The sequence below is a fragment of the Burkholderia sp. KBS0801 genome (assembly GCF_005937855.2).
Taxonomy (GTDB): domain Bacteria; phylum Pseudomonadota; class Gammaproteobacteria; order Burkholderiales; family Burkholderiaceae; genus Burkholderia; species Burkholderia ambifaria.
Map to the genome: position 1 here is coordinate 1071595 of NZ_CP042177.1, position 55516 is coordinate 1127110.

Genomic DNA, 55516 nt, shown 5'->3' on the forward strand with positions numbered 1-55516 from the left:
GTCAGCGCGATTTCGGCGGCCGCTGCCGGCGCGCCCGCGCGGCCGTCGAACGCATAGCCGTCCATCGCCGAGTTGTCGTACGCGGGGATGTCGAACGGCGCGTTCACGTCGGCCGCGAGCACGCGGTCGAGTGCGTCATGCAGCGACACCGTGTCGCACGCGTCGACCGGCACCGCGAACCGGCACGCGAGCGCCTGCGCGTCGGCGAGCGACAGCGGGGCAGCGGAATCGGGTGCGGTTCGGGAGGCGGGCGAGGATTGCGTGATCATCAGTCGGACTGCGCCGCAAGGCGTATCGGGTTCGTGGCCGGTGGCGCGCGGACGGCGCCTGAGCGCGAAGGCGCATGCGGCGGGCGGGAACGGATGCCGGTGCCGTCAGCGGCGGGCAAGCGCGGCGAGTTCATGCCAGGAATTGGCATTGTAAAACGCACGCTCGTCGCGAAACTCGACTTCGACCGTCTTGTGGCGTGCGTACCACGCACGGACCTTGCGCTCGCCGGCCGCGAGCGCGGCGGCGAGATCGTCGGCAAGCGACGTGCGCAGCAGCGCGAAGGTCGGCTGCGGCGAACGCGCGTGCTGCGCGTCGACGGTCACGGCCATCGCGATGTCGGCCTGCTGCGCGTCGAGCGCCGCGTGCAGCCGCGCGATCAGGTCGGCCGGCAAATAGGGCGTATCGCACGGCGCGCACGCGACGAGCGGGGCGCGCGCCGCCCGCATGCCGGCGAGCAGGCCCGCTAGCGGGCCGGGGAAATCGGCTGTTTCGTCCGCGACGATGCGCGCGTCGAAAGGCGCACCGAGCTCGGCGTAGCGATCGGCGTTGCGATTCGCGCTGATCAGCGTCTCGCCGACCTGCGGCGAGAGCCGGCGCAGCACGTGCAGCGCGAGCGGCGTGCCGTCGAGCAGCTGCAGGCCCTTGTCCGCGCCGTCCATGCGCGTGGCACGGCCGCCGGCGAGCAGCAGGCCGGTGATGGAGGGCGACGGGGAAGCGGACATCGCGGGAAGTCGGCTGGGGCGGCGCGCGTCAGCCGCCGATGTACGACATTTCGACGCGCTTGCCGGCGCCGTCGGGCGCGGCGTTGGCGGCCGCGCTGCCGCGCAGCTGCGAATAGCGGTCGGTGCGGGCCTGCCAGATCCGGGCGATCGCGGTCGCGATCTCGGCGTCGCTGGCGCCGCCGCGCACCAGTGCGCGCAGGTCATGGCCCGTCGATGCGAACAGGCACAAGTACAGCTTGCCTTCGGTCGACAACCGCGCGCGCGTGCAGTCGCCGCAGAATGCCTGCGTGACGCTCGAGATCACGCCGATCTCGCCGCCGCCGTCCGCATAGCCCCAGCGCTGCGCGGTTTCCGCCGCCGTATGCGCGTCGAGCGGCACGAGCGGGAACCGCTCGGCGATCCGCGCGACGACGTCCGCGGACGGCAGCACCTCGGTCATGTTCCAGCCGTTCGACGTGCCGACGTCCATGTATTCGATGAAGCGCAGGATCACGCCGGTGCCGCGGAAGCGCTCGGCCATCGGCAGGATCTCGCTGTCGTTCGTGCCGCGCTTCACGACCATGTTGACCTTGACGGGCGCGAGGCCCACGGCCTGCGCGGCGAAGATGCCGTCGAGCACGTCGGCGCTCGCGAAATCGGCGTCGTTCATGCGCTTGAACAGCGTGTCGTCGAGCGCGTCGAGACTGACCGTCACGCGCGTGAGGCCGGCGTCCTTCAGCGCGCGCGCCTTGCGCGCGAGCAGCGAGCCGTTGGTGGTCAGCGTCAGGTCGAGCGGGCGGCCGTCGTGAGTCGTCAGGCGCGCCAGACGCTCGATCAGGAATTCGAGGTTCTTGCGCAGCAGCGGCTCGCCGCCCGTGATCCGGATCTTTTCGACGCCGTGGGCGACGAACAGCCGCGCCACCCGCTCGATCTCTTCGTGCGTGAGCAGCGCGCTGTGGGGCAGGAACGGGTAGTCCTTGTCGAACACGTCTCGCGGCATGCAGTACACGCAGCGGAAGTTGCAGCGGTCCGTCACCGAGATGCGCAAGTCGCGCAGCGGCCTGGCGAACCTGTCGGCCAGCGCGCCGTCGGGGGTATGCGCGACGCCGGAGATATCCGGCATCCCGCTGACGTCGGCGAGGGGAATGATGCGTCGGGACATGTTGAAAGAAGTGCGAGTCAGGCCTCTATTTTAGCCGCAAGCGGCCGGCCGGGCCCGGGGGCGGAAACCCGCAGCGCGGAAATGAAAAAGCCCGCCGGAGGCGGGCTTTTCCTGGTCGGGCGATGCGCCGCTTAGCGGTGCGTTTCGACCTGCTGCATCGGAGTCGGGTCGACCGGCGGCTGCGCCTTGCGCTCGCGCGGCACGCGGGGCGGACGCGGCAGGCGCGACGCGGCTTCCTGGGCAGCGCGGAACTTGTCGGCGTCCGTGTTCACCCACACGAGACCGGCTTGCTCCAGCACGGCATCGAGGCTCGCCGAAGCGGGCGCGGCGGCCGGCTGGGCGGGCACCGGAGCCGGCGTGGCAACGGTTTCGGCCGGTGCGGCTTCGACGCGAGCCGGTTCGACGTGAGCCGGAGCGACCGGTGCCGGAGCAACGGGTGCCGGAGCGACTTCAGCTGCGACGACCGGTGCCGGTGCGGCTTGCTCGACGGGCGCGGACTGCGGCGCTTCGACGGCAGTCGGTGCGGCCGGCACTTCGAACGCATCGGTCGGCGAAACCGCGACCGGAGCCGGGCCGGCTTCCGATTCAGCGGCCGGCGTGACCGGTGCCGGTTCTACCGGTGCGACCGGGGCGGGCTCGAGCGGTGCGACCCGCGTCGCTTCGACACGAACCGGTGCCGTTTGCGACTCGGCCGCGGCCGGTGCGACCGCTTCGGCACGTTCCTCGACTTCGGCTTCCGCAACCGCGGCGCCTGCTGCCGAAACGGCTGCCATGGACGCCACGGCGACCGGTGCGGCCGTACGGGCCGGCTCGACCGCGTTCGGCGCTTCCGTCGTCACGGCGTGCACGGGGGCTTCGCCATCTGCACCTTGCTCGGCGTGCTCGACCACCGAGCCTTCGTCCTCGCGCTCGCGACGACCACCGCGGCGGCCGCGGCGGCGACGGCGACGTTCCTCGCCGTCACGTGCGCCGGCTTCCGCGTCGGCACCGACATCGGCGCCCGGCAGCGCTGCGACGGCCTGGTCGGCTTCCGCTTCCGGATGGTTCTCGCCACGATTGACGGTCTCGAGCGTCGCAGCGTGCTGCACCGGCTTGCGGCGCTCACCACGCTCGCGACGTTCGCCGCGTTCCTGGCGCTCGCCGCGGCCGCCGGCCTCGACGGCTTCCGGCTGCTCGACGCGCTCGCGCGGTTCGCGGCTCTCGCGCGGCTCGCGGTTCTCACGGCTTTCACGCGGCTCGCGCGGCTCGCGGCCTTCGCGCGGGCCACGGCCCTCACGACCTTCGCGACCCTCACGGCTTTCGCGCGGCTCGCGGCTTTCACGCGGTTCACGACCCTCGCGCGGTTCACGCGGCTCGCGAATTTCCTTGCCTTCGCGTTCCGGGCGTTGCGACTGGCCACGGCCCGTCGCTGCCTGGTCGCGGCCTCCCTGAGCCTGCTGGGCGCCGCCGCGGCGGTTGCGGTTGCGATCGCCGCCGCGCTGCTCGGTCTTCTCGGTGCGCTCGCGGGCCGGACGGGCAACCTGTTCCTTCGCCGGTGCCGGTGCAACCGGCGCGGGCGCCGGAGCGGGCGACATGCCGAACAGACCCTTCAGCCAGCCGATGAAGCCGCCGTTGCTTGCCACGGCGACCGGGGCGGGCGCCGCCGCAACCGGCTCGGCCGTGCGCTGCGGTGCCGCGCTCGGCGCCGGGCGCTCGGGCGTGATGCCCTTGACCGCCGCTTCCTGCTTCGGCTTCACGTCGGCCGTGCGCTTGCTGTAGCCGGTTTCCGACTCCAGTTCGCGGGCGGCTTCCTCGGCCATCTTCCAGGACGCGCGCGGATCGTCGAGGCGCGCGTCGTCATGACGCAGGCGCTCGAGCTTGTAGTGCGGCGTATCGAGGTGCTTGTTCGGGATCAGCACGATGCCGACCTTGAAGCGCGACTCGATCTTGTTGATTTCCTGACGCTTTTCGTTGAGCAGGAAGGCGGTCACCTCGACCGGCACCTGGCAGTGGATCGCCGCGGTGTTTTCCTTCATCGCTTCTTCCTGAATGATCCGCAGGACCTGCAGCGCGGACGATTCGGTATCGCGGATGTGGCCGGTGCCGTTACAGCGCGGGCACGTCACGTGGCTGCCTTCCGACAGCGCCGGACGCAGGCGCTGGCGCGACAGTTCCATCAGGCCGAAGCGGGAGATCTTGCCCATCTGCACGCGCGCACGGTCGTGCTTGAGCGCGTCCTTCAGGCGCTGCTCGACTTCGCGCTGGCTCTTGGCCGACTCCATGTCGATGAAGTCGATCACGATCAGGCCGCCGAGGTCGCGCAGGCGCAGCTGGCGGGCCACTTCGTCCGCCGCCTCGAGGTTCGTGCGGGTCGCCGTTTCCTCGATGTCCGCGCCCTTGGTCGCGCGCGCCGAGTTCACGTCGATCGCGACGAGTGCTTCGGTGTGGTCGATCACGATCGCGCCGCCGGACGGCAGCGGCACCGTGCGCGAGTACGCGGTCTCGATCTGGTGCTCGATCTGGAAGCGGGAGAAGAGCGGCACGTCGTCGTGGTAGCGCTTCACCTTCGACACGTTGTCCGGCATCACGATGTCCATGAACGCACGGGCCTGGTCGTGGATCTCGGTCGTGTCGATCAGGATTTCGCCGATATCGGGCTGGAAATAGTCCCGGATCGCGCGGATCACGAGGCTCGATTCCAGATAGATCAGCATCGGCTGGCCGGCATTGCCGCTTTGCGACGCCGCTTCGATCGCGCGCCACAGCTGCAGCAGGTAGTTCAGGTCCCACTGCAGTTCCTCGGCGCTGCGGCCGATGCCCGCGGTGCGGGCGATCATGCTCATGCCGTCCGGAATCTGCAGCTGCGCCATCGTTTCGCGCAGTTCCTGGCGCTCGTCGCCTTCGATCCGGCGCGACACGCCGCCGCCGCGCGGATTGTTCGGCATCAGCACGAGGTAGCGGCCGGCGAGCGAGATGAAGGTCGTGAGGGCGGCGCCCTTGTTGCCGCGCTCTTCCTTCTCGACCTGAACGATCAGTTCCTGGCCTTCGCGCAGCGCATCCTGGATGCGCGCGGAGCGCATGTCGATGCCGTCCTTGAAGTACTGGCGGGCGACTTCCTTGAACGGCAGGAAGCCGTGGCGGTCTTCGCCGTAGTTGACGAAGCACGCTTCGAGCGACGGCTCGATACGGGTGATGACACCTTTGTAGATATTGCCTTTGCGCTGTTCGCGCCCGGCTGTCTCGATGTCGATGTCGATGAGCTTTTGCCCATCGACGATGGCGACGCGCAGCTCCTCCTGCTGCGTCGCATTGAACAGCATGCGTTTCATGAACGACTCCAGGCGGCTCCGCTGCCGGCGCCTCGCGGTTGTCAGTCGCGAAGGCGGGAACGACGGCAGGCCGCACCTTGTTGTGTTGTCACAAGCACGCTGGAGCGGGAAGGATGGCGGGGAGAATTGCCTGAAGAGGCGCTTGGGCCCGAAAGACGGGGCCGGCGGCCGTTGGGCACCTGCGAATACGGTTTCAAAGCACGGCGTTCACACACCGCACGCTGCACAAGCGCGCTAAGCCTGAGTCCGGGCATCACCACGGGCGCGCGCAATGCGTCGCGCGCGCCGACGGGCGGCAGATGCTGCGGCTTGGGCCGCAGCGGGGAGTATCGAATCCAACCCGACTTTCCCGCTTGGGGTGTACTTCCCTGGTTTGACGTCGCCAAGCCCCGCACCTTCGCGGGGCCAAATCAGGCGCAACGCCGTAATTTTCGCAACCGGCAGCCTGCGGACGCACTTCGCGCCGTCGGGCTGCCGATCAAATTCTTTTCAACCAACTTTCCGTTACCGCGGCGCCTTGCCGACCGAATCCGCCTGTGGGCGCGATCCTTGCCGACGGGCGGCGCCGTGCGTGCAACTTGCTGCATCTCTTTGATTAGGGGCGAGCAGCGGACCCCCGGCGCAAGTAAAATAGCGGTTTGCGCTTGCGCCTTGCCCGATTCAGCCGGGGCCGGCCTGTCAGGCCACCCTCAACGTCAGGCTGGGCAAAATTATATTCAGTATGAATGAGTTAGGCAAAATATCCCAGAATTCAGTCGCAAGCGGCCAGGTATCGATGATCGAGATCGACGAAAACTCGGCCGGTCAGCGGATCGACAACTTCCTGTTGCGCGTCTGTAAAGGCGTGCCCAAAAGCCATATTTACCGGATCCTGCGCAGCGGCGAAGTGCGCGTGAATAAGGGTCGGGTCGATGCCCAGTATCGTCTCGCGTTCGGCGACATCGTCCGCGTGCCGCCCGTGCGAGTGGCGGCGGCCGATCTCGCGCGCGCCGACACGCCGATCGTGCCGCCCGCGCAGTTCGAGGTACTGTACGAAGACGATGCGATGCTCGTCATCAACAAGCCGGCCGGCGTCGCGGTGCACGGCGGCAGCGGCGTCGCGTTCGGCGTGATCGAGCAGATGCGCCAGGCGCGCCCGCGCGCGAAATTCCTCGAACTCGTGCACCGGCTCGACCGCGAGACGTCCGGGATCCTGATGCTCGCGAAGAAGCGCACGGCGCTCGTCGGCCTGCACGAGCAGATCCGCGAAAACCAGATGGACAAGCGTTACTTCGCGTGCGGACACGGCGAGTGGCAGTCCGACTGGGGCCGCCGCCGCGCGGTGAAGGCGCCGCTGTTCAAGTATTCGACCGCGGAAGGGGAGCGGCGCGTGCGCGTGCAGGACGACGGCCTGCCGTCGCACACGGTGTTCAATCTGCTCGAGCGCTGGCCGGAGTACGCGCTGGTCGAAGCGGAACTCAAAACGGGCCGGACCCATCAGATCCGTGTGCACCTCGCGCATCTCGGCCTGCCGATCGCCGGCGACGCCAAGTATGGCGATTTCGCACTGAACAAGGCGCTGGCGCGCGCGAACGCGCAGCCGTCGCTGAAACGGATGTTCCTGCATGCGCACCGGCTGAAGCTCGCGCACCCGCTGACCGGCGAGCCGCTGCAGTTCGATGCGCCGCTGCCGGACGAATGCCGGCGCTTCCTCGATCAACTCAGCGCTTTGCGCGATAACGCATGACTCGCATGGCCCGACAGCAATTTGACCTGATCGTCTTCGACTGGGACGGCACGCTGATGGATTCGACTGCGCACATCGCGCATAGCATCCAGGCCGCGTGCCGCGATCTCGGCCTGCCCACGCCGTCGGACGAGGCGTCCCGCTACGTGATCGGCCTGGGCCTGCGCGATGCGCTGCGCATTGCCGCTCCGACCCTCGATCCGTCCGACTATCCACGGCTGGCCGAGCGTTACCGTTATCACTACCTGCTGGACGACCAGCGCATCGAGCTGTTCGCCGGCGTGCGCGAACTGCTCGCGGAATTGCGCGATACGGGTTACCTGCTCGCGGTCGCGACCGGCAAGGGCCGGGTCGGGCTGAATCGCGTGCTCGACCAGTCGAAGCTGACGAGCCTGTTCGATGCGACGCGCTGCGCGGACGAAACGTTCTCGAAGCCGCACCCGGCGATGCTGCATGAACTGTCCCGCGAATTGGGGCAGGATCTGGCGCGCACCGTGATGATCGGCGACACCACGCACGACCTGCAGATGGCGGCGAGCGCGGGGGCAGCCGGCGTCGGCGTCTCGTACGGCGCGCATACGGCCGAGGCGCTGGCTGCGCTGACGCCGCGCTTCGTCGCGCCGGACGTCGTCGCGCTGGCGGCATGGCTGCGGGAGCACGCATGAGCGCGGCGCCGGAAGCCGTGCGCGTGTGCGCGTCGGACGCCTTGACCGACGGCGGCGCCGGCGTGCGCGTCGACGCGACGCTGCGCGGTGAGCAGGCGGTCGTGTTCTTCGTGCGCTACGACGGCCGTGCGTACGGCTACCTGAACCGCTGCGCGCATGTGCCGATGGAGCTCGACTGGGCCGAAGGGCAGTTCTTCGAGTCGTCGGGCCTCTACCTGATGTGCGCGACGCACGGTGCGATCTACGCGCCGGACACCGGCAAGTGCGTCGGCGGCCCGTGCCGCGGCGGCCGCCTGCGGCCGGTGGAGGTCGACGAGCGCGACATGCCCGACGGCCGTGCGGTATTCTGGGTGCCCGATGCCGACCTGCGTCCCGCCGCTTCGACTCCTTCCGCCACGACCGACTGACGACACCACTGCATGGCCGACCAACCGAATATCCCTGATTCCTCGTCCCGTCCCGACAGCCGCGAGCCGAACTGGGAGCGCGCGGCGCTCGAGCGGATCGCGCTCGCGGCCGTCAAGGAACAGCGCGCGGCGCGGCGCTGGAAGATCTTCTTCCGCTTTGCGTTCCTCGGCGTGTTCCTGCTGCTCGCCTTCGCGCTGATCGATTTCTCGAACGACGCGAAGTTCGCGTCGACCGGGCGCCACACGGCGCTCGTGACGATCGACGGCGAGATCGCGGCAGGCACCAACGCGAACGCGGAGGACATCAATACGGCGCTCGATGCCGCGTTCGACGACGACGGCGCGGCCGGCGTCGTGCTGCGGATCAACAGCCCGGGCGGCAGCCCGGTGCAGGCCGGGATGGTCTACGACGAGATTCGCCGGCTGCGCACGAAATATCCCAACAAGCCGCTGTACGTCGTCGTGACCGACATGTGCGCATCGGGCGGTTATTACATTGCGTCCGCCGCCGACAAGATCTTCGTCGACAAGGCGAGCATCGTCGGCTCGATCGGCGTGCTGATGGACGGGTTCGGCTTCACGGGCCTGATGGGCAAGCTCGGCGTCGATCGCCGTCTGCACACGTCGGGCGAAAACAAGGGCTTCTACGATCCGTTCTCGCCCGAGACGCCGAAGATGGACGCCCATGCGCAGGCGCTGCTCGACCAGGTCCATGCGCAGTTCATCAAGGCCGTGAAGGACGGTCGCGGCAAGCGGCTGCACGAAACGCCCGACATGTTCTCGGGTCTGTTCTGGACGGGCGAGAAGAGCGTCGAGCTCGGGCTCGCCGACGGCTACGGCACGACCGATACGGTCGCGCGCGACGTGCTGAAGGCGCCGGATCTCGTCGACTACACGGTGAAGGAAAGCCTGACGAACCGCGTCGCGCGCAAGTTCGGCGCGGCGGTCGGCGGTGCCGCGATGAAGGCGCTCGCCGCCGGCGGCACGTCGTTCAGCCTGCGCTGAGCGACGGCCCGCGCTGCGGCGAACGCAGCCGGCCACCCCATGCCGCAAGGCGGATGCGGGGCCGGCGTGTCAGTTCGCGAGCAGCAGGAAGATGGCGGGGCGCTTGTGCAGATTCGGCGCAGGCGCTTTTTTCCAGTCCGCCACCGAGTGGCTGGCGATCGTCTCGGTTTCGAGGGTCAGGTCGGCCGCGACGCAGATCTGCGTCGACGGCGCGCAGGTCGCGACAAGCGTATCGAGCATCGCTTGGTTCCGGTACGGCGTCTCGATGAATATCTGCGTCTGGCGGCCCTTGCGCGATAGTTGCTCGAGCTCGCGCAGGCGTTTCGCGCGCGCGGCCGCATCGACCGGCAGATAGCCGTTGAACGCGAAACTCTGGCCGTTCAGGCCCGACGCCATCAGCGCGAGCAGGATCGAACTCGGCCCGACGAGCGGCACGACCTTCACGCCGCGTTCATGCGCACGGCGCACCAGCAACGCGCCGGGGTCGGCCACCGCGGGGCAGCCGGCCTCGGACACGAGCCCGGCGTCCGTGCCCGCGAGCACCGGTGCGAGCAGCTTGTCGATCTCGCCGGCCGGCGTGTTGACGTTCAGCTCGCGGATCCCGATTTCCTGGATCGGCCGCGTGGTGCCGATCTTCTTCAGGAACGCGCGGGTCGTTTTCGCGTTTTCGCCGATGTAATAGCCGAGCGTGCCGGCGCGCGCCTGCACGGCCGCGGGCAGCACGGCGGCGAGCATCGATTCGTCGCCTTCGCCGAGGGTGTTCGGGACGAGATAAAGTGTGCCGGCCGTCATGCGCGGTCTCCGTGGGTAGTGAACAGCGGATAGCCCGCGGTGCGCAGCATCCGCGTGAGCGCGATCAGCGGCAGGCCGACGAGCGCCGTCGGGTCGTCGGAGTCGATCGCGTCGAGCAGCGCGATGCCGAGCCCTTCGGACTTCGCGCTGCCGGCCACGTCGTACGGCGTTTCCGCGCGCAGGTATGCATCGAGTTCGGCTTCGGGCAGCGAGCGGAAGCGCACGTGCGTGACGACGTCCTCGCTCTGCGTTTCGCCCGTGCGGCTGTCGTACAGGCTGAGCGCACTGTGGAACTCGACGTCGCGGCCCTGCATCGACAGCAGCTGGGCAAGCGCGCGCTCGTGCGTGCCGGGCTTGCCGATCTGGAGGCCGTCGAACGTCGCGACCTGGTCCGACCCGATCACGAGCACGCCGTCCGGCGCGTCGACGGTCGCGGCGACCGCGCGTGCCTTCGCGCCGGCGAGACGCAGCGCGGTTGCAGCGGGCGTTTCACCCGCGAGCGGGGTTTCGTCGAGATCGGGCGATACGACGTCGAACGGCAGGCCGAGGCGCTCGAGAAGCGTGCGGCGGTAGCGGGAACTGGAGGCGAGAATCAGCCGCGGCGGGCGGCAAACGGTATGCGGCATGGTCGGATTGGGTCGGTGAATCGTCAGGTGTGGCGGGGCGTTGCGAGGGCGCAAGCATAAGTGATTGACCGCAAAAGGTAAAACAGGTATGCTTTCCCGCTTTTCGTCGGCAGGCTTTCGCTGTGGTGGCGCCTGCCGGGTCTTCGGAAGTAAAGTTACGTAATCGTACGTGGCGTAGATCACGTCCGTGGGCGGCGCCGGATAAGCGCGCCGGCAAGCCGGATCCCGCAAGTCAGCCTGTAGGCAGGAGCGCAACATGAACACTTCTTCTGGCAAGCCGGCGGCATCGCTTGATCCGCACGCAGTCGACCTGTTCGAATTCGCCCGCAGCGGGCGGCAGGCAGCGGGTGCGGTGCGTCTGTCGCAGCTGCCGCGCATGTTAAACGAAGTGCCGGCGGACGCGCCAGATCGCGACACGGTCTTCACGTGGCAGGCCGAAGGGTTCACCCAGAAGGAGTTGCAGGACGACGGCGCCGATGGGCAGCAGCCGTATCTGCGACTCGCGGTGCACGGCCATGCGTGGCTCACGTGCCAGCGCTGCATGACTCCGTACGACGAGACGTTCGACGTCGACATGACGTACCGGGTCGTTGCGACCGAAGAAGAAGCTGAAGAATTTCCGCTCGACGACGATGAAGCCGATGTGATCGTGGGCACACGCCAGTTCGATCTCGTCGACTTGATCGAAGAGGAATTGCTGCTTTCGTTGCCGCTCGTGCCCAAGCACGAGGTTTGCCCGGCAGTTCACGAAAGCCTCGTGTCGGGTGTGAGCGGTCCTTCGGAAGAGGCGGACGACGAGTCCGCCGAAGACGAGGACGAAGGCAAACGGCCGAATCCGTTCGCAGCGCTGCAAGCGTTGAAGAAGGACGGGGACGGCAGCAAGAAACACTAAGCAGTTGTGGCGCGGGAAGGCGTAAAGGCTTTGGGCCAGGGTAGTTAAGCGCCGGATCGGGCTGTGTTAGAATCCGGAAAATCAATTAGGAGTTAGTCATGGCAGTCCAGCAAAACAAGAAGTCGCCGTCGAAGCGCGGCATGCATCGTTCGCACGATTTCCTGACGGCAGCGCCGCTGGCAGTCGAGCCGAGCACGGGTGAAGTGCACCTGCGTCACCACGTCAGCCCGAACGGCTACTATCGCGGCAAGAAAGTCGTCAAGACGAAGAACGACTAAGCGTCAAGTCACGCGTTGCGCGCTACGCTCGCCGTTCGCGTGACAACTGGTTCGCTTGACACTTTCCTGGCTCAACAAAAAGGCGGCATTCAACTGCCGCTTTTTTGTGCCTGAAATTCGTCGCATTCCATGACCGTAAAGCTCACAATCGATTGCATGGGAGGCGACCACGGCCCGTCCGTGACCGTTCCCGCGGCAGTCAAGTTCGTCCGCGCGCATCCTGATGCGCACCTGATGCTCGTCGGCATCGAAAGCGCGATCCGCGCTCAGCTGAAAAAGCTGAAAGCCCTCGACGATCCCGCGCTGACCATCGTGCCCGCCACCGAAGTCGTGGCGATGGACGACCCTGTCGAAGTCGCGCTGCGCAAGAAGAAGGATTCTTCGATGCGTGTCGCGCTCAACCAGGTCAAGGAAGGCGCGGCCCAGGCCTGTATCTCCGCCGGCAACACCGGCGCGCTGATGGCCGTGTCCCGTTATGTGCTCAAGACGCTGCCCGGCATCGAGCGGCCCGCGATCGCGTTCGCGTTGCCGAACCCGACCGGCTACACGATGATGCTGGACCTCGGCGCGAACGTCGACTGCGAGCCGCAGCATCTGCTGCAGTTCGCGGAGATGGGGCACGCGCTCGTCGCCGCGCTCGAGGGCAAGGAGCGTCCGACGATCGGCCTGCTGAACATCGGCGAAGAGGTCATCAAGGGCAACGAAACGATCAAGCGCGCGGGTGAACTGCTGCGCGCCAGCACGCTGAATTTCCGCGGCAACGTCGAAGGCAACGACATCTACAAGGGTACGGTCGACGTGATCGTCTGCGACGGCTTCGTCGGCAACGTCGCGCTCAAGACGTCCGAAGGGCTTGCGCAGATGCTGTCCGACATCATCCGCGAGGAGTTCGGCCGTTCGCTGATGTCGAAGCTGATGGCGCTGCTCGCGCTGCCGGTGCTGATGCGCTTCAAGAAGCGCGTCGACCATCGCCAGTACAATGGCGCGGCGCTGCTGGGGCTGAAGGGCCTCGTGATCAAAAGCCATGGTTCGGCCGATGCCTACGCGTTTGAGTGGGCGATCAAACGGGGTTATGATGCCGTCAAAAACGGCGTGCTGGAGCGCCTCGCGCGCGCGATGGCAGACAATTCGGTGTCGCTCGGCGACGGCGGACACGACGCGGGCGGCGCGGGCACGACGAGCCCGGCCCCAGGCCATCACGCTGAACCTTCCGCTGCGCAATCCTCTAAAGCATAAATGGCCCAATCGACTCTCTATTCCCGCGTGCTCGGCACGGGCAGCTACCTGCCGCCCGACCGCGTCACGAACCAGCAGCTCGCCGACCGTCTCGCGAAGGAAGGCATCGAGACGAGCGATGAGTGGATCGTTGCGCGCACGGGCATCCATGCGCGCCATTTCGCCGCACCGGACGTCACGACGAGCGATCTCGCGCTCGAAGCGGCGCGTCGTGCAATCGAGGCGGCCGACATCGATCCGCAATCGATCGATCTGATCATCGTCGCGACTTCGACCCCGGATTTCGTGTTTCCCAGCACGGCGTGCCTGCTGCAGAACAAGCTCGGCATCAGGAACGGTGGCGCGGCATTCGACGTGCAGGCCGTGTGCTCCGGCTTTGCCTATGCGATGGCGACCGCCGACAGCTTCATCCGCAGCGGCCAGCACCGTACGGCGCTCGTGATCGGCGCGGAGACGTTCTCGCGCATTCTCGATTTCAAGGACCGCACCACCTGCGTGCTGTTCGGCGACGGCGCGGGCGCGGTGATCCTGTCCGCATCGGAAGAGCCGGGCGTGCTCGGCAGCGCGCTGCACGCGGACGGCAGCTATTCGCACATCCTCTGCACGCCGGGCAACGTCAATCGCGGCGTGATCGACGGCAGCGCGTTCCTGTACATGGACGGGCAGGCGGTATTCAAGCTCGCGGTCAACGTGCTCGAAAAGGTCGCGATCGAGGCGCTCGCCAAGGCGAATCTCGCACCCGAGCAGGTCGACTGGCTGATTCCTCACCAGGCCAACATCCGCATCATGACCAGCACCTGCCGCAAGCTCGGCCTGCCGCAGGAGCGCATGGTCGTGACGGTCGACCAGCACGGCAACACGTCGGCTGCGTCGATCCCGCTGGCGCTCGACACCGCGGTGCGCGACGGTCGCATTCAGCGCGGCCAGCACGTGCTGATCGAGGGCGTCGGCGGCGGCTTCACCTGGGGCGCGTCGGTCTTCCGCTTCTGATCCGCGGCGCGCGACTGCCGCGCGCGGCTCCCAAACCGGCGCGCCGTTCGCGCGCGCCGTTCGAATCGATTCAATTGGGGACGATATGAAATTTGCATTCGTTTTTCCGGGGCAGGGCTCGCAGTCGGTCGGCATGCTCAACGCATTCGCCGATCTGGCCGTCGTGCGCGAGACGCTCCAGGAAGCATCCGATGCACTCAATCAGGATCTCGGCAAGCTGATCGCCGAAGGTCCGGCCGAAGAGCTGAATCTGACGACCAACACGCAGCCCGTGATGCTGACGGCCGCCTACGCGTGCTATCGCGCGTGGCAGCAGGCCGGCGGCCCGGCACCGTCGATCGTCGCGGGCCATAGCCTCGGCGAATACACGGCGCTCGTCGCGGCGGGCGCAATCGCGTTCAAGGACGCGGTGCCGCTCGTGCGCTTCCGTGCGCAGGCGATGCAGACGGCCGTGCCGGTCGGCCAGGGCGGCATGGCCGCGATCCTGGGTCTCGATGACGATACGGTGCGCGCGGTGTGCGCCGAAGCCGCGGAAGCGGGCGTCGTCGAAGCCGTGAACTTCAACGCGCCGGCGCAGGTCGTGATCGCGGGCGCGAAGGCGGCCGTCGAGAAGGCGTGCGAAATCGCCAAGGCGAAGGGCGCGAAGCGCGCGCTGCCGCTGCCGGTATCGGCGCCGTTCCATTCGTCGCTGCTCAAGCCGGCGTCGGACCAGTTGCGCGAGTATCTCGCGAACGTCGACGTGAAGGCGCCCCAGATTCCGGTCGTCAACAACATCGACGTCGCGGTGGTCAGCGATCCGGCCGCGATCAAGGACGCGCTGGTGCGCCAGGCCGCGGGCCCGGTGCGCTGGGTCGAATGCGTGCAGCACATCGCGGGCACGGGCGTCACGCACGTGATCGAATGCGGTCCGGGCAAGGTGCTGGCGGGCCTGACGAAGCGCATCGACGGCAACCTGGTCGGCGCCTCGGTGTTCGATCCGGCTTCGCTCGACGAAGCACTGAAGCTGGCGACCGCCTGACGCGGCGCCTTTCCTCAAGAGACGGATATTCGATTCATGGAAAAGACTCTCGATAAACAGGTCGCGATCGTGACCGGCGCATCGCGTGGCATCGGCCGTGCGATTGCGCTCGAACTCGCACGCCTGGGCGCGACGGTGATCGGCACCGCGACGAGCGAATCGGGCGCCGCCGCGATTACCGCCGGGTTCGCGGAAGCGGGCGTGACGGGCCGCGGCGCGGTGCTGAACGTCAACGACGCTGCGGCCGCCGAAGCGCTGATCGACGCGACCGTGAAGGAGTTCGGCGCGCTCCACGTGCTCGTGAACAACGCCGGGATCACGCAGGACCAGCTCGCGATGCGCATGAAGGACGAGGACTGGGACGCGGTGATCGACACCAACCTGAAGTCGGTGTTCCGCCTGTCGCGTGCGGTGCTCCGGCCGATGATGAAGGCCCGCGGCGGCCGCATCATCAACATCACGTCGGTGGTCGGTTCGGCCGGCAACCCGGGCCAGGCCAACTACGCGGCCGCGAAGGCCGGCGTCGCGGGCATGACCCGCGCGCTCGCGCGCGAAATCGGCAGCCGTGGCATCACGGTGAACTGTGTCGCGCCGGGCTTCATCGACACCGACATGACGAAGACCCTGCCGGAAGAACAGCAGGCCGTGCTCAAGACCCAGATTCCGCTCGGCCGACTCGGCAGCCCGGAAGACATCGCCCATGCCGTCGCGTTCCTCGCATCGCCGCAGGCCGGTTACATCACCGGCACGACGCTGCACGTGAACGGCGGCATGTACATGTCGTAACGGTTTTCGTTTACCATCCGCGCCGTATCCCGTTTTTCAGGCGGATCGGTGCTGGATCGACCATCAAGCCAACGCGCGTTTTGGCGTCAGCAAACCTGATAAAATGCGCGCACTTGTAAATCTGAACTTTCCCTCGGAGGGGTAATGGATAACATCGAACAACGTGTCAAGAAGATCGTCGCTGAGCAACTGGGCGTCGCGGAAGCCGAGATCAAGAACGAAGCATCGTTCGTGAACGATCTGGGTGCTGACTCGCTCGACACGGTCGAACTGGTGATGGCGCTCGAAGACGAGTTCGGCATGGAAATCCCGGACGAAGAAGCAGAGAAGATCACGACGGTTCAGCAAGCGATCGACTACGCTCGCGCAAACGTCAAGGCATAAGCGCCTTTCGCGTTTGTCCGCAACGTCGCCGCGATCTTCGCGATTGACGCGCCATCCTGCCGGCATTCGCGCCGGACGGACTAACAGCCACAGGGCTCGCAGGGCTGGTTCCTGGGGCCACTGTGGCTTTTGTTTTTGTCATCCAATGGAAAAGAGGTTACCGTGAGCCGCCGTCGTGTTGTCGTTACAGGCCTGGGGCTGATTTCGCCCGTTGGCAATAATGTTGCCGACGGCTGGGCCAATCTCGTCGCCGGCAAGTCCGGCATCGCCACCGTCACGAAGTTCGATCCGTCGAACCTCGCCGTGCATTTCGCGGGCGAGGTGAAGGGTTTCAGCGCCGAGGAGTACATCCCGGCGAAGGAAGCCCGCAACATGGATACGTTCATCCATTACGGCATCGCAGCCGGCGTCCAGGCAATCCGGGACAGCGGCCTCGAGGTGAACGAAGCCAATGCGGAACGCATCGGCGTGCTGGTCGGCTCCGGCATCGGCGGCCTGCCGATGATCGAAGACACGCACCAGACCTACGTCGATCGCGGCGCACGCCGGATTTCGCCGTTCTTCGTGCCGGGTTCGATCATCAACATGATCTCGGGTCACCTGAGCATCATGTTCGGCCTGAAGGGCCCGAACCTCGCGGCCGTGACGGCCTGCACGACCGGTCTGCACAGCATCGGCCTGGCGGCACGCCTGATCCAGGCCGGCGACGCCGACGTGATGGTCGCGGGCGGCGCCGAATCGACGGTGTCGCCGCTGGGCATCGGCGGCTTCGCGGCCGCGCGGGCGCTGTCGACCCGCAACGACGATCCGGCCACCGCGTCCCGTCCGTGGGACAAGGACCGCGACGGCTTCGTGCTGGGCGAGGGTTCGGGCGTGATGGTGCTCGAAGAGTACGAGGCGGCGAAGGCGCGCGGCGCGAAGATCTATGCGGAAGTCTCGGGCTTCGGCATGACGGGCGACGCATACCACATGACCGCGCCGAACATGGACGGCCCGCGCCGCTGCATGGTCGCGGCCCTGCGCGACGCCGGCGTGAACCCGGACGAGGTCCAGTACCTGAACGCGCACGGCACGTCGACGCCGCTCGGTGACAAGAACGAGTCCGACGCGGTGAAGGCGGCATTCGGCGAGCACGCGCACAAGCTCGTCGTGAACTCGACGAAGTCGATGACGGGCCACCTGCTGGGTGGCGCGGGTGGTCTGGAGTCGGTGTTCACGGTGCTGGCGCTGCACAACAACGTGTCGCCGCCGACCATCAACATCTTCAACCAGGACCCCGAGTGCGATCTCGATTACTGCGCGAACACCGCGCGGGACATGAAGATCGACGTGGCCGTGAAGAACAACTTCGGCTTCGGTGGTACCAACGGCACGCTGGTGTTCAAGCGCGTCTGACGTCGAAATCGCTTGACGAGTCCAATCGATGCTCCGGCCGGGCGTCCGCAGCGCTTTGCGTTGCGGGCCTCGGCCGTGTCGTATGTCGTGCTGGCCGCGTTCGTCGCGGCGGCTGCCGCATCCGTGTACCTGTTCTGGGCGCCGCGGGCCGGTGCCGCCGCCGGCGCGTGCGTGTCCGCGGCGACGGCCGCGCTGCTCGCCGTGTGTGCCGCGCGGGCCTGTGCCCGTCGGCTGCCGGCCGAATTGCGGATCGATGCATTCGGGGAGGTTGCGGCGTTTGGCCGCACCGGGCGCTTGCTGGCCCGCGGCCGCGTGACCGGCCATGCGCACTGGAGCAGCCTGCTGCTCGTGCTGTCGGTCGGGCAGGGCGCCCGGCGCGCCCGGCCGCTGCTGATTCCGGCCGATGCGCTCGACGCCGCGTCGTTCAGCGCGCTGTCCGTGCTGGCACGTACCGCGGGCACGGCGGCGCGGGCATGACGGCGGCTTGGTTACCTACCGTAACCAGCGGCCGGCGCCGGAACGCTACAATAACGCTCCGCGTTGCATCCCTAGTTAACGGATTTGTCAGGTGAGTGAAAAAGAAATCGATCAGGCTCTGGTCGAGCGCGTACAGAAAGGCGACAAGGCGGCGTTCGAACTCCTGGTCTCCAAATACCACCGCAAGATCATTCGGCTGATCTCGCGCCTCGTGCGGGATCCCGCCGAGGTCGAGGATGTGGCCCAGGATGCGTTCATCAAGGCGTATCGTGCGCTGCCGCAGTTCCGCGGCGAGTCGGCGTTCTACACGTGGTTGTACCGGATTGCCGTCAATACGGCGAAGAACTACCTTGCGACGCAGGGCCGCCGGGCACCGACCTCCACGGAGGCCGATGCCGAGGAAGCGGAAACTTTCTCCGACGCAGACCAACTAAGGGATATCAACACGCCTGAGTCGATGTTGATGAGCAAGCAGATTGCCGAGACGGTCAACGCTGCAATGGCCGTCCTGCCCGAAGAGTTGCGCCAGGCGATTACGCTGCGCGAGATCGAGGGCCTGAGCTACGAAGAGATCGCGGAAATGATGGATTGTCCGATCGGGACGGTCCGCTCGCGGATCTTCCGGGCGCGCGAGGCAATCGCTGCTAAATTGCGTCCGCTGCTCGATACGCCCGAAGGCAAGCGCTGGTAAGCGCGACGGGTGTAACGGCGCGGTCAGGGTCTAGTTACGGATAGAGTCGTGAAATCACGACGGGGTGTGTGCAAGATGGGGAGCATCATGGGGTCGGTCAATAAGCAGTCGCAAGCGTACTCGCGCGGCGAGCGCCTTTCCGCTCTGGTCGACGGTGAGCTGTTCGACGGCCCGGATCACGGGCAGTTTCTGGCTGAGCTCGATCGTGCGGATCGCGCGACGTGGGCCCACTACCACCTGATCGGCGATGCGCTGCGCTCGGACGAGCTCGCGCTGTCGCCCGCGCTGAGCGTCGCGTTCACCGCGCGCATGTCCGCCGCGCTCGAAAGCGAGCCGCACCTGCTCGCACCGGCCGCCGCGCCGGGCGCGCGCAAGCTACTGTCGCTGCGCCGCCGTGTCGTGCCCGCCTTCGCGGTGGCCGCCGCGGCCGCCACGCTCACGTGGATCGTCGTTCCGCAACTGCAGACGGCCGGTGCGCCCGGCGCCGTCCAGGTCGCGTCGGCAGGCGCGCCGCAGAGCGGCAACCTGCAGCGCGTGACGGTTGCACAGGCATCGGCGCAGCCGGGCCTGCAGGACGTCAACATCATCCGCGACGCAAGTCTCGACCAATACCTTGAAGCGCACCAGCAATTCGCGCAGCAGCCCGTCGTCACAGGCTCGATGCCGCTGATCCGCGCTGCCGTGACCACCACGCCAGGCCAATAAACTCGATGCGGACATTGCAGTTGAATCACGCCATCTCCGGATGGAAGCGGCTGCCGGCCCTCCTGCTTTGCGCAGCCGCCCTGTTGTCCGTTCAATCCCTTCCCGCCAGCGCCCAGCAACCGGACGATCCCGTCGCGACCCGCAAGGGTGCGGCGGAGTGGCTCGACCGCATCCAGCAGGCGGCGCAGCAGCAGAGCTACGAGGGCACCTTCGTCTACCAGCGCGGCGGGTATGTCCAGTCGTCGCGCATCGCGCACGTGGCGTCCCGCGACGGCGAGTTCGAGCGGATCGAGACGCTCGACGGCAAGCCGCGCAAGGTGCTGCGGCATAACGACGAGCTGTATACGTTCGTGCCGGAGCGCAAGCTGTGCGTGGTCGAGCGCCGCCAGACGCGCGACTCGTTTCCATCGCTGCTCGGCGCGGGCGGCGACCACGTGATGTCCGTCTACGACGCGAAGCTGCTCGGCAAGGACCGCGTGGCGGGGCTCGACGCGCAAGTCGTCGAACTCGTGCCGAAGGATGCGTACCGCTTCACGTACAAGCTGTGGTCCGATGCCCGGACGGGCCTGCTGCTGCGTTCGCAGACGCTCGACGCGGCCGATCACGTGCTCGAGCAGATCGCGTTCTCGCAAGTGCAGACGGGCGGCACGTCCGGCGACAAGGCCGCGATCGCGGCCGGCATGCGCAACCTGAGCGGCTGGACGGTGGTCCGCCCGCCGGTCGCGACGGTCGACATGGAAGCGCAGGGCTGGCAGATCGCGCCGAACGTCGCCGGCTTTCGGAAGATTCGCGAGGTGCGCCGCCCGATGGCTGCGCGCGACGCCGGCGATCCGCCGATTCCGGTCGACCAGGCCGTCTTCACCGACGGGCTCGCGACGATCTCCGTCTTCATCGAGCCGGCCGAAAAGAACACGCGCAAGGAAGGCGCGGGCAGCACCGGTGCGACCCACGTTCTCGTGAAGCGTCGCGGCGACTACTGGATCACCGTGCTCGGCGAAGTGCCGCCGGCCACGTTGCAGCAGTTCGCGGCTGCCATAGAATACAAGGCTTCCAAGTAACGCTACGGCTTCCGACATGACGAAACTCACGCTGCGCAACGTGTTCGCGGCGGCGGTGCTGTGTGCCTGCCTGCCCCTCATCCCGCATACCGCGGTGGCGGCCACGCCGCCGGCCGCCAGCCTTCCCGACTTCGCCGATCTGGTCGAAAAGGTCGGGCCGGCCGTCGTGAACATCCGGACCACCGCGAACGTGCCGATTCCCGGCCCGCGCGGTGCGCTCCCGCCGGGCTTCGACAACGGCGACATGTCGGAATTCTTCCGGCGCTTCTTCGGCATTCCGCTGCCGCAGGCGCCCGGCAACGGCGGCGGCAACGGCAATCCGAAGAACGGGCCGGCGCCGGACAATCCGCCCGACACCGAGCAGAACCGCGGCGTCGGTTCGGGCTTCATCGTGTCGGCGGACGGCTACGTGATGACGAACGCGCACGTCGTCGACGATGCGGACACCATCTACGTGACGCTGACCGACAAGCGCGAATTCAAGGCGAAGCTGATCGGCGTCGACGACCGCACGGACGTCGCGGTGGTCAAGATCCAGGCGTCGAACTTGCCGGTCGTCGCGATCGGCGATTCGAACAAGGTGCGCGTCGGCGAGTGGGTCGTCGCGATCGGCTCGCCGTTCGGCCTCGACAACACAGTGACCGCCGGCATCGTGAGCTCGAAGAGCCGCAACACGGGCGACTACCTGCCGTTCATCCAGACCGACGTCGCGGTGAACCCCGGCAACTCGGGCGGCCCGCTGATCAACATGCAGGGCGAGGTGATCGGCATCAACTCGCAGATCTACAGCCGCACCGGCGGTTTCATGGGCATTTCGTTCGCGATCCCGATCGACGAGGCGATGCGCGTGGCCGACCAGCTGAAGGCGACCGGCAAGGTCACGCGCGGCCGCATCGCGGTGGCGATCGGCGAGGTGACGAAGGACGTGGCCGATTCGATCGGGCTGCCGAAGGCGGAGGGCGCGCTCGTCAGCAGCGTCGAGCCGGGTGGTCCGGCCGACAAGGCGGGCATCCAGCCGGGCGACATCATCCTGAAGTTCAATGGTCGGCCGGTCGAGACGGCGTCGGATCTGCCGCGCATGGTCGGCGACACGAAACCGGGCACGAAGGCGACCGTCAGCGTATGGCGCAAGGGTCAGGCGCGCGATCTGCCGATCACGATCGCCGAGACGCCGGCGGAGACGACGGCGAAGGCCGAGCAGCGCAAGAACACGCCGCAGAAGCCGCGCCAGGCAAATTCGCTCGGCTTGACGGTCAGCGACATTCCGGCGGAGCAGATGAAGTCGCTGAAGCTGAAGAACGGCGTGCAGATCGACGCCGTCGACGGCCCGGCTGCCCGCGCAGGCCTGCAGCGCGGCGACATCGTGCTGCGCGTCGGCGACACCGACATCACGAGCGCGAAGCAGTTCGCGGAAGTGACCGCGCAGCTCGATGCGCAGAAGGCGGTCGCGGTGCTCGTGCGGCGCGGCGACAACACGCAGTTCGTGCCGGTGCGCCCGCGCCCGACTCAGAAGTAACGCACCGATGTTCACGCTCTACGGCCGCGGCTGGTGCCACCTGTGCGACGACATGCGCGACGCGCTGGCGCCGGTCGCGGCCGAATCCGGCATCGAGGTCCGTTACGTGGACATCGATGCCGATCCGGCGCTCGTTGCGCGCTACGACGAGGACGTGCCCGTGCTGCTGCTGGACGGCGCGGAAGTGTGTCGCCACAGGTTCGACGAGGCGAGGGTGCGCGGCGCACTCGCGGCGCGGCGCTGAACCGACCCCGGGCGCCGGCCGGCCGCCCCGCGCGCGGGGCTTCCGTCGGCGAGCCCTTACCACAAAGGCTCCAGCGGGGTGCCCCGGGCCGGGGCGTCCCAAATTACCGCCCGGCAAAGGCCTTTTCGGCTAAAATAAGCCGTTTTTTCACCGACTTACACAAGGCGTGCTCCGCAGTCGTCGAGCGCGCCTTTTTCGCTTGATCGGCACTGAATGGATCATATTCGCAATTTCTCGATCATCGCGCACATCGACCATGGCAAGTCGACACTCGCGGATCGCATCATCCAGGTATGCGGCGGTCTCGCCGACCGTGAAATGGAGGCGCAAGTGCTCGACTCGATGGATATCGAGCGCGAGCGCGGCATCACGATCAAGGCGCAGACGGCGGCACTGTCCTATCGCGCCCGCGACGGCAAGGTCTACAACCTCAACCTGATCGATACGCCGGGGCACGTCGACTTCTCGTACGAGGTCAGCCGTTCGCTGTCCGCGTGCGAAGGCGCGCTGCTCGTGGTCGACGCGAGCCAGGGTGTCGAGGCGCAGACGGTCGCGAACTGCTACACGGCGATCGAGCTCGGCGTCGAGGTCGTGCCGGTGCTGAACAAGATCGACCTGCCGGCCGCGAACCCCGAGAACGCGATCGAGGAGATCGAAGACGTCATCGGCATCGATGCGACCGACGCGACGCGCTGCAGCGCGAAGACGGGCTTGGGCGTCGAGGACGTGCTCGAGTCGCTGATCGCGAAGGTGCCGCCGCCGAAGGGCGATCCGGCCGCGCCGCTGCAGGCGCTCATCATCGATTCCTGGTTCGACAACTACGTCGGCGTCGTGATGCTCGTGCGCATCGTCAACGGCACGCTGCGTCCGAAGGAAAAGATCAAGATGATGGCGACCGGCGCGCAGTATCCGGTCGAGCACGTCGGCGTGTTCACGCCGAAGTCGCGCAATCTCGAATCGTTGTCGGCCGGGCAGGTGGGCTTCATCATCGCCGGCATCAAGGAGCTGACGGCCGCGAAGGTCGGCGATACGGTCACGCATGTGGCCAAGGCCGCCAGCGAGCCGCTGCCGGGCTTCAAGGAAGTGAAGCCGCAGGTGTTCGCGGGGCTGTATCCGGTCGAGGCGAACCAGTACGATGCGCTGCGCGAATCGCTCGAGAAGCTGAAGCTCAACGACGCATCGCTGCAGTACGAGCCGGAAGTGTCGCAGGCGCTCGGCTTCGGTTTCCGCTGCGGCTTCCTCGGGCTGCTGCACATGGAAATCGTGCAGGAGCGGCTCGAGCGCGAGTTCGACATGGATCTCATCACGACCGCGCCGACGGTCGTCTACGAGGTCGTGCAAAGCGATGGCTCGACGATCATGGTCGAGAACCCGGCGAAGATGCCGGAGCCCGGCCGCATCGCAGAAGTTCGCGAGCCGATCGTCACCGTGAACCTGTACATGCCGCAGGATTACGTCGGCTCCGTGATCACGCTGTGCGAGCAGAAGCGCGGCTCGCAGATCAACATGCAGTATCACGGCCGCCAGGTGCAGCTCACATACGAGATCCCAATGGCCGAGATCGTTCTCGACTTCTTCGATCGCCTGAAGTCGGTGTCGCGCGGCTATGCGTCGATGGACTACGAGTTCAAGGAATACCGTTCGTCGGACGTCGTGAAGGTCGACATGCTGATCAACGGCGACAAGGTCGATGCGCTGTCGATCATCGTGCACCGGTCGCAGTCGCAGTATCGCGGCCGCGAAGTCGCCGCGAAGATGCGCGAGATCATTCCGCGCCAGATGTACGACGTGGCGATCCAGGCCGCGATCGGCGCGCACATCGTCGCCCGCGAGAACATCAAGGCACTCCGCAAGAACGTGCTCGCGAAGTGCTACGGCGGCGACATCACGCGGAAGAAGAAACTGCTCGAGAAGCAGAAAGAAGGCAAGAAGCGCATGAAGCAGGTGGGTTCGGTCGAGATCCCGCAGGAAGCGTTCCTCGCGATCTTGCGCGTCGAAGACAAATAACAGGACTGTTCCTTTTATGAATTTTGCGCTGATTCTTTTTGTGCTCGTCGTCGTGACGGGTGTAGCGTGGGTGTTGGACAAACTGGTGTTCCTGCCGCGGCGACGCAAGGCGGCCGACGTGGCGATCGAAGAGTTCGATCGCCAGCAGTCGCGCATCGACAAGCGTTTCGCGGACGAAAACGCGGTGCAGACGCGCTCGAAGCTGCGCGACGAAAAGCTGCGCCAGCCGTGGTGGCTCGAGTACACAGCGAGCTTCTTCCCGGTGATCCTGGCCGTGTTCGTCGTGCGTTCGTTCATCGTCGAGCCGTTCAAGATCCCTTCGGGCTCGATGGTGCCGACGCTGCTGGTCGGCGACTTCATCCTCGTCAACAAGTTCGAATACGGCCTGCGCCTGCCGATCACGAACACGAAGATCACGCAGGGCAGCCCGCTGTCGCGCGGCGACGTCGTCGTGTTCCGCTATCCGAAGGACGAGTCGGTCGATTACATCAAGCGCGTGATCGGCCTGCCGGGCGACACGGTCGCCTACCAGGACAAGCAGTTGACGATCAACGGCCAGCCGGTGCCCGAAGCGCCGCTGCCGGATTTCTTCGACGACGAGCGCCAGAACTACGCGAAGCAGTTCGAGGAAACGATCGGCACGAAGAAGAATGCGATCCTCAACAATCCCGCCGTGCCGCCGTTCGTGATGGGCGCCTACGACTATCCGTATCGCGACAATTGCACGTACAACAGCCGCGGCGTGATCTGCAAGGTGCCGCCGGGTCACTACTTCATGATGGGCGACAACCGCGACAACAGCGCGGACAGCCGCTACTGGGGTTTCGTGCCGGACAACAACATCGTCGGCCGCGCGTTCTTCATCTGGATGAACTTCGGCGACCTGAAGCGGATCGGTTCCTTCAACTGATCGCGTTCGACTCGCATCCAACATGCAATACGTGACGCACGGGCCGCGTCGCGTATTGCCGGACTACTTTAAGAACCGGCGGTAACACCGCTCCGTCACGCCTTTTCGCGTCCGGCCGTGCCGTTTCGGCCCGACCGGCGCCCGCGTTATACTCCTGCACATGCCCCCATCCCAGTTGGAAAGCCGGCTGCGCTACGAATTTCGCAATGCGGAATTGTTGCGCCAGGCTTTGACCCACCGCAGTCACAGTGCCACGCATAACGAACGGCTCGAGTTTCTCGGCGATTCCGTTCTGAATTGCGCGGTGGCCGCCCTTTTGTTCCAGCGTTTCAGCAAGCTGGACGAAGGCGACCTGTCGCGCGTGCGCGCCAATCTCGTCAAGCAGCAGTCGCTGTATGAAATCGCTCAGGCCCTGAATATCTCCGAGGGGTTGCGGTTGGGCGAGGGCGAACTGCGCAGCGGCGGCTTCCGCCGCCCGTCGATCCTCGCGGACGCGTTCGAAGCCATCATCGGGGCCGTATTCCTCGATGGCGGCTTCGAAGCCGCCCAAGGGGTCATCAAGCGCCTCTATATCCCGATTCTCGACCACATCGATCCGCGCACGCTCGGCAAGGACGCGAAGACGCTGCTGCAGGAATACCTGCAGGGGCACAAGATCGCGCTGCCGACCTACACGGTCGTCGCGACGCATGGTGCGGCGCACAATCAGCAGTTCGAGGTCGAATGCACGGTGCCGAAGCTCGACGTGAAGGTGTCGGGCTCCGGCGCGAGCCGGCGGGCAGCCGAGCAGGCGGCCGCGAAGAAGGCGCTCGACGAGGTGCTGGCGGCCGCGCCGATGCTGGCCGCGAAGCCGAAGCGTTCGAAGAACGCACGCGGATCGAAGCACGTCGAACCCGAAATCGTGCCGGGCGTGAAGGGGGTGCAGGAAGCGCTCGACCTGCGTTCTCCGGAGCGCAAGGAGCGTGCGGCGGCGCGCGACGCGAAGGCTGCCGCGGCGGCGCTTGCAGCGACCGACGCCGACGCGCCGCCGAGTGAGCGACCGACGCCGACGCCGATGGCCGCGATTCGCGCGGCGCATGTGGAAACGGTCGCGGACAAGGCTGACCGTGCCGCGAAGCCGACGGCCGACAAACCTGCCGAGAAGGCGTCCGACAAGCCGTCGGATCGCGGCGAAACCGGCTCGCGCGCGGCGGACAAGCCGGCCGAGCGTGCCGACAAGCCCGCGGAAAGCGCAGGCGCACCCCGTGCAGCCGACAAGCCCGCGGGCCAGGCCGATCCGGCCGTGTCGTCAACGGACAAGCCGGCTGCCGGTCCCGATGCCGCCACGCGCGCGACGCCGCGCGCCCGCGACGCCGCGGCGCCCGATGCCGAGACGCCGCCGGGCGGCGCGACCCTCGCCGCCGCGCAGGCGCGCGCGGCCGATGCCGACCACTGAATTGCCCACCGATCGTGCCGCGCGCCGCGCGGCCGGTTCAGAACCTGTCTCCCAAACGATATGAACACTCCCGCTCCTACCGGTTTCCGTTGCGGCATGATCGCGATCGTGGGCCGCCCGAACGTCGGCAAGTCGACGTTGATGAACGCACTCGTCGGCCAGAAGATCAGCATCACGTCGCGCAAGGCGCAAACGACCCGCCATCGCATCACCGGCATCAACACGTTCGACGACGCGCAATTCGTATTCGTCGACACGCCGGGCTTCCAGACCCGTCACAGCACCGCGCTGAACCGCTCGCTGAACCGCGCCGTCACGTCGACGCTCACGTCGGTCGACGTGATCCTGTTCGTGATCGAGGCCGGCCGCTTCGGGCCCGACGACCAGAAGGTGCTCGACCTGATCCCGCCCGGCATGCCGACGCTGCTGATCGCGAACAAGATCGACCGCGTGACCGACAAGGCGACGCTGTTCCCGTTCATGCAGCAGATGAGCGGACTGCGCGAATTCACCGAACTCGTGCCGCTGTCGGCGCAGCGGCCGGAAGACATCAAGCGCCTGCTCGACACGATCAAGCCGTACCTGCCGGAAGGCGAGCCGATCTACGGCGAGGACGAACTGACCGACCGCAGCTCGCGCTTTCTCGCGGCCGAAATCCTGCGCGAGAAGGTGTTCCGCTGGACCGGGGACGAACTGCCGTACACGAGCACCGTGCTGATCGACAAGTTCGAGGAGGAAGGGCGCCTGAAGCGCATCTTCGCGACGATCCTCGTCGAACGCGATTCGCACAAGGCGATGGTGATCGGCAAGAAGGGCGAGAAGCTCAAGCAGATCAGCACCGAGGCGCGGATGGACATGGAGAGGCTGTTCGACGGCCCCGTGTATCTCGAGACCTTCGTGAAGGTGAAGAGCGGCTGGGCCGACAACGAGGCGGGGCTGCGCGCCTATGGGTACGAATGACGCGCCGACGTCGACCGAAGACGCGGTGACCGCCGGCGCGAACGACGCGCCGCTGCCGGCACCGCCCGAACCGCCGCGTCGCAAGGCGCGGCGCGCGACGTCTCGCACGTCCGATTTCCGCGTCGCCGAGCAGCCGGCGTTCGTGCTGCACAGCTATCCGTACCGGGAAACGAGCCTGATCATCGACGTGCTCACGCGCGATCACGGCCGCCTCGCGCTCGTCGCGAAGGGCGCGAAGCGCCCGCACTCCGCGCTACGCGGCGTGCTGCAGACGTTCCAGCCGCTGCTGCTGTCCTGGTCGGGCAAATCCGAAGTGCGCACGCTGACGGGCGCCGAGTGGGTGGGCGGGATGCTGCCGCTCGGCGGCGACGGGCTGTTGTGCGGCTTCTACGTGAACGAGCTGCTCGTGAAATTCTGCGCGCGCGAGGATCCCCAGCCGCCGCTTTTCAATCATTACGTGCTGACGCTCACGCGCCTCGCGCACGGCGAACCCGCGGTGCAGGTGCTGCGCTCGTTCGAACGCGTGCTGCTGCGCGAGACCGGCTATGCGATGGCGCTGAACCGCACGGTCGCGCGCCGCGCGGTCGAACCCGATCGACGCTACGTGTTCGATCCCGAGCGCGGCGTGCGCAATGCCGACGACGACGTGCCGTCGCACTGGCCGGTGATTACCGGACAGACGTTGCTCGACATGGAGCAGGACGATTACCATCGAGCCCAGACGGTTGCGCAAAGCAAGACGCTGATGCGCTTCCTGCTGAACACCTATCTCGGCGGTACGCCGCTTGCCACGCGTCAGATCCTGATCGACCTGCAAAACCTATGAGCTTCTTCCTGACAACGCCCACCGCCATCGATCTCGGCGTGAACATCGACCACGTCGCGACGCTGCGCAACGCGCGCGGCACGGCCTATCCCGATCCGATCCGCGCGGCGCTCGCCGCCGAGGAGGCCGGTGCGGACGTGATCACGCTGCACCTGCGCGAGGACCGCCGTCACATCGTCGACGCCGACGTGCGCAAGCTGCGCCCGCTGCTGAAGACGCGCATGAACCTCGAATGCGCGGTGACGGCCGAGATGCTCGACATCGCGTGCGACGTGCGTCCGCACGACGCGTGCCTCGTGCCCGAGAAGCGCGAGGAACTGACGACCGAAGGCGGCCTCGATGTCGCCGGCCGCTTCGAGGCCGTGCGTGCGGCCTGCAAGCAGCTCGCCGACGCCGGCGTGCGCGTGTCGCTGTTCATCGACCCGGACGAAACGCAGATCCGCGCCGCGCACGAAGCCGGTGCGCCGGTGGTAGAGCTGCATACAGGCCGCTACGCCGATGCGCACGACGAAGCCGAGCAGCAGCGCGAATACGAGCGCATCGTCGCGGGCGTGCAGGCCGGCGCGCGACTGGGCCTGAAGGTCAACGCGGGCCACGGCCTGCATTACACGAACGTGCAGCAGATCGCCGCGATCGACGGCATCGTCGAACTGAACATCGGCCACGCGATCGTCGCGCACGCGATCTTCGCGGGCTGGGACAACGCGGTGCGCGAGATGAAGGCGATCATGGTCGCCGCGCGTGTCGCAGCGCTGCACGGCGGCGCGCGCTGACGATGCATTTCCTCTGCGCGCGCTTCGCCCGCCACCCGGCATCGTCCGCGCATCACGGCGGGCGCTGACATGGCGATCTACGGGATCGGCACCGACGTCGTCCAGATAAGCCGCATCGCGGCCGTGCTCGAGCGCACGGGCGGCCGGTTTGCCGAGAAGGTGCTGGGCCCCGACGAGCTGCGCGTATTCCACGCACGCCGCGCGCGCTCCAAGGCGCGCGGCATCGCGTTCCTCGCGACGCGCTTTTCCGCGAAGGAAGCGTTCTCGAAGGCGATCGGGCTCGGCATGCACTGGCCGATGACCTGGCGCGCGCTGCAGACCCTCAACCAGCGCAGCGGCGAACCGTACGTCGTCGCGTCGGGCGAGCTGGCCGACTGGCTCGCCGCGCGCGGCATCACCGCACGCGTGACGGTCAGCGACGAACGCGACTACGCGGTGTCGTTCGTGGTCGCCGAGACCGACGTCGCGCCGCCGCCCGCACCCGCGCCTGTTTCCCGAACCACTCCCTGACGGACTTCCCGATTCGATGAAAACGACTCCCGGCCCGGTCATGCTCGACGTCGTCGGCACGGCCCTGTCGCGCGACGACGCGCGGCGCCTTGCCCATCCGAACACCGGCGGCGTGATCCTGTTCGCGCGGCATTTCCAGAACCGCGCACAGCTGACCGCGCTGACCGATTCGATCCGTGCGGTGCGCGAGGACATCCTGATCGCCGTCGATCACGAAGGCGGCCGCGTGCAGCGGTTCCGCACCGACGGCTTCACGGTGCTGCCCGCGATGCGCCGCCTCGGCGAACTGTGGGACCGCGACGTGTTGCTTGCGACGAAGGTCGCCACCGCGGTCGGCTACATCCTGGCCGCCGAGCTGCGCGCGTGCGGGATCGACATGAGCTTCACGCCGGTGCTCGACCTCGATTACGGGCACTCGAAGGTGATCGGCGATCGCGCGTTCCATCGCGACCCGCGCGTCGTCACGCTGCTCGCGAAGAGCCTGAACCACGGGCTGTCGCTCGCGGGCATGGCGAACTGCGGCAAGCATTTCCCGGGGCACGGCTTCGCGGAAGCCGATTCGCACGTCGCGCTGCCGACCGACGACCGGCCGCTCGACGCGATCCTCGAGCAGGACGTCGCGCCGTACGACTGGCTCGGGCTGTCGCTGTCCGCCGTGATTCCCGCGCACGTGATCTACACGCAGGTCGACAAGCGGCCGGCCGGCTTCTCGCGCGTGTGGCTGCAGGACATCCTGCGCGGGCAGTTGGGCTTTACCGGCGCGATCTTCAGCGACGACCTGTCGATGGAGGCGGCACGCGAAGGCGGCACGCTCACGCAGGCGGCCGACGCGGCGCTCGCTGCCGGTTGCGACATGGTGCTCGTCTGCAACCAGCCGGAGGCGGCCGAGGTCGTGTTGAACGGCCTGAAGGCGCAGGCATCGGCCGAGTCGGTGCGACGCCTGAAGCGGATGCGTGCGCGCGGCAAGTCGTTCAAGTGGGACAAGCTGATCGTGCAGCCCGAGTATCTGCAGGCGCAGGCGCTGTTGAGCAGCGCACTCGCGTAAGCGGGGAAGGGCGGCGCGATGCCGCTCTGCCGTTGCCGAAAACGAAAAGCCGCGCATTGGCGCGGCTTTTTTCATCGGGATGTGAAGCGCGGAGCGATACGTCTTTACGCAACTAACCGTCAACTCCTGCCGGCGCCCCCGGACAACGGCGGCCCGGTCAGTTGACCTTCATCCGCTGCAGCTTGTTGTACAGCGTCTTGGGACTGATGCCGAGCAGCGTCGCCGCGCGATGGCGCGTGCCGCCGACCGCATCGAGCGTTGCGCGGATCAAGAGATCCTCGACGTCGGACAGCGGGGTGCCGACCTTGATCTGCACGCTGCTGCCGTTCAGTGCGGCGCCGGCCGCGAAGCTCGCTTCGCCCGCGCGCAGCGTCTCGATGAAGTCGCCGGACGCGTCATAGGCAAAGCGCACGCGCTCCTGCAGTTCGCGCACGTTGCCGGGCCATTCGTAGGACAGGCATTCGCGCACGAAGCCCTGCGCCGCGCGCTTGTCGGTCGTGCCGCGGCCGGTGGCGCGCGCGTCGCGGTTCAGTTCGTCGATGAGGGAATCCGCGATGGCGAGCGCATCGCCGTCGCGCTCGCGCAGCGGCGGCATCGTGATCGATGCCGCATCGAGGCGCAGCCACAGATCCTCGCGCAGCATGCCGTTGGCGACCGCGTCGCGGGCCGGGCGCCGCGTGGTCGCGATCAGCCGGAAGTCGCTCGCGATCGAGCTCGTGCCGCCGATCCGCATGAAGTTCTGCGAGTCGAGCGCATGCAGCAGCGCCTCCTGCAGCACGAGCGGCAGTGCGGTGATCTCGTCGAGGCACAGCGTGCCGCCGCCGGCCTGTTCGAACAGGCCCGATTCGCGCCGCTCGGCGCCGTCGAACGCGCCCCGCTCATGACCGAACAGGATGCTGTCGAGCGACGCGCCGTGACGGCCGGCTTGCGCGATCGTGCGGCAGTCGAACGACACGAACGGCCCCTTGCGGCGCCGGCTCAGGTCGTGCAGCGTGCGCGCGGCCAGCTTCTTGCCGGTGCCGGCCTCGCCTGCGAACAGCACGGCCGTTTCGGTGCCCGCGTTGTGCTCGATCATGTCGTACACGTGCTGCATCGCCTCGCTGCGGCCGACCAGCGCGCCGAAGCGGCCGAGGTGGCGCAGCGACGCGCGCAGCGTCCGCACTTCGTCGATCAGTTCATAGGGCCGCGGAATCCGGGCCAGCAGGCTGCGCAGGCGCGGAATGTTGATCGGCTTCAGCAGATAGTCCCAGATACCGTGACGCAGGCCTTCGATCGCGCTCTCTACCGTCGCGTTGCCCGTCAGCACGATCACCGGCAGCGACCCGTTCGGCTGCTGTTGCGGCAGGTGCTGGAGCAGGTCGAACCCGCTGCCGTCCGGCAGGTTCAGGTCGACGAGGACGACATCGGGAATCGAGCGGCCGAGCGCCATGCGTGCCTCGGCGAGCGACGTGGCCGTGTCGACCGAGAAGCCGTCTGCGGCAAGCAGCGCGGTCAGGCCGGACAGACTGTTGGGATCGTCTTCGACAATCAGGGCGTGTGGCATGGTGGACGCGAGTCGAGTCAAGAGAGGCGGGCTGTCGGCCGTCGAGCCCGCCGCAGCCGCATGTCAGAATAAAAACTGATTTTATGCCCCGCTGCACGCCTGACGGGCATTATTTCTCCATCGCTATAAAACAGTTACCGATGATACAAATTGAATACCTTTAGTGCTGGATTTTGTGTTGCCTATGGTGCCGGAGCGCCCGCTGCTGTTGACGGCAGGCAAACAAAAAGCGCCCCGCGGGGCGCTTTGTTCGATACGGAAATCGCAGGCGATTACGCGCGGCTGCGGTATTCGTTCGTACGCGTATCGATTTCGATCTTGTCGCCGGTGCTGCAGAAGAGCGGCACTTGCAGTTCGAAGCCCGTTGCGAGCTTGGCGTTCTTCAGCACCTTGCCCGACGACGTGTCGCCCTTGACGGCCGGTTCCGTGTAGGTGATCTCGCGAACCAGGATCGTCGGCAGTTCGACCGAGATCGCCTTCTCGTTGTAGAACACGACTTCGCAAGCCATGCCGTCTTCGAGGTAGTTCAGCGCTTCGCCCATCATTTCCGCTTCGACTTCGTACTGGTTGTAGTCGGCGTCCATGAACACGTACATCGGGTCGGCGAAGTACGAGTACGTCACTTCCTTGCGGTCGAGCATGACGACGTCGAACTTGTCGTCGGCCTTGTAGACCGATTCCTGACCTGCGTTCGTCAGCAGGTTCTTCATCTTCATCTTGACGACGGCGGCGTTACGGCCCGACTTGTTGTATTCCGTCTTTGCGATGACCCATGCGTCGCTGCCGATCTGCACGACGTTGCCTACGCGGAGTTCCTGTGCGGTCTTCATAAAAAACTGTCCTGATCCAATCAAATAAATAGATGCTTGAGCGTTGCGCAACGGCTGACGGCGCAAGCGGGAGGTTCCGATGGGCGCCAAGCGCCCCTTGAACGCGAGCGCTTGCGTGGTCAGCCGTCGGATAACCGCTTATTTTAACTGAGATTTTGCGAATTCCGCCAGCTTTCCGGCGAGATCGCCGACGCTCGCCAGTGCATCGGCCCAGCGGGCCGCGTTGGCGTCGAGTGCGGCACGATGCTGGAGCAAATCGCCCCAATCGGGTGTGCCGACGCCATTCCACGCATGCCAGAAGCGCTCGAGCGCCGTGCGCGGCGCGTCGGCGAGGCCGGCCGACAGGTGCGCGAGCGCGGCGTCGAGCTTCGGCAGGTGCGCATCGTCGGCCTGCGGGTAGATGTGCCACACGAACGGCTTGCGCGCCCATTGCGCGCGGACAAACGAATCCTCGCCACGCACGAAATTGACGTCGGCCACCCACAGCAAAGGGTCATAGTCGGCCTGCGGGACGAATGCGAGCCCGTATGCGGTCAGGTTGCCGCTCGTCCCCCGTGCGCCGGCCCCGAACGATTCGACCCCGAAAAAGCGGGCGACGGCCGGAGACACGCGACCGGCCGGCACGAACGCGACGACGGGCGACGGGCTGTCGCGCCACTGCGCGAGCAGCGCGTCGACGGCCGGATTTTCATACGCGAACAGGCTGACGACCGTCGTGCCGGGCGCCGGCGGGGCGTCGCCGGTCGCCTGCCGCCACCACGCGGCACGCGCCGCCGCGTCGGCTTCGAAGGCCGTCCGGCGCGCGTCGAGGTCGCGTTCTTTCAGCACGCCGCCCGTGCCGGCCGACAGCCCCGGGAAGAAGAACGTCTTCAGCAACGGGTAGCGCGGATGCGGCGACGGCCGCAAATGGAAATCGGCGACCCAGTCCTCGGCGCTCAGATATTCGAGATTGATCCACACGGGGCGGCGCGTGCGGCTGGCCATCGCCGCGAGATACGCGCCGGGCAGCTCGCACGCGAACGCCTCGATCACGACATCGGCGATCTCTAGCGCGTCGCCGACTTCCGCATGCCAGTGTTCGACCACGATGCCGTCGAGCGTCTGCCGGGCCGCCTCGGGATCGACTCCCGTCAGCAGCCGCGCGAACGTGTGCAGGTCGTCGATGAAGAGGCGCACCTGCCAGCCGTGTTCGTGCGCGAGCTGGCGCGCGAGGCGCCAGCACACGCCGACGTCGCCGAAGTTGTCGATCACGGTGCAGAAGAGGTCGCATGCGATCGGTTCGTCGGGCGCGAGCGGTGAAGCGGAAGCGGAAGCGGAGGCGGTGCGGGGCATCGAAGCGGGCGGTGAATGCTCTAAACTGGCGATTCTAATGGACCCGTTCCGCGCCACAAGGCCCCCGGATCACGCATGACATCTCCAGAAGCCGTCGACATCCCGTTCGAACCGAAGAAGATCCTCGCCCAGTTGCCGCACATGCCGGGCGTCTACCGCTACTACGACACGGCGGGCGCCGTGCTTTACGTCGGCAAGGCACGCGACCTGAAGAAGCGCGTGTCGAGCTATTTCACGAAGACGCAGCTGTCGCCGCGCATCGCGATGATGGTCACGCGCATCGCGCGCATCGAGACGACCGTCACGCGCTCGGAGGCTGAGGCGCTGCTGCTCGAGAACAACCTGATCAAGGCGCTCGCGCCGCGCTACAACATCCTGTTTCGCGACGACAAGTCGTATCCGTACCTGAAGCTCACCGCGCACCGCTTTCCGCGCATGGCCTACTACCGCGGCTCGGTCGACAAGCAGAACCAGTATTTCGGACCGTTCCCCAGCGCGTGGGCCGTGCGCGAGAGCATCCAGATCCTGCAGCGCGTCTTCCAGTTGCGCACCTGCGAGGATTCCGTGTTCAACAACCGCACGCGGCCGTGCCTGCTGCATCAGATCGGGCGCTGCACGGCGCCGTGCGTCGGCGCGATTTCCGCGGACGACTACGCGATCGACGTGTCGAACGCCGCGCGCTTCCTGCTCGGCCGGCAGTCGGAAGTGATGAAGGAGCTCGAGCAGAAGATGCACGCGTTCGCGGCCGAGCTGAAGTTCGAGCAGGCGGCGGCCGTGCGCAACCAGATGAGTTCGCTCGCGACGGTGCTGCACCAGCAGGCGATCGAGGTCGGCAGCGACAGCGACGTCGACATCCTGGCGGTGGTCGCGCAGGGCGGCCGTGTGTGCGTGAACCTGGCGATGGTGCGCGGCGGCCGGCATCTTGGCGACAAGGCTTATTTCCCGGCGCATGTCGAAAGTGCGTTGACGCTTGCCGAAGGCGGGCTCGGCGACGAAGCCGACGGCGCGGATGGTGCGGACGAAGCCGCCGCGGCGTTGCCCGGCGAGCCCGCGGACGAAGCTGTCGCCGCGCGTGACGCGGCGTCGGCGGCGTCATCGGCATCGTCGGCATCGGTCGAGGCCGAGGTGCTCGATGCGTTCATCGCGCAGCACTATCTCGGCAATCGCGTGCCGCCCGTGCTGGTCGTGAGCCATGCGCCCGCAAGCCGCGACTTGCTCGAGCTGCTGTCCGAGCAGGCCGGTCACAAGGTATCGCTGGTGCGGCAGCCGCAGGGGCAGCGGCGCGCATGGCTGTCGATGGCTGAGCAGAATGCCCGGCTCGCGCTTGCGCGGCTGCTGTCCGAGCAGGGCTCGCAGCAGGCGCGCACGCGCGCTCTCGCGGAGACGCTCAGCTTCGAGTGCGACGATCTCGCAATGCTGCGGATCGAGTGTTTCGACATCAGTCACACGATGGGCGAGGCGACGCAGGCGTCGTGCGTGGTCTACCACCATCACAAGATGCAGTCGGGCGAGTACCGTCGCTACAACATCACCGGCATCACGCCGGGCGACGATTACGCAGCCATGCGGCAGGTGCTGACGCGCCGCTACGAGAAGATGGTCGAGCAGGCCGCGCAGGCGGCGGCCGCCGACGACGCGGCCGGCATCGATGGCGAATCGACGCGCCAGGCCGAGGCATCGAGTTTGTTGCCGAACATCGTGCTGATCGACGGCGGCAAGGGACAGGTCGAGATCGCGCGGCAGGTGTTCACCGAGCTTGGGCTCGACACATCGATGCTGGTTGGCGTCGCGAAGGGCGAGGGGCGCAAGGTCGGCCTCGAGACGCTCGTGTTCGCGGACGGCCGCACGCCGCTCGAACTCGGCAAGGAGAGCGCCGCGCTGATGCTCGTCGCGCAGATCCGCGACGAGGCGCACCGCTTTGCGATCACCGGGATGCGCGCGAAGCGGGCGAAGGCGCGCCAGACGTCGCGGCTCGAGGAGCTCGAAGGAGTCGGCGCGAAACGGCGTCAGCGGCTGCTCGCGCGGTTCGGCGGGCTGCGCGGGGTGGTCGCCGCGAGCGTCGAGGAACTGGCGAGCGTCGAGGGCATCTCGCACGCGCTCGCCGAGCAGATCTACAAGCAGCTTCACTGATCCGGGCCGTGCGACCGGCCGCGCCTGCCCGCGCTCTCGCGTCCTTGTAGCAGGCCGGTCGACACGGCACAATTGCGAATCCCTTACTGACCCGCATGCCATGCCGTTCAATTTCCCGATTTTCCTGACGTGGGTCCGGATCGTGCTGATTCCGCTCGTCGTCGGCGTGTTCTATCTGCCGGACACGGTGATGGGCGGCGCGCACCGCAACCTCGCGGCAGCGGCGATCTTCATCCTCGCCGCGCTGACCGACTGGTTCGACGGGTTTCTCGCCCGCAAGTGGAACCAGACGTCGTCGTTCGGCGCGTTCCTCGATCCGGTCGCGGACAAGCTGATGGTGACGGCCGCGCTGCTGATCCTCGTGCAGATTTCGCGGGTCGATGCGGCGATCGCGCTGGTGATCGTCGGTCGCGAGATCGCGATCTCGGCGCTGCGCGAGTGGATGGCCCAGATCGGCGCATCGAAGAGCGTCGCGGTGAACCAGCTCGGCAAGTTCAAGACCGCGTGCCAGATGGTCGCGATTCCGATGCTGCTGTACTACGGTCCGCTGCCCCTCGGCATCGCGACGATCGACACGCGCGTGTGGGGCGAGTGGCTGATGTATCTCGCGGCGGTGCTGACGATCTGGTCGATGCTGTACTACATGAAGCTCGCATGGCCGCAGATCCGCGAGCGCGGCGGCGCGTGACACGATGTGCCCATTCCATCGCACCGGTTTTTGTAAAAAGGGCTGGAAAAGCCCTTGACACACGAATGTGCCTTCGCCATAATCTCGCTTCTCCGCTGCACGACGAAGTAAGTGTGTGACGGAAGCAGTAGGCAGCAATACGCGGGAGTAGCTCAGTTGGTAGAGCGCAACCTTGCCAAGGTTGAGGTCGCGAGTTCGAGACTCGTCTCCCGCTCCAGATTTTTCTGGCAGCGTGTTGTACGGCAAAGCGCTGCAGATGCAGGACATATGCGGGAGTAGCTCAGTTGGTAGAGCGCAACCTTGCCAAGGTTGAGGTCGCGAGTTCGAGACTCGTCTCCCGCTCCAGATTTTCTGGCAGCGTGTTGTACGGCAAAGCGCTGCAGGTGCAGGACAATGCGGGAGTAGCTCAGTTGGTAGAGCGCAACCTTGCCAAGGTTGAGGTCGCGAGTTCGAGACTCGTCTCCCGCTCCAGGTAATGGGGAAGCCTCGCTTCCCTTTTTATTTGATGGACTGATGGTCCTCGAATAAAAATCTGTCGCTTGCCTTCACGGCATCCGGACAGTCCGCTTTTGGCGCGATAGCAAAGCGGTTATGCAGCGGCCTGCAAAGCCGTTTAGGCCGGTTCGACTCCGGCTCGCGCCTCCAAGTAAGAAAAGAAAAAGCCCTGAGAAATCAGGGCTTTTTCTTTTTCCGGCGCCGTTTTCATCCTTGGAAAGTCGCCCTGGGGTAGTGGGACAGGGTTTGTCATCGGTCGGACACGAAGTTGCTTTTTGCTGTTCGGGTTGTGGTCGGGTGCGCGCCGAGTGTTCAAATGTACCTGTCCGATTTAGTATGCGGAAACCACGCGCCGCACGATGGGCGCGGCTCCTTTTGCGCTGAGGACACCATGCATCGTCGTACGGCGGCCCCCTACGTCATCGTGGCGGTTGGCATCGTGATCGCGTGCGCACTGATGGGCCTGTGCGTGCTGCAGCTATTTCAGAGCCGGAACGACGCATTGGAGCGCGCAAGCGAAACCTCGCGCAATCTCGGTCTGATCGCCGAGCGCGACATCGAGCGCAACTTCGAACTCTACGACCTGTCGTTGCAGGCGGTGATTCAGGGTCTGCAACGGCCTGATGTGATGTCGGCAGCCCCGGCGCTGCGGCGCGGCGTGCTGTTCGATCATGCCATGAGTGCCCCCTTCATCGGTTCGCAACTGGTACTCGATGCGAACGGCGATATCGTTCTCGATTCGGCCAACGACGTGCCCCGCAAGGGCAATTTCGCCGATCGCAAATACTTCACCGTGCATCGCGATAATCCCGATGTTGGACTCTATGTGAGCGATCCGTTCGTGTCGCGCTTGCGCGCTGGCATGCTCTGCATTGTGCTGTCTCGGCGCATCTCGAACCCGGACGGATCGTTCGGCGGCGTCGCGCTGATTGCGATCAATCTCGAGTACTTCCACCAGCTGTTTGCGGGCCTGTCGCTGGGGCAGCACGGTTCGATGTCGCTGATCGGCAAGGACGGCATCATGGTGATGCGTCAACCGTACAACGTCAGCATCGTCGGTCGCGATATCAGCAAGGCTGCGACCTTTCGACGATTTCAGCGTGCGTCGGAGGGCGTATTCTCGGAGACAGCTTCAATCGACGGTGTGCGTCGCCTCTACTATTTCAAGCACCTGCCGAAGTTGCCGCTGATCATCATGGTTGCAGAAGGCGAGCAGGACGTTTATGCCGCGTGGCGGCACCGCGCAGTGACGATCGGCGCACTGGTGGCGACGTTTGGCGTCGCGTTCATCGCGCTGTCGTTCCTGCTCAGCGGGCAACTGCGCCGCCGGATGCGGGCCGAATCCGAGCTGGTGCTGCTGGCGCGTACCGACGGGCTCACCGGCCTGAACAATCGCCGCAGTTTCGGGGAAGTTCTGGATCGCGAATGGCGTCGCGCCAGGCGCACGCATTCCGTCTTCTCGCTGCTGTTCGTGGACGTCGATCGCTTCAAGGCTTACAACGACACCTACGGGCATCAGGCCGGGGACGACGCGCTGGCGGCGGTCGCCCGCTGCATCGGCGAAAACATCCGCCGGCCGGTCGATACCGCGGCGCGCTACGGCGGGGAGGAATTCGTCGTGCTGCTTCCCGATACGCCGCCGGCCGGCGCCGCCCAGATCGCCGAGCGGATTCGTGCGGCAATCGACGAACTGGCACTCGAACATGCCGGCAGCGAGTATGGGCGCGTCACGGCCAGTATTGGCCTCGCCAGCTGGACGCCGGAGCAGGACAATGAGCCCGACGCGGTAATCAAGGCGGCCGACGAGGCGCTGTACTATGCGAAAACGATCGGCCGGAACAGGGTTGCCGCGTTGCAGCCGTTGGACTGACGAGGGATTGCCGGTTTGCCGCTCCACAAACGCGAAAGCCCGCTGAAGGCGGGCTTTTTTGCGTGCTGCAAATTTGCTACGGCAAGGGGCGGGAGTCTTGCAGGATAAGGCTCGCGCTTACCGCGCGTACAAACTGACCATTGTGGATCCAGTTCGCAATCGACGCGCATTGACCAAGGCGTGGCTTTGGTGTCCGTGTGGACACATCATGCCGAATTTCTCTACTTCCGGACCAGACTATTTCTTGGCTCAGGGTCGGGGACAATGGCAGCGCAGGGCTTTGTATCCGCGCGTCATCCGATAAGGCACGCAGGTGCTGCTTGATCCTCGGCGTGACGTCTGCAGGTTATCGTCGGGGCCCTTTCATGGCTTCCGACTCCATGGCCGCGTTCCACTCCTCATTCGCCTCGATGGGATCCATCGCATCGTCAATCGATGCCGCTGCACGTTCGGCGGCGGCTCGCGCTTCGTCTGCCGGGGAGGCGACATCACCGTTCCCGTCCCCGTCTTCGTCCCCGTCACCCGGGGGATGAAGCATGTCCTCGAGCATCGCGCTCAACTCCGGCGTGTCCCAAGGCAGCCCGCGCCGAGTTCGATCGGTTATGTAGTGCTTCACTTCCGCGTCCTGCTCCACCGTAAGCGGCAGGCCTCGGAAAGTGCTTTGAGGGCCAGCGTCAATCATCACATTCTCCTGCTGCGATTGAATTTTCAGTGTACTCGCCAATTGCGGACGCGCGAACCGTGATCGCGACGCTTTCGCGTCGGATCGAACGTGTCGTCTCGGCAGGCACCAGGCGGGCATGAACCGCCGTCTGGGAACAGCGGAAGCCCTTCCATTGGAGCGACAGCTTTGCATCCGGAGCCCGACAGGCAAGCTGTACCGTGCGAAGCATCAAGGTCGCGATCGGTCGTTGCCGCGTGGTCGATCGTCGCGTCAAGACTGTCCGGCTCGCGCCTCCCGCCAAGGAAGAAAAAACCCCGCTTCGGCGGGGCTTTTCCTTTTCCAGCACGTCATTCACGCATCTATTCCACCGGATACGTCAACGTCACCAGCTCGCACTTGGACGTACTTTTGCCGTCGTAGTCGTAAATCACCAGCAGATGCTGGCCCTTGCTGTTCAAGATTGGCAGCGTGATCGCCCGGCGATTCGGGTTGTTGCCACCGGCCGGCTCGTCGGCACTCTGTTTGCGGATTTCGGACTCGAGATCCGACGGCGTGTTGATGCCATTCTCCGGGCCGCGGCTGCGCACCCGGCTGTAGAAGTGAAAACCATTGTCGGTCCAGCCGCGCGGCAGCATGTTGCGCCACTGGTTGTTGGTGACTTCCTTCCACAGTAGATCGGTGTTGCCGCTCAACACGAACGGCGTCGGACACGCGCCGGCCGCGAACGCTTGTCCGCAGAAAAGCGGAAGGGCGGCAAGCGAGCACGCAACGTAGCGGACCGCGCGTCGCGCGAGGCCGGCTTCGTGTCGCGAACCGGGATGGTACGGCAGGGCATGGGGCGTTTTCATACGGCATCCTCCGAGTGATGGATCGGTATGCGACCGCGCTGCGGCCGCTGGGGAATACCGTATCGCTGCCGTTCTCGCGCAAGAATGCGGCGAACGTCACACTCGTCGTCACGGGGCGAAGGTGCGGGGCCGGGGCCCGAGACGCGTAGGGAAAGCCTGGAGGCGTGGCGACAACGCGGGCTTGATCGCGTTATCGCTGCGAGGGCGGTGGTCGTCGTGGCGGGGGCGTCTGCATCGCCCGCGTCAGCGGGAGCCACCGAACCAAGGGCGGTGTCGTCGGGGCGCGCGCCGTCCGCATCGTCCGCGTCAGCGGGAGATCGCCGAACGCTCGGCGATGCCGATCAGTCATCCACCGGCTGCGCGGGCGTGTCGAGCGTCAACTGATAGAACGCCGCATCGAGCCAGCGGCCGAACTTGAAGCCCGCTTCGGTGATCGTGCCCGAGTGCACGAAGCCGAGGCGCGTATGCAGCGCGACGCTGCCGCCGTTGGTGGCGTCGATGCAACCGACGAGCACGTGCACGTCGGCTTCGCGTGCACGCCGGATCAATTCGCGCAGCAGCAGCTCCCCGAGCCCGCGGCCGCGATGGTCGCGGTGCACGTAGACGCTGTGTTCGACCGTGTACTTGAACGCCGGAAACGCGCGGAACGTGCCCCAGCTCGCGAAGCCGACCAGCGTGCCCGATTCATCGACCGCGCCGACGACCGGAAAGCCGTTGGCGCGTTTCGTCGCGAACCACGCGACCATCGCTTCGGGCGGCCGCGGCCGGTAGTCGTACAGCGCGGTCGAGTTCACGATTGCATCGTTCAGGATCTCGAGGATGGCCGCGGCGTGCTCGGCCTCGCTGCAATCGATCAGGCGCACGTCGTCACGCTGTTTCGGGGAATTCATACGGGCTCCTGCGCCTGGCGGCTTTGAACGGATGACACACTCCGCGCGCCGGCGGCGGCGGGAACATCGCAGATCGCGACGACATAGCGCGCGGCCTGCGACGACGGATTGCTGAAAATCAGCGGCTGATCGAGACGCATGGCCAGACAGTCGCCGGCGTGAAGTTCGTGAAGCTGGTCGCCCAGCGTGACGTCGACGCGTCCATCGACGACCCACACCTGTTGATGCAGTGCGCTTTCGCGCCCGCCGGAGTCGTACGCGACGCGCGCGCCGGGCGGGAAATCGACCTCGACGAGCTGGATCGGCGACGGCCAGCCGGGTGGCGACAGATTGCGCCGCACGTAACCGGACGCCGGATCGCGCCATTCCGCCTGTTGCGCGCGCCGCACCAGCGGCTGCGCGGGCGCGTCGTCGCGATCGCCGCCGAACAGACCGGCCAGCGACACGCCGAGACCCGCCGCGAGCTTGTCGAGTACGACGGCCGTCGGGCTTGCCGACGCGCGCTCGATGAGCGAGATCATCGAGCGGCTGACGCCGGAACGCGCGGCGAGCGCATCGAGCGTGTAGCCTCGTAGCGTGCGCAAGTCCCGCACGCGCCGGGCGATGCGTTCGTTGATGCCGGTCTCGTCGACAGGCGGGCGGTTGAATTCCGGCATGATGGATTTATTGTCCAGCAAGATGGAATTCGATGTCAACGGGGTTTCGGCGGAATCGGAACGCTTGCCCGTGCGCCGGCCGGAGCGTAATATACGAAACGACTACACTTCGTTTAATTAGGGTTATATGGGAATCATCAAGATATCCGAGCACATGCATGAACGGCTGCGCTCGACCAGTACCGCGCTGAGCCGTTCGATCAATGCGCAGGCGGAACACTGGCTGCGCGTCGGGATGCTGTCGGAACTCAATCCGTCGCTGTCCTACGGCGATATTTGCCGAATGCTGATCGAGATCGAAGCGCGCGGCGGCGATGCGGGACCGACCGAGTCGGTGGCGCGCGACATCGAGCAGGTGGCGTAATGGCGAAGCGAGAAATCCCGATCCGCGGCGCCGCGGAAATCGACAAGTCGCGCGAGGCCGCGAAGCTCGCGTCCCGGGTGCTGACGATGATCACCGAGCACGTGAAGCCGGGCGTCACCACGGACGAACTGGACGCCCGCTGCCGCGAATTCATCGTCGACGAACTCGGCGCGATCCCGGCGAACATCGGCTATCACGGTTATCCGAAAACCCTGTGCACGTCGGTCAACCATGTGGTCTGTCACGGTATTCCGTCGTCGCGGCCAATGCGCGACGGCGACATCGTGAATCTCGACATCGCGGTGATCAAGGACGGCTGGTTCGGCGACACGAGCCGCATGTACTTCGTCGGCGAGCCGGGTGAACTGGCGCGGCGCCTCGTCGCGACGACTTACGAGGCGATGCATGCGGGCATCCGCGCGGTGCGTCCGGGCGCGACGCTCGGCGACGTCGGCTATGCGATCCAGCAGGTCGCGCATCGCGAAGGGTTCAGCGTGGTTCGCGAGTACTGCGGGCACGGGATCGGCGACGTGTACCACGACGAGCCGCAGGTGCTGCACTATGGCCGCCCGGGCACCGGCGTGCCGCTGCGGCCGGGGATGATCTTCACGATCGAGCCGATGCTGAATGCGGGCAAGCGCGATACGCGCGTGCTGGCGGACGGCTGGACGGTCGTCACGCAAGATCATTCGCTGTCAGCGCAATGGGAGCACATGGTCGTGGTGACGGAGCAGGGCTTCGAGATCCTGTCGGACGACGTGAAGCCGCAGGCGTTCGCGGCGCTCTCCGGCACGCACGCGGCCTGACGCGCGGCAATCCGGACTCAAAGGCACAACGGAAACGGGCCCCGTCGTGGGGCCCGTGTCATTCGTTGGCAGTCGCGCGGGACGGTCGGCCAGGCCACCGTCCGCCGCGACCGGCAGCGTCACGCTGCGAACGCGGCTTAACCGCGCGCCTTCTGCCACGCGTGTTCGACGAACACGCGGCACAGCGCTTCCATCCCGTTGCGGTCCTCGTCGTCGAAACGTGCGGCAACGGGGCTGTCGACGTCCCACACGCCGATCAGCGTGCCGTCGGCGGCCACCAGCGGCACGACGATCTCCGATTCGGACGCGGCATCGCACGCGATATGGCCCGGGAATTCATGCACGTCGCGCACGACCTGCGTCTCGCGGGTCTGCGCGGCCGTGCCGCACACGCCCTTGCCGAGCGCGATCCGCACGCACGCGGGCTTGCCCTGGAACGGGCCGACCACGAGTTCCGATCCGTCGAAGAAATAGAAGCCGGCCCAGTTCAGGCGGTCGAGCGAGTGATAGACGAGCGCGGAGAAGTTCGCGGCGTTCGCGGTCAGGTCGCGTTCCGATTCGACGAGCGCGCGTGCCTGCTCGACGAGCGTCGCATAGTGTTCGGCCTTGGAGGCGTGAGGGTCGTTTGACAGCGTGAACATGGCTGAAATGCGATAAGGGTGGAGAACGGCAGGGTTGTGAAAAGCGCGATGCGCGTCCCGCAGTCTACGGCACGCGCGGCCCGTCTGCAGCGTCCGGTTCGTGGAGCGCGATGCCGAACGCCCCGCGCAGGAGCACGCGAGCCCGCTCAATCGGGTGCGAGTTCGGCGAACCGTTCGGTCAGGAAGTCGAGCAGCGAGCGCACCGCGGGCAACAGTCCGCGCCGCGACGCGAACACCGCGTGCACGATCTCGCGCCGCGGCGCCCAGTTCGGCAGCACGGTCACCAGATCGCCGCGCGCGACTTCGTCGCGCACCATCATCGTCGGCAGCTGCACGACGCCGACACCCGCGACGGCCGCCGCGCGCAGCGCGAGCATGCCGCCCGTCACGAGGCGCGGCTGGTGGTGGATTTCCGCCTGCGCGCCGTCGGGGCCGCGCAGCCGCCATACGTGCGCGGCCTGCGGCACGCCGTGATCGAGGCTCGGCAGGCGGGTCAGGTCGGCGGGAACGGCCGGCGTGCCGAGCTCGCGCAGCAACGCGGGGCTCGCGACGAGGCACTGGCCGCGCTCGGCCAGCACACGCAGCGCGAGATCGCTGTCCTCGAGCGGCGGCGGGCGCACGCGGATCGCGACGTCGATCCCTTCGCCGACCACGTCGACGCGCCGGTTGGTCGCCTCCAGGTGAATCTCGACGCGCGGGCACGCGACCATGAACGCGGCGATCATCGTGCCGACCAGCGAATCGAGCAGCACGACCGGGCAGCTCACGCGCACGATGCCGCGCGGTTCCTCGTGCAACAGCGCGATCGCTTCGTCGGCGGCGTCGGCTTCGACGAGCATCGCGCGACAGTGCGCGTAGTAGGTCTGGCCGACGTCGGTGACGGTGAAACGGCGCGTGGAGCGATGAATCAGCCGCATCCCGAGCCGCGCCTCGAGCAGCGCGATCCGGCGGCTCAGCTTCGATTTCGGCTGGTTGAGCGCGCGCCCGGCCGGCGCGAAGCCGCCGTGCTCGACCACCTGCACGAAGTAATAGAGATCGTTCAGATCCCGTTCTTGATCGTTCATCAAATAGAACGCTGAGTGCGATTTTCGCAGTCTACCGGATCGATCGTTCCATCTCTATATTCGTATTCAGGATGCGAAGCACGTGTTTCGCCGCAATTCGGAGAAGGCAAATGAAGAAGATCCAGGGTGTGTACAGTGCGCCGCGTGGCCATTGGGTCGGCGACGGTTTCCCGGTGCGTTCAATGTTCAGCTATCAGTCGCACGGGGCGCACCTGAGCCCGTTTCTGCTGCTCGACTACGCGGGCCCCGCGAACTTCGAGCCGGCTTCGGCGCCGCGCGGGGTCGGTCAGCATCCGCACCGCGGGTTCGAAACGGTGACGATCGTCTATGACGGCGAAGTCGCTCACCGCGATTCGACCGGCGCGGGCGGCGTGATCGGCCCGGGCGACGTGCAGTGGATGACGGCCGCGAGCGGGATCCTCCACGAGGAATTCCACTCGGAGGCCTTCACGAAGCGCGGCGGTCCGCTCGAGATGGTGCAGCTGTGGGTGAACCTGCCCGCCGCCGACAAGATGGGCACGCCCGGCTACCAGACGCTGCTGAACGCGGACATTCCGGTCGTCGAGCTGCCGGACGGTGCGGGGCGGGCGCGGATCATCGCGGGCGAATTCGACGGACGGCGCGGCCCGGCCCGCACGCACACGCCGATCGACGTGTGGGACGTGCGGCTCGCAGCCGGCGGCCGCGCGCGGTTCCCGATCGCAGACGGGCGGACGCTCGCGGTGGTGGTGCTCAACGGTACGCTGCTGGTGAACGGCGAGACGGTCGCCCGCGAAGCGCAGTTCGTGCAACTGAGCCGCGACGGCCGCGACGTCGAGATCGAAGCGAACGGCGACGCCAAGCTGTTGATTTTGAGCGGCGAGCCGATCGATGAGCCGGTCGTCGGTTACGGGCCGTTCGTGATGAACTCGCAAGAGGAAATCCGGACCGCGATCGACGATTTCAACAACGGCCGCTTCGGCCAGATGCCGGCATGACCGATAGGCCCCGCGCAATTGCGGGGCCTTTTTTCGTGCGCGGAAGGGCGCGTGCGTGTTGTGTGCGCTTCGAGGCATAATCGATGGTTGCCACGCGCCGGCCGGCGCGCCCGAATCAGGACGACCATGACCGCTTCCGCACCTGCCGCCTCCCCGCGCGCCGACGATCTCGACTGGCGCTGGAAATCATTCGACGCGCTGACCGCGCGTGAACTCTATGCGATCCTCGACGCGCGCAGCGCCGTGTTCGTCGTCGAGCAGAACTGCGTTTATCGCGACATCGACGATGCGGACCAGGCGGCGTGGCATCTGGCCGCGTACGCTCCGGCGGGCCGCCTCGCGGGCTATCTGCGCGTGCTGTTGCCGGATGCGCAGAACACCGACGTGCGCATCGGCCGCGTGCTGACGACCGCGCCGTTTCGCGGCGCGGGCCTCGGCAACGCGCTGATCTCGCGCGCGCTCGAGCACATCCGCGCGCAGTGGCCGGATACGCAGGTGAGCCTGCATGCGCAGGCGCACCTGCAGCGTTTCTACGGGGCATTCGGCTTCACGCCGAACTCGGACGTGCACGACGAGGACGGCATCCCGCACGTGTGGATGACCAGCGCGCGCGGCTGAAGCGCGGCGCGCCGTACCGTCAGTGGGCGGCGCGCGTCACCGACGGGTGCTCCGCGCGCCGGGCAGCAGCGCGCTCGTCGATCAGACGGCCGCGCGCGGACAGCCGCAGCCAGTGCCGCAGCGCGATCAGCGCGCCGATCACGCTCATCATCGAACCCGGAATCCACAGCAGCAAGCCGCCGATCTGCTGGTCACGCAGCGGGCTGAGCCACGTGAACGCGCGTCCGCAGATCGAATAGATCGGATACAGCTCGTGCGGCGTGAAGAAGATCAGCGCGCCGAGCGCGATCTGCGGCGGGATCGCCGCGACGACGATGAGGACCCGGCGGCCCGGCGACAGCCGCGCGGGCGGCGCGGGACGCGGATCGACGACGAGCCACCAGAACAGCAGCCCGTCGATCACCATGCTCCAGTTCATCACGCGATACAGGCGCCAGTCGAGCATCGCGACGAAGTGGATCGGCGACAGCAGCCAGAAATAGATCAGCCCGACGAACAGCACGACCGCGACGACCGGATGGAACACCACGTCGAGCGTCGCGCGCACGGGCGCCCACGCGAGCGCGGGGCGCACGAAGCGCTGCCGCCAGCGAAACGGAATGCCCGCGCGGATCGCCGCGCCCGGGTACGCCAGTGCGATGAAGAACGGCCCGAGATGATGCAGCACGAGGTGCTGCGCGCGGTGCATGAAGAATTCATGCTCGAAGAAGTAGTCGAGCCGCGTATGCAGCGCGATGTAGAGCGCCGTCAGACCGAACCAGAACGAGAACTGCCGCAGCGGCGACACCTTCGCCTTCTTCACGCCGCGCGCGAACAGCACGGCTGCCGTCAGCACCGCGATGACCACGGTCGGCGACGGTTCCCACGGATCGAGCCAGTACAGGACGTTCATCGCGCACGCATCACTTCGCCTGGGCCGGCGATTTCACGGCGAACGGCGTGTCGACCGTTTCGCCGTCGGAGAACTTCAGCCGCAGGCGCACGGTGTCGCCGGGCTTGATCGCGTGCTTCGGTTCCTCGAGCATGAAGTGATAGCCGCCCGGCGCGATGTCGACCTTGCCGCGCGCGGGGATCGTCAGCTTGTCGACCATTTCCATCTTCTGCGTCGAGCCGTTCGACACGGTCTGGTGCAGCATCGCCATCCCGTAGTCGGGGCTGTCGATGTCGACGAGATCGACCGGCTTGTCGCCCGTGTTGACGAGCGTCACGTAGCCGCCCGCGGGCAGCTGGTTCGGCAGCCAGCGCACCCACGCGTTCTGCGCGGTGATCGCGCCGGCGGCGCAGGCGTGCGCGCCGGTGCCCAGTGCGGCGAGGAGAGCGAACGTCTTGAGGGTCGTCTTCATGTCGGAGTTCGGGAGGGGGAGGCAGTGTCGATGATCCGGCGCACATCGGCGGCGATGGCGTCGGGCGAATCGCGGTCGGTCGCGAGCAGACGCGCGCGACCGTTCGCGTCGAAGATGTAGACGGCCGAGCTGTGCGTGACTTCGTAGCCGCCGGACGGATCGCGTTTTTCCATCTGGTACGCGACGCGATAGCGTTTCGCGAGCGATTCGATCTGGCCGTCGGTGCCGGTCAGCCCACGCGCGTGCGCGGCGTCGAACGCGGCGACGTACGACTGCATCGCCTGCGGCGTGTCGCGCGCGGGGTCGACCGAGACGAACAGGATGCGCACGTCGTTCGCCTGCGGGCCGAGCTTCGCGAGCACTTCCATCAGCCGCGCCATCGTTTCGGGGCAGACGTCCGGACAGTGCGTATAGCCGAAGTAGACGAGCGCGATGCGGCCGCGGAATGCGTTCGCGTCGACCGGATGCCCGTCGCCGCCGGTCAGCGTGAACGACAGGTCGGGCAGGTGGCCCGTGACGTTGGTCAGGTGCCAGTTCGGCTCGTCGTGCGTGCAGGCGGCGAGCGCGACGGCGGCGGTCAGCGCCGCAGCCGTGCGGACGAAGCGGGTGATGAGGCGGCGCCGGTGCGGCGCGGGACGGGCTGACGACATCCTGGGGCTCGATCGGACGGAACGGTCGTCGGCCGGCGCGGCGCCATGCGTCGCGCGGCCGGCGGTTGCCGACTGTAGCGCAATTCCCGCGCCTGCGTCCTTTCGAAACCCGTACGGTACGGGCGACCGGGGCAATATGTCGCAGTTGGCGCGCACGGTGGCGCGAGGTCCGCCATGCGCCGGTTTCGCCCATCTCGGTACGCAGGCGCGGTAAGATGCGCACAATTCCATTCTCGCAGCGGCGGCCGCGCGTGTGCAGGCCGCTCCTCAGACCATCGAATCGATGCAATCCGTTCCGGCTTCCCTGTCCCTGACCGATACCGCGTTCTTTTTCGACTTCGACGGTACGCTCGTCGAACTGGCGCCGACGCCCGACAGCATTCACGTGCCGCCGTCGCTGCTGACGCTGCTCGATGAACTGCGGCGCCGCTCGCATGGCGCGCTCGCCGTCGTGTCGGGTCGCGGCATCGACAACCTCGACGCGTTCCTGAACATGCCGGACCTGCCGATCGCCGGCCTGCACGGCGCCGAGCGTCGCGACGCGAACGGCGACACGCAGCGCATCGGCTTCAACGACGACCGGCTGCTGCGCATCGAGCGCGAACTCGCGTCCGTCGTCGACCGTCATCCGGGCATGCTGCTCGAAATCAAGGGGGCGGCCGTCGCGCTGCATTACCGAAATGCACCCGAGCGCGAGCCGGCCGCGCGCGAAGCGGCCGAGCGCCTCGTCGCCGAATATGCGGACGCGTACGTGCTGCAGCCGGGCAAGATGGTGTTCGAGATCAAGCCCAAGGGTGTCGACAAGGGGCGCGCGCTGGCCGCGTTCCTCGACGAGCCGCCGTTCGCGGGCCGCGTGCCGCTGTTCGCGGGCGACGACCTGACCGACGAGAAGGGCTTCGCGGTGGTCAACGCGCGTGGCGGTCTGTCGATCAAGGTCGGCGCGGGCGAGACGTCGGCGCGCATGCGGCTCGACTCGGTCGACGCGCTGCACGCGCAGATTGCCCGCTGGCTTGGCGCGGAGCAGCGGGGCGCATGAGTCGACTCATCATCGTTTCAAACCGTGTCGCGCCGATTTCGGAAGGCGAACCGGCGGCGGGTGGCCTCGCGATCGGCGTCTACGACGCGCTGAAGGAGACGGGCGGCATGTGGTTCGGCTGGAGCGGCGAAGTGGTCGCATCCGGTGCGCCGCAGATCCGCATCGAGGAGCGCGGCCCCGTGACGTTCGCGACCGTCGGGCTGTCGCGCCGCGATTACGACCAGTACTACCGCGGTTTCTCGAACGCGACGCTGTGGCCCGCGTTCCATTACCGCGCCGACCTGATCCAGTACGACCGCCACGAGTTCGACGGCTACCGCCGCGTGAACGTGTGGCTCGCGCAGCAGCTCGTGCCGCTGCTGCAGGACGACGACGTGATCTGGGTGCACGACTATCACCTGATCCCGTTCGCGCGTGCGCTGCGTGAGGCCGGCGTGAAGAACCGCATCGGCTTTTTCCTGCACATTCCGTTTCCGGCCGCGCAGGTGCTCGTCAACGTGCCGCCGCATCGCGAGCTCGTCGAGTCGCTGTGCGCGTTCGATTTGCTCGGCTTCCAGACCGAGCCCGACCTGCGCGCGTTCTGCGACTACATCGAGTTCGAGGCGGGCGGCGAAGTCGCGCGGGGAGGGCACACGGTGCGCGTGAACGCGTTCGGCAACACGCTGCGCGCGGCCGCCTATCCGATCGGCGTGTATCCGGACGAGATCGCGTCGCTCGCGCAGGCGGCCGAGAACGGCAAGGCCGTGCGCACGCTGGCGACGTCGCTGCGCGGGCGCCAGTTGATCATGAGCGTCGACCGGCTCGATTATTCGAAGGGGCTCGTCGAGCGGTTCCGTGCGTTCGAGAAGCTGCTGGAGCACCAGACGTCGATTCGCAATCGCGTGTCGTTCCTGCAGATCGCGCCGTCGACGCGCGCCGACCTGCGCGCGTACCAGGACATCCGCCTGCAGCTCGAAGCGGAGTCGGGGCGCATCAACGGCCGCTACGCGGAACTCGACTGGGCGCCGATCCTCTACATTCACCGCCAGTACGACCGGCAGGTGCTGGCCGCGCTGTACCGGCTGGCGCGCGTGGGTTTCGTCACGCCGTTGCGCGACGGCATGAACCTCGTCGCGAAGGAGTACGTGTCCGCGCAGAACCCGGACGATCCGGGCGTGCTGGTGCTGTCGCGCTTCGCGGGGGCCGCGCGCGAGCTGACGGGCGCGTTGATCGTCAATCCGATCGACATCGACGGGATGGCCGATGCGCTGTCGCAGGCGCTGACGATGCCGCTCGCCGAGCGGCGCGCGCGCTATGCGGACATGATTGCGCAGCTGCGCGAGAACAACGTGTCGGTGTGGCGCGACAACTTCCTGCGCGACCTGCAGCGCGTGTAGCGGGCGCGCTGCGCGGCGGATGCCGCGCGATGCCATGAAAAAAGCCGCCGTGCTTCGCAGGCGGCTTTTTTATCGGTTGCGTGCCCGTGGCGTCAGGCCACGCGTTCGCCGGTCGGCGCGGTGCCGTCGGGCGCATGATGGCGGCCGTGCTGCTTCGCGAGCAGGTCGCGGTACAGACCGGGACGGTTGCGCAGCACGTCGGGGCTGCCGTCGTCGATCACCTTGCCGTTGCTCATCACGATGATCCGGTCGAAGTTGCGCAGCGTCGACAGCCGGTGCGCGATCGCGATCACCGTGCGGCCGACCATCAGGCGGTCGAGCGCGCTCTGGATTGCTTCCTCGGACGAGCTGTCGAGTGCGGACGTCGCTTCGTCGAGCAGCAGGATCGGCGCGTCCTTCAGGATCGCGCGCGCGATCGCGATGCGCTGGCGTTGGCCGCCCGACAGCTTGACGCCGCGGTCGCCGACGATCGTGTCATAGCCTTCCGGCATCGCTTCGATGAACTCCGCGCAGCGCGCGTCGCGCGCGGCGGCGAGCACTTCCTCGCGGGTCGCGTCGGGGCGGCCATAGGCGATGTTGTCGTAGATCGTCCGGTGCAGCAGCGAGATGTCCTGCGGCACGAGCGCGATCGCATGGCGCAGGCTGTCCTGCGTGATCACCTTCACGTCCTGGCCGTCGACCTTCACGACGCCGTCCTGCGTGTCGTAGAAGCGCTGCAGCAGCGCGAGCACGGTCGACTTGCCGGCGCCCGACTTGCCGATCAGGCCGACACGCTGGCCCGGCTCGATATGGAGGTCGAAGTGGTCGAGGATCGCGCGGCGGTGCGGATACGCGAACGTCACGCGCTCGAAGTCGACGCGCCCGCCGGTGGCCGCCAGCGGCTTCGCGTCGGAGTGGTCGGGCATCCCGTGCGGTTCGAGCAGCGTCTTCACGGCTTCGGACAGGCGCGCGACGTGCTGCGTGACGTCGACGAGCGCGACCGCAAGGTCGCGCGTGCCGTGCAGGATCGTGAAGCCGAGCGAGCTGACGAGCACGATATCGCCCGACGTCGCGCGGCCCTGATCCCACAACCACAGCGCCCAGCCGAGCAGGCCGGCCGACAGCATCGCGGTGATCACCGCATGCAGCAGCCGCAGCTTCTCGAGATAGAACAGGCTCTGCTGGCGCGCGTCCATCTCCGCCTTGATCGTTGCGCTGAAGCGCTTCTGTTCGCGCACCGTCATCCCGAACGCACGCACGAGCCCCATGTTTCCGATCACGTCGACGAGCTCGCCGTCGACGGCCGCAGCCTTCGCCGCGAATGCATGGTGGCGCGCCGAGCCGCGCCCGGCCAGCTTGAACAGGATGATGGACAGCACGGCCGAGCAGCCGAGCAGGCCGGCGGCCATCAGCGGATTGACGACGATGATCATCAGGATCGCGCCCATCACCGCGATGCACGGCGGCAGCACGTTCCACGCCATCGTGTTCTCCGACGTATAGACGGCGTTCGACGTGGCCGTGATGCGGCTCGCGAGCGTGCCCGGCTGCTTTTCCGAGTAGTAGGTCGGCGAATGGCCGATCAGGTACTGGAACAGGTCGCGCCGCAGGTCGCCGGTGACCGCGACGAACGTGTGCGCGGCGGCCCAGCCGCCGACCCGCCACAGCAGGTTGTCGGCCGCGATCAGTCCGACGAGCAGCGCGAACGCACTCCACAGCGGCCCCGGATGATGGCGCCCGGTCGCCAGCACGTCGATCAGGTGCTTGATCGCGTATTGCGAGCCGAGCGCGCAGCCGACGGCAGCCAGCACGCTGCAGAGCACGACGAGGTGAGCAACGGGATGCAGGCGGATGTAGCGGAACAGGAACGCGATCGGCCGGTGCGCGTAGCTCGAGAGCTTCGCGTTGTGGGCGTTGCGCTGGGCGGGGGTAAGAGATTCCAAAATATGCGTGCGGTGATTCGGTGATTGAGCGTGGCGGCTGGATCGCATGCCGGCATGCGCTCGGACTGAATAATCCGGCATTGTAAACAAGGCCTGCGTCGCGCTGCGCGAATCTTGCCTGGGCCAGAGGCTCGCGAGCGATTTTGAGATAAAATCTGGCATCCCGTCCTGTTTCATGTGCCGGAATCACGCTGCCGGCCCTCACGGGTGACAAAGGATCGCCAAAAGGGCCTTCCACTCTAGAACGGACACCCGAGTCCGCGGGTTGCAAAGTGTTGCGCCTTTGTAACAAAGTAAAGTGTTTGAAATGTCGGGGGCCGTCTCGGGATTAACCCTAGATAATCGGCTCCGGGGTCGATCCCAGGTTTTTTTACGAACCCCTGTCAACGGGTCTTCGTTTCGAACGTTCTATGCCTGTCGCGTCGCCGACGCTCCTTGAGCAGCGCGGGTTCGACGCCCCGGCAGGCTGATTCGTCCGACCGTCGGACGAAATGCATCCAGCCCGACCGCTGGCAGGTTGCCGACCCATACTTTTAGCCGATTTTTTAGGAGTTACGCATGCGAATCGCCCAAATCGCTCCGTTGCATGAGGCAGTCCCCCCGAAGCTTTACGGTGGTACCGAGCGAGTGGTGTCCTATCTGACCGAAGCACTTGTCGAGATGGGGCATGACGTCACGCTCTTCGCGAGCGGCGATTCGCAGACCTCCGCGAAGCTCGAAGCGTGCTGGCCGCAGGCGCTGCGCCTCGACCCGACGATCCGCGACGTGATGGCCCCGCACATGCTGCTCCTCGAGCAGGTGCGCCGCCGCGCGGAAGAGTTCGACGTCCTGCACTGCCACATCGACTACTACCCGTTCTCGCTGTTCTCGCGCCAGCCGGTCCCGCATCTGACGACGATGCACGGCCGTCTCGACCTGCCGGAACTGCAGCCGATCTTCAACGCGTTCAGCGACGTGCCGGTCGTGTCGATCTCCGACAACCAGCGCATCCCGCTGCCGCAGGCGAACTGGCTGTCGACCGTGTATCACGGCCTGCCGGAAAACCTGCTGACGCCGATCCCGAACGTGAAGCCGAGCTATCTCGCGTTCCTCGGCCGCATCTCGCCGGAAAAGCGCGTCGACACCGCAATCCGCATCGCCGAGCAGGCCGGCCTGCCGATCAAGATCGCCGCGAAGCTCGACAAGGCCGACCGCGCGTACTACGAAGAGAAGATCAAGCCGCTGTTCGCGCTGCCGCACGTCGAGTACATCGGCGAAATCAGCGAGTCGGAAAAGACCGAATTCCTGGGCAACGCGCACGCGCTGCTGTTCCCGATCGACTGGCCGGAGCCGTTCGGCCTGGTGATGATCGAGGCGATGGCCTGCGGCACGCCGGTGATCGCGTTCAAGCGCGGCTCGGTGCCGGAAGTGATCGACAACGGCGTGTCGGGCTTCGTCGTCGAAGACGAACTCTCGGCCGTCGCGGCGCTCAACCGCCTCGATACGCTGCCGCGCGAGAAGGTACGGGCCGCGTTCGAAGCGCGCTTCTCGTCGAAGGTGATGGCGCAGAACTACGTGAAGGGCTACGAGGAACTGCTGCGCCAGAAGCGCCGCACGGTGCTGCGCGAAGTCAACGCCAACTGATGCCGGGCCGCCGGCCGCACTGCGGTCGAGGCACTCATCGACGCCCCGTCCGGGACCCCGGCGGGGCGTTGTCACATCTGCGGCGCGGATCTGTTGTATTCTCGCCGCGCCCGACGCTGCGAACGGCCCCGGAAGGAGGCCGGCACGCCATCCGGCCATCTGTCCAGACGGTAATGTCCCTATAATGGCCGTGCCGTGAAATCCGGCCCCGCACGAACATCGAGAGGAGAGCAGTCTTGGCGAGAACGAAAACGACGCGCGCAGCGCCGGCCCCCGGCGCCGGCGTGATCTTCGCATTGCGCGCGATCGGGCTCGTGCTGTTCGCGCGCTGGCTGTTCTCGATGTCCCAGAT

General features: G+C 66.7%; 57 protein-coding genes and 4 tRNA genes (2 of these 61 running past the window's edge). 41 read left to right on the forward strand and 20 right to left on the reverse strand.

The features are described 5' to 3' along the window. The 4 genes from glp to FFI87_RS05300 form a co-directional block, all read right to left on the reverse strand. Window positions 1-269, reverse strand: partial view of a gephyrin-like molybdotransferase Glp gene (gene glp, locus FFI87_RS05285; RefSeq protein WP_138848066.1) — the 5' end (the start) only. The gene continues 1027 nt to the left of window position 1, outside the view; 269 of the gene's 1296 nt are visible here — the first part of the coding sequence; its start codon is at window positions 267-269; its stop codon lies beyond the left edge, outside the window. A 105-nt stretch (window positions 270-374) separates the two neighbouring features. Next, a complete protein-coding gene (mobA, locus tag FFI87_RS05290; protein WP_138848065.1) occupies window positions 375-992 on the reverse strand; it encodes a molybdenum cofactor guanylyltransferase MobA in 618 nt (205 codons plus the stop codon). 28 nt (window positions 993-1020) lie between these two features. Then, the gene (moaA, locus tag FFI87_RS05295) at window positions 1021-2133 is read right to left on the reverse strand and encodes a GTP 3',8-cyclase MoaA (RefSeq protein ID WP_138848064.1); all 1113 of its coding nucleotides are present in this window, start codon (window positions 2131-2133) and stop codon (window positions 1021-1023) included. Window positions 2134-2264: 131 nt separating this feature from the next. Beyond that, entirely contained in the window at window positions 2265-5441 is a 3177-nt protein-coding gene (locus FFI87_RS05300) for an Rne/Rng family ribonuclease (RefSeq protein ID WP_138848063.1), read from the reverse strand. Window positions 5442-6162: 721 nt separating this feature from the next. On the opposite strand from FFI87_RS05300, the gene FFI87_RS05310 reads away from it, so the two are divergent. Genes FFI87_RS05310 through FFI87_RS05325 form a run of 4 tightly spaced genes read left to right on the forward strand, consistent with a single transcriptional unit; the run spans window position 6163 to window position 9244 of the window. After that, window positions 6163-7167, forward strand: a complete 1005-nt coding sequence (locus tag FFI87_RS05310) for an RluA family pseudouridine synthase (protein WP_138848062.1) — start codon at window positions 6163-6165, stop codon at window positions 7165-7167. Between the two features lie 5 nt (window positions 7168-7172). Further along, a complete protein-coding gene (locus FFI87_RS05315) occupies window positions 7173-7832 on the forward strand; it encodes an HAD-IA family hydrolase (protein WP_138848501.1) in 660 nt (219 codons plus the stop codon). Further along, a complete protein-coding gene (locus tag FFI87_RS05320) occupies window positions 7829-8239 on the forward strand; it encodes a Rieske (2Fe-2S) protein (RefSeq protein ID WP_012363398.1) in 411 nt (136 codons plus the stop codon). Before FFI87_RS05315 ends, FFI87_RS05320 begins: the two co-directional genes overlap by 4 nt. A 12-nt stretch (window positions 8240-8251) precedes the next feature. Beyond that, complete coding sequence (locus FFI87_RS05325) at window positions 8252-9244, forward strand: S49 family peptidase (RefSeq protein WP_138848061.1); 993 nt, start codon at window positions 8252-8254, stop codon at window positions 9242-9244. 69 nt (window positions 9245-9313) lie between these two features. Here FFI87_RS05325 and FFI87_RS05330 read toward each other — a convergent pair whose 3' ends face one another. Together FFI87_RS05330 and FFI87_RS05335 are read right to left on the reverse strand one after the other, a co-directional pair. Continuing rightward, window positions 9314-10036, reverse strand: a complete 723-nt coding sequence (locus tag FFI87_RS05330) for an SAM-dependent methyltransferase (RefSeq protein WP_138848060.1) — start codon at window positions 10034-10036, stop codon at window positions 9314-9316. Continuing rightward, entirely contained in the window at window positions 10033-10662 is a 630-nt protein-coding gene (locus tag FFI87_RS05335) for a Maf-like protein (RefSeq protein WP_138848059.1), read from the reverse strand. Before FFI87_RS05335 ends, FFI87_RS05330 begins: the two co-directional genes overlap by 4 nt. Before the next feature lie 256 nt (window positions 10663-10918). Between FFI87_RS05335 and FFI87_RS05340 the strand changes: the two genes are divergently transcribed. The 22 genes from FFI87_RS05340 to nagZ all read left to right on the forward strand — a co-directional run bounded on the left by FFI87_RS05340 (window position 10919) and on the right by nagZ (window position 30798). Continuing rightward, the gene (locus FFI87_RS05340) at window positions 10919-11554 is read left to right on the forward strand and encodes a YceD family protein (protein WP_138848058.1); all 636 of its coding nucleotides are present in this window, start codon (window positions 10919-10921) and stop codon (window positions 11552-11554) included. A gap of 98 nt (window positions 11555-11652) precedes the next feature. Further along, window positions 11653-11832 (forward strand): 50S ribosomal protein L32, encoded by a 180-nt coding sequence (gene rpmF / locus FFI87_RS05345; protein ID WP_006051932.1) that lies wholly within the window; start codon window positions 11653-11655, stop codon window positions 11830-11832. Window positions 11833-11961: 129 nt separating this feature from the next. Continuing rightward, window positions 11962-13068, forward strand: a complete 1107-nt coding sequence (gene plsX, locus FFI87_RS05350; protein ID WP_138848057.1) for a phosphate acyltransferase PlsX — start codon at window positions 11962-11964, stop codon at window positions 13066-13068. After that, window positions 13069-14058 (forward strand): beta-ketoacyl-ACP synthase III, encoded by a 990-nt coding sequence (locus FFI87_RS05355; protein ID WP_138848056.1) that lies wholly within the window; start codon window positions 13069-13071, stop codon window positions 14056-14058. Between the two features lie 85 nt (window positions 14059-14143). Then, a complete protein-coding gene (gene fabD, locus FFI87_RS05360; RefSeq protein WP_138848055.1) occupies window positions 14144-15076 on the forward strand; it encodes an ACP S-malonyltransferase in 933 nt (310 codons plus the stop codon). A 36-nt stretch (window positions 15077-15112) separates the two neighbouring features. Beyond that, a complete protein-coding gene (gene fabG, locus FFI87_RS05365; protein WP_138848054.1) occupies window positions 15113-15862 on the forward strand; it encodes a 3-oxoacyl-ACP reductase FabG in 750 nt (249 codons plus the stop codon). Window positions 15863-16006: 144 nt separating this feature from the next. Then, a complete protein-coding gene (gene acpP / locus FFI87_RS05370; protein WP_004197638.1) occupies window positions 16007-16246 on the forward strand; it encodes an acyl carrier protein in 240 nt (79 codons plus the stop codon). Between the two features lie 162 nt (window positions 16247-16408). Then, entirely contained in the window at window positions 16409-17641 is a 1233-nt protein-coding gene (gene fabF / locus FFI87_RS05375) for a beta-ketoacyl-ACP synthase II (RefSeq protein ID WP_012363403.1), read from the forward strand. Between the two features lie 12 nt (window positions 17642-17653). Next, a complete protein-coding gene (locus FFI87_RS05380) occupies window positions 17654-18118 on the forward strand; it encodes a protein YgfX (RefSeq protein ID WP_041489776.1) in 465 nt (154 codons plus the stop codon). Between the two features lie 91 nt (window positions 18119-18209). Next, window positions 18210-18809 (forward strand): RNA polymerase sigma factor RpoE, encoded by a 600-nt coding sequence (gene rpoE / locus FFI87_RS05385; RefSeq protein WP_006752490.1) that lies wholly within the window; start codon window positions 18210-18212, stop codon window positions 18807-18809. Between the two features lie 87 nt (window positions 18810-18896). Continuing rightward, window positions 18897-19514, forward strand: coding sequence for a sigma-E factor negative regulatory protein (locus FFI87_RS05390; protein ID WP_138848053.1), 618 nt, complete (start codon window positions 18897-18899; stop codon window positions 19512-19514). 5 nt (window positions 19515-19519) lie between these two features. After that, a complete protein-coding gene (locus FFI87_RS05395; protein ID WP_012363406.1) occupies window positions 19520-20572 on the forward strand; it encodes a MucB/RseB C-terminal domain-containing protein in 1053 nt (350 codons plus the stop codon). A gap of 16 nt (window positions 20573-20588) precedes the next feature. Further along, entirely contained in the window at window positions 20589-22088 is a 1500-nt protein-coding gene (locus FFI87_RS05400; RefSeq protein WP_138848052.1) for a DegQ family serine endoprotease, read from the forward strand. A 7-nt stretch (window positions 22089-22095) separates the two neighbouring features. Next, window positions 22096-22332: a glutaredoxin family protein gene (locus FFI87_RS05405; RefSeq protein WP_012363408.1), complete on the forward strand. Its 237-nt coding sequence runs from the start codon at window positions 22096-22098 to the stop codon at window positions 22330-22332. Window positions 22333-22545: 213 nt separating this feature from the next. Then, on the forward strand, window positions 22546-24339 hold the full coding sequence (gene lepA / locus FFI87_RS05410) for a translation elongation factor 4 (RefSeq protein ID WP_006759775.1): 1794 nt from the start codon (window positions 22546-22548) through the stop codon (window positions 24337-24339). 16 nt (window positions 24340-24355) lie between these two features. Next, window positions 24356-25249, forward strand: a complete 894-nt coding sequence (gene lepB, locus FFI87_RS05415; protein ID WP_011656352.1) for a signal peptidase I — start codon at window positions 24356-24358, stop codon at window positions 25247-25249. 160 nt (window positions 25250-25409) lie between these two features. Then, the gene (gene rnc / locus FFI87_RS05420; protein WP_138848051.1) at window positions 25410-26684 is read left to right on the forward strand and encodes a ribonuclease III; all 1275 of its coding nucleotides are present in this window, start codon (window positions 25410-25412) and stop codon (window positions 26682-26684) included. A gap of 60 nt (window positions 26685-26744) precedes the next feature. Continuing rightward, complete coding sequence (era, locus tag FFI87_RS05425; RefSeq protein ID WP_011656354.1) at window positions 26745-27644, forward strand: GTPase Era; 900 nt, start codon at window positions 26745-26747, stop codon at window positions 27642-27644. After that, the gene (gene recO / locus FFI87_RS05430) at window positions 27631-28470 is read left to right on the forward strand and encodes a DNA repair protein RecO (RefSeq protein ID WP_011656355.1); all 840 of its coding nucleotides are present in this window, start codon (window positions 27631-27633) and stop codon (window positions 28468-28470) included. Before era ends, recO begins: the two co-directional genes overlap by 14 nt. Then, window positions 28467-29243 carry a pyridoxine 5'-phosphate synthase gene (gene pdxJ / locus FFI87_RS05435; RefSeq protein WP_011656356.1) on the forward strand — a complete coding sequence of 259 codons (777 nt, stop codon included), beginning with the start codon at window positions 28467-28469 and terminating at the stop codon, window positions 29241-29243. Before recO ends, pdxJ begins: the two co-directional genes overlap by 4 nt. Window positions 29244-29312: 69 nt before the next feature. Beyond that, window positions 29313-29753: a holo-ACP synthase gene (gene acpS / locus FFI87_RS05440; protein ID WP_138848050.1), complete on the forward strand. Its 441-nt coding sequence runs from the start codon at window positions 29313-29315 to the stop codon at window positions 29751-29753. Between the two features lie 16 nt (window positions 29754-29769). Then, complete coding sequence (gene nagZ, locus FFI87_RS05445; protein ID WP_012363411.1) at window positions 29770-30798, forward strand: beta-N-acetylhexosaminidase; 1029 nt, start codon at window positions 29770-29772, stop codon at window positions 30796-30798. 157 nt (window positions 30799-30955) lie between these two features. Here the strand turns inward: nagZ and FFI87_RS05450 are convergent, their stop codons facing one another. From FFI87_RS05450 to earP, 3 genes are all read right to left on the reverse strand, one after another. Continuing rightward, window positions 30956-32341 carry a sigma-54-dependent transcriptional regulator gene (locus FFI87_RS05450; RefSeq protein WP_138848049.1) on the reverse strand — a complete coding sequence of 462 codons (1386 nt, stop codon included), beginning with the start codon at window positions 32339-32341 and terminating at the stop codon, window positions 30956-30958. A 272-nt stretch (window positions 32342-32613) separates the two neighbouring features. After that, complete coding sequence (efp, locus tag FFI87_RS05455) at window positions 32614-33171, reverse strand: elongation factor P (RefSeq protein ID WP_006751871.1); 558 nt, start codon at window positions 33169-33171, stop codon at window positions 32614-32616. Between the two features lie 138 nt (window positions 33172-33309). Next, the gene (gene earP / locus FFI87_RS05460) at window positions 33310-34503 is read right to left on the reverse strand and encodes an elongation factor P maturation arginine rhamnosyltransferase EarP (RefSeq protein ID WP_138848048.1); all 1194 of its coding nucleotides are present in this window, start codon (window positions 34501-34503) and stop codon (window positions 33310-33312) included. Between the two features lie 75 nt (window positions 34504-34578). On the opposite strand from earP, the gene uvrC reads away from it, so the two are divergent. From uvrC to FFI87_RS05495, 7 genes are all read left to right on the forward strand, one after another. Beyond that, window positions 34579-36633 carry an excinuclease ABC subunit UvrC gene (uvrC, locus tag FFI87_RS05465; RefSeq protein ID WP_138848047.1) on the forward strand — a complete coding sequence of 685 codons (2055 nt, stop codon included), beginning with the start codon at window positions 34579-34581 and terminating at the stop codon, window positions 36631-36633. Between the two features lie 100 nt (window positions 36634-36733). Next, window positions 36734-37321, forward strand: coding sequence for a CDP-diacylglycerol--glycerol-3-phosphate 3-phosphatidyltransferase (pgsA, locus tag FFI87_RS05470; protein WP_006757520.1), 588 nt, complete (start codon window positions 36734-36736; stop codon window positions 37319-37321). 141 nt (window positions 37322-37462) lie between these two features. Then, window positions 37463-37538: transfer RNA gene (locus FFI87_RS05475), tRNA-Gly, on the forward strand. A 52-nt stretch (window positions 37539-37590) separates the two neighbouring features. Then, window positions 37591-37666 (forward strand) — tRNA-Gly (locus FFI87_RS05480). Between the two features lie 50 nt (window positions 37667-37716). Continuing rightward, window positions 37717-37792: transfer RNA gene (locus FFI87_RS05485), tRNA-Gly, on the forward strand. Window positions 37793-37892: 100 nt separating this feature from the next. Then, window positions 37893-37966 (forward strand) — tRNA-Cys (locus FFI87_RS05490). 241 nt (window positions 37967-38207) lie between these two features. Then, window positions 38208-39686: a sensor domain-containing diguanylate cyclase gene (locus FFI87_RS05495; RefSeq protein WP_012363415.1), complete on the forward strand. Its 1479-nt coding sequence runs from the start codon at window positions 38208-38210 to the stop codon at window positions 39684-39686. Between the two features lie 346 nt (window positions 39687-40032). Here FFI87_RS05495 and FFI87_RS05500 read toward each other — a convergent pair whose 3' ends face one another. The 5 genes from FFI87_RS05500 to FFI87_RS05520 all read right to left on the reverse strand — a co-directional run bounded on the left by FFI87_RS05500 (window position 40033) and on the right by FFI87_RS05520 (window position 42744). After that, window positions 40033-40368, reverse strand: a complete 336-nt coding sequence (locus FFI87_RS05500; protein WP_012363416.1) for a hypothetical protein — start codon at window positions 40366-40368, stop codon at window positions 40033-40035. After that, on the reverse strand, window positions 40361-40705 hold the full coding sequence (locus FFI87_RS05505; protein ID WP_138848046.1) for a hypothetical protein: 345 nt from the start codon (window positions 40703-40705) through the stop codon (window positions 40361-40363). Before FFI87_RS05505 ends, FFI87_RS05500 begins: the two co-directional genes overlap by 8 nt. Before the next feature lie 4 nt (window positions 40706-40709). Beyond that, window positions 40710-41198: a hypothetical protein gene (locus FFI87_RS05510; protein ID WP_138848045.1), complete on the reverse strand. Its 489-nt coding sequence runs from the start codon at window positions 41196-41198 to the stop codon at window positions 40710-40712. A gap of 341 nt (window positions 41199-41539) precedes the next feature. Beyond that, window positions 41540-42088, reverse strand: a complete 549-nt coding sequence (locus tag FFI87_RS05515) for a GNAT family N-acetyltransferase (protein ID WP_138848044.1) — start codon at window positions 42086-42088, stop codon at window positions 41540-41542. Beyond that, window positions 42085-42744 (reverse strand): helix-turn-helix domain-containing protein, encoded by a 660-nt coding sequence (locus tag FFI87_RS05520; RefSeq protein ID WP_138848043.1) that lies wholly within the window; start codon window positions 42742-42744, stop codon window positions 42085-42087. The genes FFI87_RS05515 and FFI87_RS05520 overlap by 4 nt, the downstream gene beginning before the upstream one ends. Before the next feature lie 127 nt (window positions 42745-42871). Between FFI87_RS05520 and FFI87_RS05525 the strand changes: the two genes are divergently transcribed. Next, entirely contained in the window at window positions 42872-43108 is a 237-nt protein-coding gene (locus tag FFI87_RS05525; RefSeq protein WP_006751861.1) for a ParD-like family protein, read from the forward strand. Beyond that, window positions 43108-43914 carry a type I methionyl aminopeptidase gene (gene map / locus FFI87_RS05530; protein ID WP_012363420.1) on the forward strand — a complete coding sequence of 269 codons (807 nt, stop codon included), beginning with the start codon at window positions 43108-43110 and terminating at the stop codon, window positions 43912-43914. Before FFI87_RS05525 ends, map begins: the two co-directional genes overlap by 1 nt. 137 nt (window positions 43915-44051) lie before the next feature. Here the strand turns inward: map and FFI87_RS05535 are convergent, their stop codons facing one another. Together FFI87_RS05535 and FFI87_RS05540 are read right to left on the reverse strand one after the other, a co-directional pair. After that, a complete protein-coding gene (locus tag FFI87_RS05535; RefSeq protein WP_138848042.1) occupies window positions 44052-44555 on the reverse strand; it encodes a GAF domain-containing protein in 504 nt (167 codons plus the stop codon). 146 nt (window positions 44556-44701) lie between these two features. Next, window positions 44702-45619 (reverse strand): LysR family transcriptional regulator, encoded by a 918-nt coding sequence (locus FFI87_RS05540; protein WP_012363422.1) that lies wholly within the window; start codon window positions 45617-45619, stop codon window positions 44702-44704. A 110-nt stretch (window positions 45620-45729) separates the two neighbouring features. Here FFI87_RS05540 and FFI87_RS05545 point away from each other — a divergent pair, with 110 nt between their 5' ends. Both FFI87_RS05545 and FFI87_RS05550 read left to right on the forward strand, forming a co-directional pair. Next, window positions 45730-46596 carry a pirin family protein gene (locus FFI87_RS05545; RefSeq protein WP_012363423.1) on the forward strand — a complete coding sequence of 289 codons (867 nt, stop codon included), beginning with the start codon at window positions 45730-45732 and terminating at the stop codon, window positions 46594-46596. Between the two features lie 126 nt (window positions 46597-46722). Then, window positions 46723-47214: a GNAT family N-acetyltransferase gene (locus tag FFI87_RS05550; protein ID WP_138848041.1), complete on the forward strand. Its 492-nt coding sequence runs from the start codon at window positions 46723-46725 to the stop codon at window positions 47212-47214. A gap of 19 nt (window positions 47215-47233) precedes the next feature. Here FFI87_RS05550 and FFI87_RS05555 read toward each other — a convergent pair whose 3' ends face one another. The 3 genes from FFI87_RS05555 to FFI87_RS05565 are packed head-to-tail and all read right to left on the reverse strand — an operon-like array spanning window position 47234 to window position 49207. Then, entirely contained in the window at window positions 47234-48106 is an 873-nt protein-coding gene (locus tag FFI87_RS05555; protein ID WP_138848040.1) for a cytochrome c oxidase assembly protein, read from the reverse strand. Window positions 48107-48116: 10 nt separating this feature from the next. After that, entirely contained in the window at window positions 48117-48557 is a 441-nt protein-coding gene (locus FFI87_RS05560; RefSeq protein WP_138848039.1) for a copper chaperone PCu(A)C, read from the reverse strand. After that, window positions 48554-49207, reverse strand: coding sequence for an SCO family protein (locus FFI87_RS05565; protein ID WP_138848038.1), 654 nt, complete (start codon window positions 49205-49207; stop codon window positions 48554-48556). The genes FFI87_RS05560 and FFI87_RS05565 overlap by 4 nt, the downstream gene beginning before the upstream one ends. Window positions 49208-49490: 283 nt before the next feature. On the opposite strand from FFI87_RS05565, the gene otsB reads away from it, so the two are divergent. Next, window positions 49491-50243 carry a trehalose-phosphatase gene (gene otsB, locus FFI87_RS05570; RefSeq protein WP_011656375.1) on the forward strand — a complete coding sequence of 251 codons (753 nt, stop codon included), beginning with the start codon at window positions 49491-49493 and terminating at the stop codon, window positions 50241-50243. Further along, window positions 50240-51619, forward strand: coding sequence for an alpha,alpha-trehalose-phosphate synthase (UDP-forming) (gene otsA / locus FFI87_RS05575; protein ID WP_012363428.1), 1380 nt, complete (start codon window positions 50240-50242; stop codon window positions 51617-51619). Before otsB ends, otsA begins: the two co-directional genes overlap by 4 nt. Before the next feature lie 92 nt (window positions 51620-51711). On the opposite strand, the gene FFI87_RS05580 is transcribed toward otsA, so the two are convergent. Next, window positions 51712-53541: an ABC transporter ATP-binding protein gene (locus FFI87_RS05580; protein WP_041489777.1), complete on the reverse strand. Its 1830-nt coding sequence runs from the start codon at window positions 53539-53541 to the stop codon at window positions 51712-51714. Window positions 53542-54099: 558 nt separating this feature from the next. On the opposite strand from FFI87_RS05580, the gene FFI87_RS05590 reads away from it, so the two are divergent. Then, window positions 54100-55164: a glycosyltransferase family 4 protein gene (locus FFI87_RS05590; protein ID WP_012363430.1), complete on the forward strand. Its 1065-nt coding sequence runs from the start codon at window positions 54100-54102 to the stop codon at window positions 55162-55164. A 236-nt stretch (window positions 55165-55400) separates the two neighbouring features. Next, window positions 55401-55516, forward strand: the start of a protein-coding gene (locus tag FFI87_RS05595; RefSeq protein ID WP_138848036.1) for a hypothetical protein. Its footprint extends 685 nt past the window's final position; only the first 116 of its 801 coding nucleotides appear in the window; it begins with the start codon at window positions 55401-55403; its stop codon lies beyond the right edge, outside the window.

Excerpts from the sequence above, each read along its gene's own strand:
- nagZ (WP_012363411.1), top strand. The coding sequence starts at position 29,770 with ATGAAAACGACTCCCGGCCCGGTCATGCTCGACGTCGTCGGCACGGCC.
- FFI87_RS05545 (WP_012363423.1), top strand. The coding sequence starts at position 45,730 with ATGAAGAAGATCCAGGGTGTGTACAGTGCGCCGCGTGGCCATTGGGTC.
- uvrC (WP_138848047.1), top strand. The coding sequence starts at position 34,579 with ATGACATCTCCAGAAGCCGTCGACATCCCGTTCGAACCGAAGAAGATC.
- map (WP_012363420.1), top strand. The coding sequence starts at position 43,108 with ATGGCGAAGCGAGAAATCCCGATCCGCGGCGCCGCGGAAATCGACAAG.
- efp (WP_006751871.1), bottom strand. The coding sequence starts at position 33,171 with ATGAAGACCGCACAGGAACTCCGCGTAGGCAACGTCGTGCAGATCGGC.
- FFI87_RS05400 (WP_138848052.1), top strand. The coding sequence starts at position 20,589 with ATGACGAAACTCACGCTGCGCAACGTGTTCGCGGCGGCGGTGCTGTGT.
- FFI87_RS05520 (WP_138848043.1), bottom strand. The coding sequence starts at position 42,744 with ATGCCGGAATTCAACCGCCCGCCTGTCGACGAGACCGGCATCAACGAA.
- FFI87_RS05335 (WP_138848059.1), bottom strand. The coding sequence starts at position 10,662 with ATGCCGCATACCGTTTGCCGCCCGCCGCGGCTGATTCTCGCCTCCAGT.
- pgsA (WP_006757520.1), top strand. The coding sequence starts at position 36,734 with ATGCCGTTCAATTTCCCGATTTTCCTGACGTGGGTCCGGATCGTGCTG.
- mobA (WP_138848065.1), bottom strand. The coding sequence starts at position 992 with ATGTCCGCTTCCCCGTCGCCCTCCATCACCGGCCTGCTGCTCGCCGGC.
- lepA (WP_006759775.1), top strand. The coding sequence starts at position 22,546 with ATGGATCATATTCGCAATTTCTCGATCATCGCGCACATCGACCATGGC.
- FFI87_RS05500 (WP_012363416.1), bottom strand. The coding sequence starts at position 40,368 with ATGATTGACGCTGGCCCTCAAAGCACTTTCCGAGGCCTGCCGCTTACG.
- FFI87_RS05550 (WP_138848041.1), top strand. The coding sequence starts at position 46,723 with ATGACCGCTTCCGCACCTGCCGCCTCCCCGCGCGCCGACGATCTCGAC.
- rnc (WP_138848051.1), top strand. The coding sequence starts at position 25,410 with ATGCCCCCATCCCAGTTGGAAAGCCGGCTGCGCTACGAATTTCGCAAT.
- FFI87_RS05565 (WP_138848038.1), bottom strand. The coding sequence starts at position 49,207 with ATGTCGTCAGCCCGTCCCGCGCCGCACCGGCGCCGCCTCATCACCCGC.
- FFI87_RS05515 (WP_138848044.1), bottom strand. The coding sequence starts at position 42,088 with ATGAATTCCCCGAAACAGCGTGACGACGTGCGCCTGATCGATTGCAGC.
- era (WP_011656354.1), top strand. The coding sequence starts at position 26,745 with ATGAACACTCCCGCTCCTACCGGTTTCCGTTGCGGCATGATCGCGATC.
- FFI87_RS05340 (WP_138848058.1), top strand. The coding sequence starts at position 10,919 with ATGAACACTTCTTCTGGCAAGCCGGCGGCATCGCTTGATCCGCACGCA.
- FFI87_RS05560 (WP_138848039.1), bottom strand. The coding sequence starts at position 48,557 with ATGAAGACGACCCTCAAGACGTTCGCTCTCCTCGCCGCACTGGGCACC.
- lepB (WP_011656352.1), top strand. The coding sequence starts at position 24,356 with ATGAATTTTGCGCTGATTCTTTTTGTGCTCGTCGTCGTGACGGGTGTA.
- earP (WP_138848048.1), bottom strand. The coding sequence starts at position 34,503 with ATGCCCCGCACCGCCTCCGCTTCCGCTTCCGCTTCACCGCTCGCGCCC.
- recO (WP_011656355.1), top strand. The coding sequence starts at position 27,631 with ATGGGTACGAATGACGCGCCGACGTCGACCGAAGACGCGGTGACCGCC.
- FFI87_RS05300 (WP_138848063.1), bottom strand. The coding sequence starts at position 5,441 with ATGAAACGCATGCTGTTCAATGCGACGCAGCAGGAGGAGCTGCGCGTC.
- FFI87_RS05325 (WP_138848061.1), top strand. The coding sequence starts at position 8,252 with ATGGCCGACCAACCGAATATCCCTGATTCCTCGTCCCGTCCCGACAGC.
- FFI87_RS05525 (WP_006751861.1), top strand. The coding sequence starts at position 42,872 with ATGGGAATCATCAAGATATCCGAGCACATGCATGAACGGCTGCGCTCG.
- FFI87_RS05450 (WP_138848049.1), bottom strand. The coding sequence starts at position 32,341 with ATGCCACACGCCCTGATTGTCGAAGACGATCCCAACAGTCTGTCCGGC.
- pdxJ (WP_011656356.1), top strand. The coding sequence starts at position 28,467 with ATGAGCTTCTTCCTGACAACGCCCACCGCCATCGATCTCGGCGTGAAC.
- FFI87_RS05540 (WP_012363422.1), bottom strand. The coding sequence starts at position 45,619 with ATGAACGATCAAGAACGGGATCTGAACGATCTCTATTACTTCGTGCAG.
- FFI87_RS05590 (WP_012363430.1), top strand. The coding sequence starts at position 54,100 with ATGCGAATCGCCCAAATCGCTCCGTTGCATGAGGCAGTCCCCCCGAAG.
- FFI87_RS05390 (WP_138848053.1), top strand. The coding sequence starts at position 18,897 with ATGGGGTCGGTCAATAAGCAGTCGCAAGCGTACTCGCGCGGCGAGCGC.
- FFI87_RS05330 (WP_138848060.1), bottom strand. The coding sequence starts at position 10,036 with ATGACGGCCGGCACACTTTATCTCGTCCCGAACACCCTCGGCGAAGGC.
- moaA (WP_138848064.1), bottom strand. The coding sequence starts at position 2,133 with ATGTCCCGACGCATCATTCCCCTCGCCGACGTCAGCGGGATGCCGGAT.
- FFI87_RS05510 (WP_138848045.1), bottom strand. The coding sequence starts at position 41,198 with ATGAAAACGCCCCATGCCCTGCCGTACCATCCCGGTTCGCGACACGAA.
- acpS (WP_138848050.1), top strand. The coding sequence starts at position 29,313 with ATGGCGATCTACGGGATCGGCACCGACGTCGTCCAGATAAGCCGCATC.
- FFI87_RS05535 (WP_138848042.1), bottom strand. The coding sequence starts at position 44,555 with ATGTTCACGCTGTCAAACGACCCTCACGCCTCCAAGGCCGAACACTAT.
- FFI87_RS05355 (WP_138848056.1), top strand. The coding sequence starts at position 13,069 with ATGGCCCAATCGACTCTCTATTCCCGCGTGCTCGGCACGGGCAGCTAC.
- FFI87_RS05495 (WP_012363415.1), top strand. The coding sequence starts at position 38,208 with ATGCATCGTCGTACGGCGGCCCCCTACGTCATCGTGGCGGTTGGCATC.
- FFI87_RS05555 (WP_138848040.1), bottom strand. The coding sequence starts at position 48,106 with ATGAACGTCCTGTACTGGCTCGATCCGTGGGAACCGTCGCCGACCGTG.
- otsB (WP_011656375.1), top strand. The coding sequence starts at position 49,491 with ATGCAATCCGTTCCGGCTTCCCTGTCCCTGACCGATACCGCGTTCTTT.
- FFI87_RS05405 (WP_012363408.1), top strand. The coding sequence starts at position 22,096 with ATGTTCACGCTCTACGGCCGCGGCTGGTGCCACCTGTGCGACGACATG.
- fabD (WP_138848055.1), top strand. The coding sequence starts at position 14,144 with ATGAAATTTGCATTCGTTTTTCCGGGGCAGGGCTCGCAGTCGGTCGGC.
- FFI87_RS05320 (WP_012363398.1), top strand. The coding sequence starts at position 7,829 with ATGAGCGCGGCGCCGGAAGCCGTGCGCGTGTGCGCGTCGGACGCCTTG.
- FFI87_RS05395 (WP_012363406.1), top strand. The coding sequence starts at position 19,520 with ATGCGGACATTGCAGTTGAATCACGCCATCTCCGGATGGAAGCGGCTG.
- FFI87_RS05315 (WP_138848501.1), top strand. The coding sequence starts at position 7,173 with ATGGCCCGACAGCAATTTGACCTGATCGTCTTCGACTGGGACGGCACG.
- FFI87_RS05310 (WP_138848062.1), top strand. The coding sequence starts at position 6,163 with ATGAATGAGTTAGGCAAAATATCCCAGAATTCAGTCGCAAGCGGCCAG.
- fabG (WP_138848054.1), top strand. The coding sequence starts at position 15,113 with ATGGAAAAGACTCTCGATAAACAGGTCGCGATCGTGACCGGCGCATCG.
- otsA (WP_012363428.1), top strand. The coding sequence starts at position 50,240 with ATGAGTCGACTCATCATCGTTTCAAACCGTGTCGCGCCGATTTCGGAA.
- acpP (WP_004197638.1), top strand. The coding sequence starts at position 16,007 with ATGGATAACATCGAACAACGTGTCAAGAAGATCGTCGCTGAGCAACTG.
- rpmF (WP_006051932.1), top strand. The coding sequence starts at position 11,653 with ATGGCAGTCCAGCAAAACAAGAAGTCGCCGTCGAAGCGCGGCATGCAT.
- plsX (WP_138848057.1), top strand. The coding sequence starts at position 11,962 with ATGACCGTAAAGCTCACAATCGATTGCATGGGAGGCGACCACGGCCCG.